Annotated in this window: 50 protein-coding genes and 1 pseudogene (1 of these 51 cut by a window edge); 22 read left to right on the top strand and 29 right to left on the bottom strand. The window is 71.7% G+C overall.

Features of this window, described 5'->3' with window-relative positions:
• The 4 genes from AB4880_RS02205 to AB4880_RS02190 form a co-directional block, all read right to left on the bottom strand.
• Positions 1-21: the start of an ABC transporter ATP-binding protein gene (locus AB4880_RS02205; RefSeq protein WP_367917562.1), read on the bottom strand. Its footprint begins 753 nt before the window's first position; only the first 21 of its 774 coding nucleotides appear in the window; the start codon lies at positions 19-21; the stop codon falls past the left edge of the window.
• A 1-nt stretch (position 22) separates the two neighbouring features.
• A complete protein-coding gene (locus AB4880_RS02200; RefSeq protein WP_367917561.1) occupies positions 23-1990 on the bottom strand; it encodes an ABC transporter permease in 1968 nt (655 codons plus the stop codon).
• 2 nt (positions 1991-1992) lie between these two features.
• The gene (locus AB4880_RS02195; protein WP_367917560.1) at positions 1993-3477 is read right to left on the bottom strand and encodes an ABC transporter substrate-binding protein; all 1485 of its coding nucleotides are present in this window, start codon (positions 3475-3477) and stop codon (positions 1993-1995) included.
• A 63-nt stretch (positions 3478-3540) separates the two neighbouring features.
• On the bottom strand, positions 3541-5031 hold the full coding sequence (locus AB4880_RS02190; protein WP_367917559.1) for an ABC transporter substrate-binding protein: 1491 nt from the start codon (positions 5029-5031) through the stop codon (positions 3541-3543).
• Between the two features lie 173 nt (positions 5032-5204).
• Between AB4880_RS02190 and AB4880_RS02185 the strand changes: the two genes are divergently transcribed.
• Positions 5205-5699 (top strand): DUF6174 domain-containing protein, encoded by a 495-nt coding sequence (locus tag AB4880_RS02185; protein ID WP_367917558.1) that lies wholly within the window; start codon positions 5205-5207, stop codon positions 5697-5699.
• Positions 5700-5703: 4 nt separating this feature from the next.
• On the opposite strand, the gene AB4880_RS02180 is transcribed toward AB4880_RS02185, so the two are convergent.
• Positions 5704-6753, bottom strand: a complete 1050-nt coding sequence (locus tag AB4880_RS02180) for a MaoC family dehydratase (RefSeq protein WP_367917557.1) — start codon at positions 6751-6753, stop codon at positions 5704-5706.
• Between the two features lie 6 nt (positions 6754-6759).
• Entirely contained in the window at positions 6760-7959 is a 1200-nt protein-coding gene (locus AB4880_RS02175; protein WP_367917556.1) for a glycosyltransferase family 4 protein, read from the bottom strand.
• 129 nt (positions 7960-8088) lie between these two features.
• Between AB4880_RS02175 and AB4880_RS02170 the strand changes: the two genes are divergently transcribed.
• Together AB4880_RS02170 and AB4880_RS02165 are read left to right on the top strand one after the other, a co-directional pair.
• The gene (locus AB4880_RS02170) at positions 8089-9087 is read left to right on the top strand and encodes a glycosyltransferase family 2 protein (protein WP_367917555.1); all 999 of its coding nucleotides are present in this window, start codon (positions 8089-8091) and stop codon (positions 9085-9087) included.
• Positions 9084-11297 (top strand): hypothetical protein, encoded by a 2214-nt coding sequence (locus AB4880_RS02165; RefSeq protein ID WP_367917554.1) that lies wholly within the window; start codon positions 9084-9086, stop codon positions 11295-11297. The genes AB4880_RS02170 and AB4880_RS02165 overlap by 4 nt, the downstream gene beginning before the upstream one ends.
• A 553-nt stretch (positions 11298-11850) precedes the next feature.
• On the opposite strand, the gene AB4880_RS02160 is transcribed toward AB4880_RS02165, so the two are convergent.
• Positions 11851-13068, bottom strand: coding sequence for an acyl-CoA dehydrogenase family protein (locus tag AB4880_RS02160; protein ID WP_367917553.1), 1218 nt, complete (start codon positions 13066-13068; stop codon positions 11851-11853).
• 146 nt (positions 13069-13214) lie between these two features.
• On the opposite strand from AB4880_RS02160, the gene AB4880_RS02155 reads away from it, so the two are divergent.
• The gene (locus AB4880_RS02155; protein ID WP_367917552.1) at positions 13215-13511 is read left to right on the top strand and encodes a hypothetical protein; all 297 of its coding nucleotides are present in this window, start codon (positions 13215-13217) and stop codon (positions 13509-13511) included.
• Between the two features lie 79 nt (positions 13512-13590).
• On the opposite strand, the gene AB4880_RS02150 is transcribed toward AB4880_RS02155, so the two are convergent.
• The 7 genes from AB4880_RS02150 to AB4880_RS02120 form a co-directional block, all read right to left on the bottom strand.
• Positions 13591-14946, bottom strand: coding sequence for an exonuclease/endonuclease/phosphatase family protein (locus AB4880_RS02150; protein ID WP_367917551.1), 1356 nt, complete (start codon positions 14944-14946; stop codon positions 13591-13593).
• A 143-nt stretch (positions 14947-15089) separates the two neighbouring features.
• Positions 15090-15299 carry a hypothetical protein gene (locus AB4880_RS02145; protein WP_367917550.1) on the bottom strand — a complete coding sequence of 70 codons (210 nt, stop codon included), beginning with the start codon at positions 15297-15299 and terminating at the stop codon, positions 15090-15092.
• Positions 15296-16591 (bottom strand): DUF6752 domain-containing protein, encoded by a 1296-nt coding sequence (locus AB4880_RS02140; protein ID WP_367917549.1) that lies wholly within the window; start codon positions 16589-16591, stop codon positions 15296-15298. The genes AB4880_RS02145 and AB4880_RS02140 overlap by 4 nt, the downstream gene beginning before the upstream one ends.
• Positions 16588-18132, bottom strand: a complete 1545-nt coding sequence (locus AB4880_RS02135) for a class I SAM-dependent methyltransferase (RefSeq protein ID WP_367917548.1) — start codon at positions 18130-18132, stop codon at positions 16588-16590. Before AB4880_RS02135 ends, AB4880_RS02140 begins: the two co-directional genes overlap by 4 nt.
• 55 nt (positions 18133-18187) lie before the next feature.
• Positions 18188-19522 carry a phospholipase D-like domain-containing protein gene (locus tag AB4880_RS02130; protein ID WP_367917547.1) on the bottom strand — a complete coding sequence of 445 codons (1335 nt, stop codon included), beginning with the start codon at positions 19520-19522 and terminating at the stop codon, positions 18188-18190.
• 186 nt (positions 19523-19708) lie between these two features.
• Positions 19709-20125 (bottom strand): hypothetical protein, encoded by a 417-nt coding sequence (locus tag AB4880_RS02125; RefSeq protein ID WP_367917546.1) that lies wholly within the window; start codon positions 20123-20125, stop codon positions 19709-19711.
• Between the two features lie 18 nt (positions 20126-20143).
• A complete protein-coding gene (locus AB4880_RS02120; RefSeq protein ID WP_367917545.1) occupies positions 20144-21238 on the bottom strand; it encodes an endonuclease/exonuclease/phosphatase family protein in 1095 nt (364 codons plus the stop codon).
• 230 nt (positions 21239-21468) lie between these two features.
• Here AB4880_RS02120 and AB4880_RS02115 point away from each other — a divergent pair, with 230 nt between their 5' ends.
• Genes AB4880_RS02115 through AB4880_RS02100 form a run of 4 tightly spaced genes read left to right on the top strand, consistent with a single transcriptional unit; the run spans position 21469 to position 24882 of the window.
• On the top strand, positions 21469-22728 hold the full coding sequence (locus AB4880_RS02115; RefSeq protein ID WP_367917544.1) for a magnesium transporter MgtE N-terminal domain-containing protein: 1260 nt from the start codon (positions 21469-21471) through the stop codon (positions 22726-22728).
• Complete coding sequence (locus AB4880_RS02110) at positions 22725-23282, top strand: DUF1003 domain-containing protein (RefSeq protein ID WP_367917543.1); 558 nt, start codon at positions 22725-22727, stop codon at positions 23280-23282. Before AB4880_RS02115 ends, AB4880_RS02110 begins: the two co-directional genes overlap by 4 nt.
• Before the next feature lie 50 nt (positions 23283-23332).
• Positions 23333-24478 carry an Mrp/NBP35 family ATP-binding protein gene (locus tag AB4880_RS02105; RefSeq protein ID WP_367917834.1) on the top strand — a complete coding sequence of 382 codons (1146 nt, stop codon included), beginning with the start codon at positions 23333-23335 and terminating at the stop codon, positions 24476-24478.
• A 50-nt stretch (positions 24479-24528) separates the two neighbouring features.
• Entirely contained in the window at positions 24529-24882 is a 354-nt protein-coding gene (locus AB4880_RS02100) for a sec-independent translocase (RefSeq protein ID WP_367917542.1), read from the top strand.
• Positions 24883-25094: 212 nt separating this feature from the next.
• On the opposite strand, the pseudogene AB4880_RS02095 reads toward AB4880_RS02100, so the two are convergent.
• A pseudogene (locus AB4880_RS02095) lies at positions 25095-26275 on the bottom strand (aldehyde dehydrogenase family protein); the annotation flags it as partial.
• Between the two features lie 403 nt (positions 26276-26678).
• Here AB4880_RS02095 and AB4880_RS02090 point away from each other — a divergent pair.
• Positions 26679-26879, top strand: a complete 201-nt coding sequence (locus AB4880_RS02090; protein WP_367917541.1) for a hypothetical protein — start codon at positions 26679-26681, stop codon at positions 26877-26879.
• A gap of 57 nt (positions 26880-26936) precedes the next feature.
• On the opposite strand, the gene AB4880_RS02085 is transcribed toward AB4880_RS02090, so the two are convergent.
• On the bottom strand, positions 26937-27473 hold the full coding sequence (locus AB4880_RS02085; protein WP_367917540.1) for a hypothetical protein: 537 nt from the start codon (positions 27471-27473) through the stop codon (positions 26937-26939).
• A 217-nt stretch (positions 27474-27690) separates the two neighbouring features.
• Between AB4880_RS02085 and AB4880_RS02080 the strand changes: the two genes are divergently transcribed.
• Genes AB4880_RS02080 through AB4880_RS02070 form a run of 3 tightly spaced genes read left to right on the top strand, consistent with a single transcriptional unit; the run spans position 27691 to position 30118 of the window.
• Positions 27691-28317, top strand: a complete 627-nt coding sequence (locus AB4880_RS02080) for a LysM peptidoglycan-binding domain-containing protein (protein ID WP_367917539.1) — start codon at positions 27691-27693, stop codon at positions 28315-28317.
• Positions 28318-28335: 18 nt separating this feature from the next.
• Positions 28336-28869: an Rv3235 family protein gene (locus AB4880_RS02075; protein ID WP_367917538.1), complete on the top strand. Its 534-nt coding sequence runs from the start codon at positions 28336-28338 to the stop codon at positions 28867-28869.
• Between the two features lie 46 nt (positions 28870-28915).
• Complete coding sequence (locus AB4880_RS02070) at positions 28916-30118, top strand: SGNH/GDSL hydrolase family protein (RefSeq protein ID WP_367917537.1); 1203 nt, start codon at positions 28916-28918, stop codon at positions 30116-30118.
• Positions 30119-30273: 155 nt separating this feature from the next.
• On the opposite strand, the gene secA is transcribed toward AB4880_RS02070, so the two are convergent.
• The 3 genes from secA to folC are packed head-to-tail and all read right to left on the bottom strand — an operon-like array spanning position 30274 to position 34944.
• Positions 30274-33156, bottom strand: coding sequence for a preprotein translocase subunit SecA (gene secA / locus AB4880_RS02065; protein WP_367917536.1), 2883 nt, complete (start codon positions 33154-33156; stop codon positions 30274-30276).
• A gap of 37 nt (positions 33157-33193) precedes the next feature.
• The gene (locus tag AB4880_RS02060) at positions 33194-33595 is read right to left on the bottom strand and encodes a DUF4233 domain-containing protein (protein ID WP_367917535.1); all 402 of its coding nucleotides are present in this window, start codon (positions 33593-33595) and stop codon (positions 33194-33196) included.
• Complete coding sequence (gene folC / locus AB4880_RS02055; protein ID WP_367917534.1) at positions 33592-34944, bottom strand: bifunctional tetrahydrofolate synthase/dihydrofolate synthase; 1353 nt, start codon at positions 34942-34944, stop codon at positions 33592-33594. Before folC ends, AB4880_RS02060 begins: the two co-directional genes overlap by 4 nt.
• 100 nt (positions 34945-35044) lie before the next feature.
• Between folC and AB4880_RS02050 the strand changes: the two genes are divergently transcribed.
• Together AB4880_RS02050 and AB4880_RS02045 are read left to right on the top strand one after the other, a co-directional pair.
• Positions 35045-36421 carry a peptidoglycan-binding domain-containing protein gene (locus AB4880_RS02050; RefSeq protein ID WP_367917533.1) on the top strand — a complete coding sequence of 459 codons (1377 nt, stop codon included), beginning with the start codon at positions 35045-35047 and terminating at the stop codon, positions 36419-36421.
• Positions 36391-37917, top strand: coding sequence for a hypothetical protein (locus AB4880_RS02045; protein WP_367917532.1), 1527 nt, complete (start codon positions 36391-36393; stop codon positions 37915-37917). Before AB4880_RS02050 ends, AB4880_RS02045 begins: the two co-directional genes overlap by 31 nt.
• On the opposite strand, the gene AB4880_RS02040 is transcribed toward AB4880_RS02045, so the two are convergent.
• From AB4880_RS02040 to AB4880_RS02010, 7 genes are all read right to left on the bottom strand, one after another.
• A complete protein-coding gene (locus tag AB4880_RS02040) occupies positions 37896-38801 on the bottom strand; it encodes an alpha/beta hydrolase (protein ID WP_367917531.1) in 906 nt (301 codons plus the stop codon). The two genes, AB4880_RS02045 and AB4880_RS02040, sit on opposite strands and share 22 nt — an antisense overlap.
• Positions 38802-38811: 10 nt before the next feature.
• The gene (locus AB4880_RS02035) at positions 38812-39708 is read right to left on the bottom strand and encodes a GNAT family N-acetyltransferase (protein WP_367917530.1); all 897 of its coding nucleotides are present in this window, start codon (positions 39706-39708) and stop codon (positions 38812-38814) included.
• 31 nt (positions 39709-39739) lie between these two features.
• Positions 39740-40582, bottom strand: coding sequence for a hypothetical protein (locus AB4880_RS02030; RefSeq protein WP_367917529.1), 843 nt, complete (start codon positions 40580-40582; stop codon positions 39740-39742).
• A gap of 14 nt (positions 40583-40596) precedes the next feature.
• Positions 40597-42387: a methionine--tRNA ligase gene (metG, locus tag AB4880_RS02025; protein WP_367917528.1), complete on the bottom strand. Its 1791-nt coding sequence runs from the start codon at positions 42385-42387 to the stop codon at positions 40597-40599.
• Positions 42388-42410: 23 nt separating this feature from the next.
• A complete protein-coding gene (locus tag AB4880_RS02020) occupies positions 42411-43703 on the bottom strand; it encodes an N-acetylmuramoyl-L-alanine amidase (RefSeq protein WP_367917527.1) in 1293 nt (430 codons plus the stop codon).
• 189 nt (positions 43704-43892) lie between these two features.
• The gene (locus AB4880_RS02015; RefSeq protein ID WP_367917526.1) at positions 43893-44525 is read right to left on the bottom strand and encodes a mycothiol-dependent nitroreductase Rv2466c family protein; all 633 of its coding nucleotides are present in this window, start codon (positions 44523-44525) and stop codon (positions 43893-43895) included.
• A gap of 46 nt (positions 44526-44571) precedes the next feature.
• Positions 44572-46221, bottom strand: coding sequence for a CHAP domain-containing protein (locus tag AB4880_RS02010; protein WP_367917525.1), 1650 nt, complete (start codon positions 46219-46221; stop codon positions 44572-44574).
• A 174-nt stretch (positions 46222-46395) separates the two neighbouring features.
• Here AB4880_RS02010 and pepN point away from each other — a divergent pair, with 174 nt between their 5' ends.
• Positions 46396-48966, top strand: coding sequence for an aminopeptidase N (gene pepN / locus AB4880_RS02005; RefSeq protein WP_367917524.1), 2571 nt, complete (start codon positions 46396-46398; stop codon positions 48964-48966).
• A gap of 183 nt (positions 48967-49149) precedes the next feature.
• On the opposite strand, the gene AB4880_RS02000 is transcribed toward pepN, so the two are convergent.
• Positions 49150-49509, bottom strand: coding sequence for a DUF5130 family protein (locus AB4880_RS02000; protein WP_367917523.1), 360 nt, complete (start codon positions 49507-49509; stop codon positions 49150-49152).
• 9 nt (positions 49510-49518) lie between these two features.
• Complete coding sequence (locus AB4880_RS01995) at positions 49519-49887, bottom strand: hypothetical protein (protein ID WP_367917522.1); 369 nt, start codon at positions 49885-49887, stop codon at positions 49519-49521.
• 82 nt (positions 49888-49969) lie between these two features.
• On the opposite strand from AB4880_RS01995, the gene AB4880_RS01990 reads away from it, so the two are divergent.
• The 6 genes from AB4880_RS01990 (at position 49970) to AB4880_RS01965 (ending at position 55157) form a co-directional block, all read left to right on the top strand.
• Positions 49970-51019, top strand: a complete 1050-nt coding sequence (locus tag AB4880_RS01990) for a mechanosensitive ion channel family protein (protein ID WP_367917521.1) — start codon at positions 49970-49972, stop codon at positions 51017-51019.
• 7 nt (positions 51020-51026) lie between these two features.
• Positions 51027-51410, top strand: a complete 384-nt coding sequence (locus AB4880_RS01985) for a globin (protein ID WP_367917520.1) — start codon at positions 51027-51029, stop codon at positions 51408-51410.
• A gap of 952 nt (positions 51411-52362) precedes the next feature.
• Positions 52363-52917 carry an RNA polymerase sigma factor gene (locus AB4880_RS01980; protein ID WP_367917519.1) on the top strand — a complete coding sequence of 185 codons (555 nt, stop codon included), beginning with the start codon at positions 52363-52365 and terminating at the stop codon, positions 52915-52917.
• 87 nt (positions 52918-53004) lie between these two features.
• The gene (locus tag AB4880_RS01975; protein ID WP_367917518.1) at positions 53005-53694 is read left to right on the top strand and encodes a hypothetical protein; all 690 of its coding nucleotides are present in this window, start codon (positions 53005-53007) and stop codon (positions 53692-53694) included.
• 101 nt (positions 53695-53795) lie between these two features.
• On the top strand, positions 53796-54347 hold the full coding sequence (locus AB4880_RS01970) for an RNA polymerase sigma factor (protein WP_367917517.1): 552 nt from the start codon (positions 53796-53798) through the stop codon (positions 54345-54347).
• A gap of 24 nt (positions 54348-54371) precedes the next feature.
• Positions 54372-55157, top strand: coding sequence for an enoyl-CoA hydratase/isomerase family protein (locus AB4880_RS01965; RefSeq protein ID WP_367917516.1), 786 nt, complete (start codon positions 54372-54374; stop codon positions 55155-55157).
• Positions 55158-55181: 24 nt separating this feature from the next.
• On the opposite strand, the gene AB4880_RS01960 is transcribed toward AB4880_RS01965, so the two are convergent.
• Positions 55182-56081 carry an acyl-CoA thioesterase gene (locus AB4880_RS01960; protein ID WP_367917515.1) on the bottom strand — a complete coding sequence of 300 codons (900 nt, stop codon included), beginning with the start codon at positions 56079-56081 and terminating at the stop codon, positions 55182-55184.
• A 161-nt stretch (positions 56082-56242) separates the two neighbouring features.
• Here AB4880_RS01960 and AB4880_RS01955 point away from each other — a divergent pair, with 161 nt between their 5' ends.
• A complete protein-coding gene (locus AB4880_RS01955; protein WP_367917514.1) occupies positions 56243-57457 on the top strand; it encodes an acetyl-CoA C-acetyltransferase in 1215 nt (404 codons plus the stop codon).

Raw genomic sequence — 57457 nt, 5'->3', positions numbered from 1 at the left:
GTCGACCTCGAGCAGCGCCATGTCAGCCCACCTTCTCGATGACCATGGTGGACTCCACGTCCGCCTCCAGTACGACGTCGCCCGTGGCGGCCGGCTCGGCGCCGCCGCCACGCGGCAGCAGCCCCTGCAATCGGCCCTCGAGTCCCGGCGCCACCTTGCCGCCGGTCCAGCGGCCCAGCTTGAACAGGTAGTTCGCCAGGCCGTTGGGGTCGCGGCCGAGCAGCACCGCGCCGACGCCGATCACGACGAACAGCAGGCCGGCCATCTCGGGCGCCGACGCCTGGAACTCGGGCAGCAGCATGAGCGCCGTACCGCCGAGCAGGGCGCCGGTCACCGAGGTCGCACCGAAGACCACGGCGAGCAGCAGCACGAGGAGCGACTGGAAGTAGAGGAAGTCCGCCGCGCCGACCGTGCCGCGCAGGCCCGCGAAGAGGCCGCCGGCGAGACCGGCGATGCCCGCCGAGAGGGCGAACAGGCCGACCCGGAACCACCGCATGTCGAGGCCGAGGGTGCCGCAGGCCGACGGGCTGTCGCGCATCGCGATGAGCAGCCGGCCCAGGGCGCCCCGGCGCAGCAGCAGGAGCCCCAGGGCGAGAACGACGAAGGCGAGCACCATGAACCAGACGTAGGAGGTGTCGCTGCCGATCCGCATGCCGAGGATCGAGAGGCGCTGGGCGGCCAGCGTCCCGTTGAACTTGAACGCGAAGTCGGCGTTGAAGATGACCTTGTCCATGAGCACCGCGAAGGCCATCGTCGAGAGCGCCAGGTAGAGGCCGGTCAGCCGCAGCACGGGCAGCGCCACCAGCGCCCCGGCGCCCGCGGCCACCAGCGCCGCCACCGCCAGGCCGAAGAGGTTGGGCTCGTCGAGCTTGGCGTAGGTGAGCGCGCCGATGCCGGCGAAGGTGAACTGCGCGAGCGAGACGTGGCCGCCGTACCCGGTGAGCAGGACGAGCGACAGCATCACGATCGCGTACGTCGCCGCGACGCCGATGAGCAGCACCTGGTTGGGCGCCACCGCGTTGATGAGCACGAAGGCCACCACCAGCAGGCCGGCGCCCGAGCCGAGCGAGCGGCGCATCGTGGGCAGCGGCGCGGTGACGATGCCCTTGACCTGGCCGATCCGCAGCTGCGCCTGGGGCATCGCCACGACGATCACGAACAGGAAGAGCGCCGGGATCACCGCGCGGACCGAGTTGAGGATGCCGTCCTTCGGCAGGTACGCGACCGCGTAGGACTCGAGGATGCCGAGGATCATCGCGCCCGCGAAGGTCATCGGCAGGCTCTTGAGCTTGCCGATCATCGCCGCGGCGTAGGCGTTGATGACGAGCAGGGTCAGCGCGTAGTAGTCGAGCAGGACGACGGGCGCGAGCAGGATGCCGCCGAGCGCGGCGAGCGAGATGCCGATCATCCACGACAGCGCGGCCACCCGGTCGGGCTTGCCGCCGAACAGCTTGAGCAGCTCGGGGTTGTCGACCGACGCCCGCATCGCGGTGCCGATCCGGGTCCGGCTCAGCAGCAGGTAGAGGCCGAAGGCGACGGCGATCGCGCAGAGCAGGGTGATCAGCTGATGGGCGGTGACATAGGTGCCGCCGACGTTCCAGCTGGTGCCCGCGTAGAACGGCAGCAGCGCGCGCGGCTCCGGCGGCCACAGCTGCTGGGCGAGGCCGATCAGCGCGACGAGCATGCCGAGGGTGACCACCAGCGCCACCGACACCGGCCCCTCCCCCAGGCCGCGGGTGACGAAGCGCTGGATGAACCAGCCGATCGCCGGCGCCACCACGCCGAGCACCAGGATCAGGGCGAGCCAGGTCGGCACGCCCTGACGCTGGGTGAAGTCCCAGAACACGAACGAGAGCAGCATGCCGAAGGCGCCGTGGGCGATGTTGAAGACCCGCGTCGTCGTGTAGGTGAGGACCAGGCCGCTGGCCATGATCGCGTACGCCGCGCCCGTGAACAGGCCCAGCAGGGTGTAGGCGAAGAGGGAGCTCACGATCAGCCTCCGATTCCGGTGTTCACGACCTTGCCGCACAGGTAGTTGCCCGACGAGACCTGCTGCCAGCGGCCGCCCTTGTACTGGACGACCTTCTGGCACGGCGGCGTGTTCGCCGTACCGAGGTTCATCGCGGTGTGCGCGCCGTTGCCCGTCCAGGACGTCGTGTGCCGGACCGCGTCGACGAGCGATGCGCGGGTGAGCCGGCCGCCCAGCGCGATCGCCTTCTCGACGAAGAGCCGGGTCGCCGACCAGGCGTAGAGGCCGTAGTAGTTGGGGATCGCGCCGGGCTTCACCTGCTGCAGCCACGACAGGTAGAGCTGGATCTCGGCGTTGTTCTTGTTCTCGAACAGGTCGTTCGACGAGTAGATGTAGTCGCCCTCGGCGAGCGCGCCGGCCTGCTGGACGTAGCGCTGGTCGTAGATCGTCGGGTCCTGCAGGAAGAAGTCCGGCTTGAAGCCCTGCTGCTGCATGGCCTGCTGCAGCTTGACCGTGTTCTGGTACGGCCCCTGGTAGGTGACCGCCTTGACGCCCTTGTCCTTCATCTGCTGGACGTAGGGCGCGAAGTTGAACTCGGCGACGTCGATGCCCTGCTGGTAGGTGACCTTCCAGCCGGCGCCCTTCTCGAAGCCGGCCGCGAGGCTCTTGGCGTTGACCGGCGCGGCGCCGGCGTTGATGTAGAGCACGGCGGCGTTCTTGACCGCGTCGGGGTACTTCTGCGCCAGCCACTTCGCGGTGGGGTCGGCGATCAGGTTGGTCCGGATCGAGTACGCCGCGAAGCAGCTCTTGCACGCCTGGCGCTCCGGGTTGACCGTGACCGCGCGCAGGTCGGGGATCCCGCAGTTGGCCGCCGTGGCCGCGCCGCCGGAGTCGAAGGCCGACATCGAGCCGACGGTCGCGAAGGCGGAGCCGCACGCCTTGACGTAGCCCTGCTGGTCGGCGCCCGCGTCGGCGCGGCTGTCGAGGTTGATCAGGTCGAGCTTGCGGCCGCAGATCGTGTTCTGGGAGTTGAAGTACTCGACGTAGGCACGGGTCGCCTGCTGCGCGGACTCGAAGATGCCGGGCACCGGGCCGGAGATGTCGGCGACATTGGCGATGGTGATCGTCTTGTCGGTGATGCCGGTCTGGTTCTTGAAGCCGGCGCAGGAGCCGGCCTTGACGCCGCCGGTCGCCGACCCGTCGCCGGACGACGAGCCGCCGCCACCGCCGCCACCGCCGCCGTTGGCACCGGAGCCCCCACTCGCTGCTCCGGTGCCGCCGCCCGTGCTGCCGCCGGCGCCGCCACTGCCGGTTCCCGCGCCACCTGCGGCCGGGGCGCCGCCGGTGCCGGAGTCGCCCCCGGTGCCGGAGCCGCCGTCGACCGCGGAGCCGCCGCCGTCACCCGAGCCGGCCGCCGCGCCCGATCCGTTGCCGCCGGTCGCCCGGGCGACCTCGTTCGGGTCGAGCTGCGACCCGCACGCCGTCACCGCGAGCAGGACGGCGGCCACGCCGGCCACCCGCATCGCGCGACGCGCCCTGGCCGACCTGGTTCCCCCCGGAGCCCTCATGTCTCAGCCACCCACTCCGGAGTTGATGACGTTGCCGCACAGGTAGTTGCCCGGCGAGACCTGCTGCCAGCGGCCGCCCTTGTACTGGATGATCTTCTGGCAGGGCGGGGTCTCGGCGGTGCCCACCCGCATCGCGGTGTGCGCGCCGTTGTCGGTCCAGTTGTTGACCTTCTTGACGGCCGCCACGAGCGAGGCCCGGTCGAGCTTGCCGCCGAGCGCGAGCGCCTGCTGGACGAAGAGCCGGGCCGCCGACCACGCGAAGAGTCCGTAGAAGTTCGGGATCGCGCCGGGCTTCACCTGCTGCAGCCACGAGAGGTACAGCTGGATCTCGGCGTTGTTCTTGTTCTCGAACAGGTCGGTCGTCGAGTAGACGTAGGTGCCCTCGGCGAGCGAGCCGGCCTGCTGGATGTAGCGCTGGTCGTAGATGGTCGGGTCCTGCATGAAGACGTCGGGCTTGTAGCCCTGCTGCTGCATGGCCTGCTGCAGCTTCACCGTGTTCTGGTAGGGGCCGGTGTAGACCACCATCTTGATGCCCTTGTCCTTCATCTGCTGAACGTAGGGGGCGAAGTTGAACTCGGCGACGTCGATGCCCTGGGTGTACTTGATCGACCAGCCCATCTTGCCCCAGGCCGCGGCCTGGCTCTTGGCGTTGATCGGGGCCGCGCCGCCGTTGATGTAGAGCACGCCGACGTTCTTGACGGCGTCCGGGTGCTGCTTGGCCAGCCACTTCGGGCCCGAGTCGGCGATCAGGTTGGGGCGGATCGAGTAGACGCCGAAGCAGGTCGAGCAGCCGGCCCGCTCGGGCGTCGTCATCGCGGCCCGGATGTCGGGGATGCCGCACGACTCGGCCACCCCGGCGCCGCCGGAGTCGAAGGCGCCCATCGAGCCGACCGCGGCGAACGCCTGGTCGCAGGCCTTGGTGTACGCCTGCTGGTCGGCACCGGCGTCGGCCCGGCTGTCGAGGTTGAGCAGCTCGAGCTTGCGGCCGCAGATCGTGTTCTGGGAGTTGAAGTACTCCACGTACGCGCGGGTGGCCTGCTGGGCCGCCTCGAAGATGCCCGGCACCGGGCCGGACAGGTCGGCGACGTTGGCGAGGGTGATCGTCTTGTCGGTGATCCCCTTCTGGTTCTTGAAGCCGGCACACGACGCCGCCTTCACGCCGCCGGACGACGAGCCCTGGCCGGACGTCGGGGCGTTGCCGGTACCGCCGCCGGTGGCGCCGCCGCCCGTCGTACCGGACCCGCCGGTGCCGCCCGTGCCACCCGAGGTGCCACCGGTCCCGCCGGCACCGCCGGACGTGCCGCCGGTGCTGTCGGGGGCGCCGCCGCCGGGGGCGATCGGGGCGCCGGCGGCGTCCGTGCCTCCGCCGGAGCCGCCCCCGCCGCCGTTCATGCTGGCGACGGTGTTCGGATCGAGCTGGGAGCCGCAGGCGGTGAGCGTCAGCACCAAGGCGGAGACGCCGACCATGCGACGCGCGCGGTCTCGGAGAAGCATGCAGAACCTCTCGACTCTGTGAGCACAGCAAGGTCCCGGTCCCGGCGACCTCGAGACTCCAACGAGCGTCCTGTGACCCGAGTCACGGCCTAAAGTGCAACGTGTTTCAGTTTTTTCTCGGGGCGAGGGGGAACGCGACGGGTCCGCACGTCGTCCCAGGCATCATGAGAGCCATGTCCTCCCGCGCGCGCCTGCTGCCCGTCGTCCCGCTGCTGCTGCTGCCGCTGAGCGCGTGCGGACACGAGAACGACGACCGCGCGACCGACTCCATCGCTCCCGCGCCCGCCCCGAGCGCGACGGAGTCGCCCTCGGGCACGCCCGAGTCGACCGGCCGCTATCCCGCCTTCGCCGCGACCGACTACGTCTACCGGCTCGAGGTGATGTGCTTCTGCCCGCAGGTCGGCCCGGTCAAGGTGCGGGTCGAGGGCGGCAAGGTCGCCGGCGCGACCGCGCTCTCCGGCGACGGCAGGGGCAAGCCGGCGCCCGACTACACCCGGCTGTCCATCAACGACATCATCGCGATGGCCAACGACCCCGCCGCGGCGAAGGTCGAGGTCACCTGGCCCGACGGCCAGGACCACCCGACCTCGGTCGCCGTCGACCGGATCGCGAACGCCACCGACGACGAGGTGACCTACACGATCAAGAACGTGCGGGTGCTGCCCTGAGCGGTCAGCGCGGGACGAGCACCCAGTAGTCGAGGTCGAGCAGGACGCCGGCGGCGTACTTGCCGTCGTCGCCGCGCAGCGTCATCGACTCGTCGCGGCCCTTGGTCGCGACCAGGCGCAGCCGGAGCGCGCCGACGCCCGGGGCGGACGTCTCGGCCTTGTCGAGGACCTCGGACCAGGCGTAGATCGTGTCGCCCGCGAACGCCGGGGCGGTGTGGGCGCCGGCGTTGATGGCGGCGATGAGCTGGGCGTTGGCGAGGCCGTTGAAGGACAGCGCGCGGGCCAGCGAGATCACGTGGCCGCCGTAGACGAGGCGGTTGCCGTCGGGGCGGGCCTCGACGTTGAAGTGCACCTTGGCCGTGTTCTGCCACAGACGGGTGGCCTGCTGGTGCTCGGACTCGGTGAGCGTGACGCCGTCGACGTGGTCGATCCGCTCGCCCACCGCGTAGTCGTCGTAGCGGTGCGACTCCCCCGCCGCCCCGAAGTCGTACGACGTGAAGTCGAGGCCCGCGGGGATCACCAGGTCGGCGGCGGCCACAGCCGGCGCCAGCTCGGGCACGACGGCCTCCGGGGCCGGGGCGTCGACGTCCCGCTTGTGGACCATCACCCAGCGCGCCCACTCCAGCGCGACCTCGCCGCGCTGGTTGGTGGCGGTGGAGCGGACGTAGACGACGCCGCTCTTGCCGTTGGAGTTCTGCTTGAGGCCGATCACCTCGGAGGTGGTGCTGAGCGTGTCGCCCGGCACGACCGGCTGGTGGAAGCGGCACTCGGCGTAGCCGAGGTTGGCGACGGCGTTGAGCGAGACGTCGGGGACGGTCTTGCCGAACGCGATGTGGAAGGCGATGAGCTCCTCGACCGGGTGGGGGTCGAGGCCGACGGACGCGGCGAAGGCGGCCGAGGACGGCACCGCGAAGCGGGTCGGGTAGAGCGATCCGTAGACGGCCCGGTCACCCTCGGTGACGGTGCGGGGCGTCGCGTGCCGGATGACCTGGCCGACCTTGAAGTCCTCGAAGAAGTTCCCGGCCCACGTCTTCGAACCCAGTGTCTTGCTCATGGGCGGTCATTCTGTCAGGTCGGCGATGAGCTTGCGCCAGACGTCGGCGACGTGATCGATGTCGTATTGACGCGAGTCGCGCAGCGCCTGCTCGCCCAGCCGGTCGCGCAGCTCCTTGCTCGCCATCAGCTCGCGCAGGGCCGCCGCGAGCGCCGGGACGTCGCCGTCCGGGACCAGCCGGCCGTTGCCCTCGTCGACCAGCTCGCCGGGTCCGCGCGGGCAGTCGAAGGTGACCACCGGGGTGCCCTGGCTGAGCGACTCGATGATCGTCATCGGCAGGCCCTCGTGGTGGGAGGACATCGCGAACAGCTCGGCGCCGCGCAGCTCGGCGGGCATGTCGTCGGAGTTGCCGGCGAGCGTGATCGTGCGGGAGCCGGAGGCGTCGATGTGCGCCTGGAGCTCCTCCTCGAGCTGCCCCACCCCGTGGATCTTGCAGCGCCAGTCGGGGAAGTCGTCGGCGATGCTCGCCCAGGCGTCGATCAGCCGGTCGTAGCCCTTGACCGGCGCCAGCCGCCCGGCCGCGACGACCGTCTTGCTGTCGCGGGCCGGCCGCTCGGCGGGCCCGCGCCACGGGATCGCGTTGCGGATCACCTCGATCCGCGCCTTCGGGAAGTCGCGCTGGTAGTCGCGCTTGTCGGCGTCGGTCAGGACGACGAAGGCCGCGAGATGCTTCATCGCCCGCGCGATCGGCCGGCTGCCGCCGCCGGGCTCCTGCCGGGCGGGGTAGTTGAAGTGGTCCCACCCGATCCGGATCACCCCCGGATCGGTCATCTTCGCCGCCGCCTTGTGCAGCACCGGCCGGGTCGAGATCAGGACGTCGCCCGGCTCCAGCCGCCCCAGCGACGCGGTGAGCCCGATGTCGGTGAGCGCGGAGAGGTACTTGTCGCGCGCCAGGGCGCTCGGCTGGCGCGCCAGCGCGAGCTTGGCCTTGGGCAGCGTCTCGCGGCGCCGGAAGGCGACCGGGACCAGATACTCCACCGGGATCCGCCGGTCGACCGCGAACGCGTGCGACCCGCCGCCGTAGACACTGATGATCTGGACGCGGTGGGTGGACGCGAGCGCCCCCGCGATGTTGAGGACCGCCCGCGAGACCCCACTGCGACCATGGATGCCCATCACCAGGAAGACCACGCGCGGCCGCTGGTCGTGGTCGCGGCCGGTGCGGTGGAGTGCGGTCCGAAGGCGCGTCAGCGCGCGACGACTCATGACGCCAATGAAACCCGATCCGTCCCCATCCGCTGATTTGCCGCGCCGCGAGGCTCACCAGATGGGTACGACGGCGGGGCGCGGGCTAAGGTGCAGGCCGTGGCGGATTCGACCCGAGGTTCTTCTGTGATGCTCTCCGTGGTCGTCCCCTGCTACAACGAGGAGGCCGTGGTCGACTCGATGGTCGCCGTCCTCAAGGACGTGCTGCCGCAGGTGGCCGACTCCTTCGAGGTGCTCCTCGTCGACGACGGCAGCCGCGACCGGACCCTCGAGCGGCTGCGCGCGATCCACGCCGACGACCCGCGCTTCCGCTATCTCGCGCTGAGCCGCAACTTCGGCAAGGAGTCGGCGATGCTCGCCGGGCTGAGCCAGGCCCGCGGCGACGCGGTCGCGATCCTGGACGCCGACCTGCAGCACCCGCCGACGCTGCTCGCGGAGATGCTGCCGCTGCTCGCCGACGGCAAGGACCAGGTCATCGCGCGTCGTACCCGCACCGGTGACAAGCCGGTGCGCACCATGTTCTCGAAGGCCTACTACAAGATCTTCAACCGGCTCATCGACGTCACCCTCGAAGACGGCGCCGGCGACTTCCGCGTGCTCAGCCGACGCGCGGTGCGCGCGCTGCTCGCGGTCGGCGAGTACAACCGGTTCTCGAAGGGCCTGTTCTCCTGGATCGGCTTCGACACCGCCGTCGTCGACTACGAGAACGTCGCCCGGGCCGGTGGCGAGACCAAGTGGAGCATGCGCAGCCTGGTCAACTACGGCATCGACGGCGTCGTCTCGTTCAACTCGCGGCCGCTGCGGCTGGCGATCTACTTCGGCGCCTTCATCTCGCTGGTCGCCTTCGTCTACGCCTTCTGGGTGCTCGGCGACGCGATCATCAACGGCAACAAGGCGGCCGGCTACGTCACCACGATCTGCACGGTCGTCGGCTTCGGCGGCGTCCAGATGATCCTGCTGGGCGTGATCGGCGAGTATCTCGGCCGGATCTACCTGGAGACCAAGGGCCGCCCGCACTTCCTGCTCAAGGAGAGCAGCGAGGGACCGGAGCACACGCCGGTCGCCGTCCTGCTCGGCCAGGAGCACGAGCAGTTCATCAACATCACAGTGAACGAGGATCGCGCGTGACCAAGCGCCTGTCGTGGCCCTCGGCCGTCGTCGTCATCACGGCTGTCTACGGCCTGATCCCGCTGCTCGGGAGCCGCGAGGTCTACCTGCGCGGCGACTCGGCGGCCCAGTTCGCCCCGACCTGGTGGTATCTCGGTCACCTGGTCCGCGACGGCGGCCTCCCGATCGGCCTCGACCCGGGCTCGTTCGCCGGCGGCAACTTCGCCGCCGAGGCGCTGTTCGGCATCTGGAACCCGCTCAACATGCTGATCTGGCTGTTCGTCTCCGGCTCCGGTGACCTGCTGGTCGCCGTCGCCGCGGTGAAGATCGCCATCCTGGTGCTCATCGCGCTCGGCACCTACCTCGTCGCCCGCGAGTACGACGCCGCCCCGTGGGCCGCGGCCGCGGTCGCGATCGCGCTCCCCTTCTCCGGCTTCACGCTCTGGTGGGACGCCGGCTCGTGGCCGGCCGGCCTGTCCGCCTTCGCCTACGCGCCGTGGGTGTGGTGGGCGTTCCGGCGGACCCTGCGCGGCGCGATGAACCCGTTCTGGGCGTTCCTCGTCGGCGCGCTCGGCGTCACCCAGGGCAACCCCTACGGCACGCTCGCGGTGGTCGTGGTCGGCCTCGGGCTGGTCATCGAGGGCTTCGTGACCCGCAACCGGGCGGGCGCCGTACGGCTGCTGCTGACCGGTGGCTGCGTCGCCGCGCTGCTGCCCCTCATCTACCTGCCGCTGCTGCGCGCCTCCGAGCTGGCCGCCCGCGCGGACGGTCCGGTGTTCGGCAACAACGGCAAGCTGCGGCCCGAGCTGGGCGACCTGCTCGGCATGAGCAGCCCCACCTTCGTGCCCGGGATCATCTCGATCACCGGCCCGACCCAGGTGCCGGTCGCCTACTTCTGCTGGTTCCTGCTGCCGCTCCTCCCCTGGCTCCGCTATGGCGTGCTGCGCGACCGCGCCCGCGAGCTGACCGGCCTCGGCGTGATCGGCCTGCTCTACCTCGCCGCGACGCTCGGCCCGTCGAACCTGTGGCTGTTCCGCTGGCCGCTGCGGCTGATCGAGTACTTCTACCTGGCCCTCGGCGTCGCGCTCGCGATCGTCCTCACCAAGGGCCTGGCCCGCGACCGCTGGCGCGCCCGCACCGCCGGCACCGCCGCGATCGTCGCCGCCCTCGCCTTCCAGACCTGGGCCCAGCACCCCACCCGGCTGGCCTCGACGCTGGCCGGCGTGCTCGTGCTCGCCGTCCTCTCCCTCGCGCTGCTGGCCGCCCACCGCTTCTTCACCACGTCGACCGTGCTGCTCGCCGCCGTCCTGGTGGGCGGCACGGCCGTCGTCCTGGGCCTGCAGGCGAAGGTCTACCACGAGAACGCCGGCGCCCGGATCTACCACATCCCCACCGACGTGGCCGCGTTGCAGCAGCGGTTCGGCGACCTCGACGGCCGGGTGATGCAGTTCGCCGACTTCCGCAAGGCGCAGAAGAAGGCGCAGAAGACCGGCGACGACCGGGCCCTGCGCGCGGCGTGGAAGAACTTCCTGCCCGGCAGCATGTACCACGTGGCCGGCGTCGACGCCGTCAACAACTACACCGGCATGGGCTTCCGCCCGTTCGAGAAGCGCCTGTGCCTGCACTACGAGGGCTTCACCACCCCGTGCGGCTACCGCCACGTCTGGAAGCCCGTCGCGAAGGGCCAGCCGCCCCTCGCCGACCTGCTCAAGCTGCAGACCGTCGTCGCCCAGCCCAAGCAGACCGTCGGCGTGACCCCGCCGTCGAACTGGACGTACGTCGAGCACGGCGACCGCATCGTCCTCACCCGCACCGACACCCTCCCCTGGCCCGACAGCGAGCTCAGCTGGGCGTCGTCCGGCGTCACCGTGTCGTCGGCCCGCCGCTCCGGCCTGTCCGAGTCGGTCGCCCTGTCGGCGCCGGCCGGTGGCCAGCTGACCTTCGCCCTCCTCGACTGGCCCGGCTACTCGGCCACCCTGAACGGCAAGGACGTCACCGTCGGCCACAACCCGGCCGGCCTGCTCACCGTCGACCTGCCCCAGGGCGCCCGCGGCACCCTCGAGCTGAGCTACGACCGCCCGGGCAAGGCCGTGTCCGAGCTCGGCGTGGGCATCGGCGTACTCGGCGCGCTCGCCCTCGGCGTCTACGACGTCGTCGGTCGCCGCCGGCGTCGCGGCGAGGCGGACGCGAGTGCGGCTGTCGGCGACACGGGCAGCGACACCACCCCGTAGGGGCCTCTGCGCCAAGATCGGCGCGGATCAGATGAAGCAGGTTCATCGGATCCGCGCCGATGACCATTTCAGGCACCTGGCCAGCGAAGCGAAGCCGGACGACGGCTGACCCGCGCAACAACCAGCTCCCCCCGGGAGTCGTGTGCCTGAGAACCCGCCCACAGGCGTTCTCAGGCACACGACTCACCCACGAAGCAGGGCGGGGCACGAACCATCCACGGTTCGCCCGAAAACCAGCCGATCCGGCGCGAAATCGGCCGAACCGTGGATGGTTGAGACGCCAGCCCCACCCGCACACCGCCGACAGCAGCGGGCGGCCGCGTCAGCGGCGGCGCGAGCGCAGCGAGTGCCGCGGACGCGCCGGACAGCGGGCCGTCAGGGCCCCGCAGTCAAGGACGGCGAAGCCGCCGCGCAGCGGGCCGAGCGAAGCGAGGATCCTTGACGGCGGGAGACGGCCCGCTACGCGCGGCCGCCCCGACCCACCCGAAGCGGACCCCCCGAAAAACGACCAACCGGCGGCCCCCAGAGGAACCGCCGGCTGGATCGAAGAGCATCAGCCCTTGAGCTTGTAGTCCTTCAGCAGGCTCCGCCCGATGATCATCTTCTGGATGTCGGAGGTCCCCTCGCCGATCAGCATGAACTTGACCTCGCGCATCAGCCGCTCGATCTCGTACTCCTTGGAGTAGCCGTAGCCGCCGTGGATCCGGAAGGAGTCCTCGACGACCTCGTTGGCGTACTCCGAGGCGACCATCTTGGCCATGCCGGCCTCGACGTCCATCCGCTTGCCGGTGTCCTTCAGCCGCGCCGCGCGGACCATCATGTTGTGGGCGACCTCGACCTTGGTCGCCATCTCCGCGATCCGGAAGAGCACGGCCTGGTGCTCGGCGATGACCTTGCCGAACGTCTTGCGCTGCTGGGCGTAGGCGATGCCGAGCTCGAAGCCGCGCCAGGCCAGGCCGCAGGCGCGGGCGGCGACGTTGACGCGGCCGACCTCGACGCCGTCCATCATCTGGAAGAAGCCCTTGCCCGGCTCCCCACCGAGGATCTGCGAAGCGGCGATCTGGTGGTTCTCGAGGATGAGCTCGGTCGTCTCGACGCCCTTGTAGCCCATCTTGTCGATCTTGCCGGGGACGGTGACGCCCTGGGCGGTCTCACCGAAGCCGGCCTCCTTCTCGACGAGGAAGGTGGTCATGTTCTTGTAGACCGAGTCGGCGCCCTCGTCGGTCTTGCACAGCAGCGCGACGAGCGTCGACGTGGCGCCGTTGGTCAGCCACATCTTCTGGCCGGTGATGGAGTATTCAAGCGCAGTGCCGTCGTCCTCCTGCCTCGTCACCGTCGCCTTGGTCGACACGGCGGAGACGTCGGAGCCGAGGCCGGGCTCGGACATCGAGAACGCGCCGCGGACCTCGCCGGTCGCCATGCGCGGGAGGTACTTCTGCTTCTGCTCCTCCGTGCCGTGCTGCATGAGCAGGTAGGCCACGATGAAGTGGGTGTTGATGACACCGGAGACGCTCATCCAGCCGCGCGCGATCTCCTCGACCACGAGCGCGTAGGTCAGCAGCGACTCGCCGAGGCCACCGAACTCCTCGGGGATGGTGAGGCCGAAGACGCCGAGCTCCTTGAGCCCGTCGACGATCTCCTGCGGGTAGGTGTCGGAGTGCTCGAGCTCCTGCGCCACCGGGATGATCTGCTCGTCCACGAAGGTCCGTACGGCCTTCAGGATCTCGGTCTGGTCCTCGGTGAGTCCTTCGGTCTGACAGAGCTTCGGCATCGGTTCCCTTTCGCTGGTGTTACCGCGACGCACTGTACCCGCGAGTAAGGGGCCCCGGACCGCCTGAACTCGTGACATATCGCACCCCCGCGACAGCCCGCCGCGCCCTTGCGAGAGGCGCCTCGGCGGCCACTAGCCTGGCCCGCATGACCAGCGAGTACGACGCCACCGCCGCCCGACTGAACGCCACCCTCGACGACCTCACCGCCGTCCTCGCCGAGCTCACCGTCGCCGTCCACGACTTCAAGGCGTCGGTCGCCGGCTTCGACGGCGTCGTCGACAAGGCCGACGGCCTGCTCGCCCGCGCCGACAAGCTCCTCGCCCCGCTCGCCGCCACCCAGCAGGTCGGCGACCAGCTCAAGGTCGCCGGCCAGCTCGCCGGCCAGGTCGCCTCCGCGGCGGTCAAGAAGGGCGTCGCCGCTGCCAAGGGCGCACGCCCTTGATCGCCGACAACTGAGCGCCGACAACCCGCCGGCCTGGCGCTGAGCACAGGACGGCAGGTCAGCTCGGAGGCGAGGAGCCTCAGACCTTGCGGCCGACGGCCTTGAAGAACGCCACGAACAGCCGGTCGTAGCTGGTCTTGTCGATCGTGATCACCGCACGCGTCGGCACCTTGTGCGTCTCCTGCGTGATCGGGCGGCTGCTGTCGATGCGCAGCGCGCGCGTGCCACCCGAGGCGCTGACGAGCGAGCTCGCGGCGGGCAGGCCGTACTTGGTCCAGTTGCGCTGGTGCGCGACCCACGACTTCTTGCGGGTGTTGGTGCCGAGCAGCTTGATCAACGCGCGCTCGCCGCCGGAGATTTTCTTGCCCGAGGTCAGCACCTGCACCTGGACGCCGCGCTTGCGGGCGGCCTTGATCGCGTCGACGACGCCCTTGACCGCGAGCTGGCGGCTGACCAGGTGGACGACGGCGCCCTTCGGGGCGAGGTTGATGGAGCGGATCATCAGGCTGGTCACCGCCCGCGGCGACGTGCGCGGGTCGGTGAGGACCGTGCCGGGGGTGAACGCCGAGGCGCTGGTGCCCGTGAGGGCCAGGTCGGCCGTCAGTTGGCGGTGGTCGGAGTAGCCGGTGCGGACCGACTGTCCGCGCACGGTGAACTGCCCCGCCGAGGCGAGCAGGATGTAGTCGATGGTGGCACCCCGGTACATGCCCGTCGGCAGCGCGACGCCGGTGACGTCGTAGACGGGCGTCAGGCCGAGCGCGGTCACGGTGCTGCGCGGGTACTCGGCGGGCGCCTTGTAGTTGACGTTGAGGTCGCCGCCGACGACGACCGGGCCGAAGGCACGGAGCTGGTCGACGAGCACCGCGAGCCGCTTGAACGACGGGATGGTGAGGTCCTTGAACTCCCCGACGCGCGGCGAGAAGTGGGTGGCGATGACGGAGATCCGCTCGCCGATGTTGCTCTGCAGCGAGACCCAGTTGGCGTAGCGCAGCCCGAGCTCGTACTTGCGGCTCGGGGGCTTGCGCAGCTTGTTGCTGATCAGGAAGGTGCCCTGGTCGACGACATTCCAGCGCGAGGTCTTCCATGCGACGGCGGTCTCGCCCGTGTAGGCGCCGGGCGTGCGCCACAGCTGATAGCCGGCGGGCGCGAGCATCGCGTCCTTGCGGCCGGTCGCCTCGTTGAAGGTGACGAAGTCCGGGTTCTGCGCGTAGACGCCGGCGATGTCGGCCTTCGTCTTCGCGTCGCTCATCCGGGACTTGATGTTGGCCTGGACGATCCGCATCGGCGCCGACACCGGGGTGTCGCTTCCGTCCTCGGCTGCGAGGCGCACGCCTCCGTGTCCGCCCGGCAGCATGAGCAGGCCGAGGGCGAGGGCGGTCACCACTGCGACGACGGCCGTTCGGGGCGTCCGCGCAACGGTTCGGATGAAGGACATGAGAGCACTCCGTCGGGTCTCGAAACAGTGGTGCACAGGGATCACATCAGTCACATCGGCACCAGAGCAAGACCGCGCCAGGAACTACAAATGTGTAGTTCTGATGGGGGTTCTACGCCCCCGCTGAATCACAACGATGTGATTCAGGAAGCGTCGGTACGACGCTCCAGGAGCGGCACCAGCGCCTGCTCCAGCTCCCCGACGACGCGGGTCAGCTCGACGTCCAGCAGCGCGTTCTCGCGCGCCGCCACCTCGACCTCGGCGACCCGCGCCCGCTGGCGTCGTATGCGCATCAGGCCGACGGTCTCGGCGGCTGCGATGGTGCGGCTGCGCAGCCGGTCGCGTGCGCTCACAGCGACTCCGCGCGGTACTGGCGCAGCGCGGCGTTGGTGACCTTGCCGTCCTGCAGGTCGGCGGGCAGCAGCAGCTCGGTGACGACGTCCTGCAGCATCGCGACCCGCTGGTGCAGGGCACGGCTCGCGGACACCTGGGCCTCGAGTTCCTCGATCCGGCGGCGCAGCTGCTCGTCGGCGCGGTGGACGACCGGCGAGGTGACCCGCTGGGCGATCCGGCGCAGCCGGCGCCCGGGCGTCGCGCCCTGCGCACCCGGAGCCTCGTCCGGCTCGGCCGCGGTCTCGTCGGCCCGCCACACCAGCAGCAGGTCGAGGACGGCGTCGAGCGCCGCCTCGAGCACCTCGGCATCGGTGACCTCGCCCGGCAGCCGGCCGGAGGGCCGGGTGGCACGCAGGTCCTCGAGGTCGCCGTGGACGACATGACCGGACGCCGCGAGCGTCGCGATCGCCTGCTCGGCACGCGCCTTCGCCTCGTCGTACTGGGCGTCGGTCATCGCCAGCGGCTCGTCACGGCGTACGGCGATCACCCGGTGCGCCAGCGTGTCGCGCAGCCAGCGCGCCTTCTCGCGGCCGTTGTCGAGCGGCGCCGCGAGCCGGGTGTTGACCCGGCGCAGCAGCTCGGCGCCGACGGCGCCCAGGGACTCGTTGACGCGCGGCAGGTCGAGGTCGACGCTCACGCCGGCGATGCCGCACGCGTCGGCGAAGCGGCGCCACAGCTCGGTCGGGTCGGCCGGGCTGCGCGGGACGGTGACGACGTGGACGTGGTCGGCCGGCAGGTCGGCGCCCCAGCGCTCGGCGACGCTGGTCGGGTCGGTGGTGCGCCATCCCCACTCGCTGCGCGGCGCCTCGGCCTTCGGCGGGGTCCACTCCTCCAGCGGCGTGGTGAGGCCGAACTTCAGCCGCTCCTGCCAGGCCGAGGGCACCGACCGGGCGAGGTCGCGCGCGGTGATGACGATCTGGACGTCGAGGCCGGCGAGGTCGCCGATCGCCCGGGCGGCCTGCTCGGCCGACGCGGCGGAGAACAGCTCGTAGCTGAGGATCGCGGTGTCGCCGGACCAGCCGCGGATCTCCTTGACGAGGCGCCCCCACTGGTCCTGCCGGTTGGCGGGCAGCTTCTTCCAGCGCGGGTCCTCGCGCACCTGCAGCGCGGCCTGGACGCGGGTGCCCTGGTCGGGCCCGACGACGAGGACGCCGGCCGCGGCCAGCCGCTCCCGGTTGCCGTCGAGCACGCGCTGGAGGTACGTCGTCCCCGACTTCGGCGAGCCGACGTGCAGGTAGACGGTGCGGGTCATGCGGGGCTCCCCTGTCGGGCCGGGACATCGATCGTCATCCGCCAGGTCGCCGGCGGCACGGAGGTGGTCGCCGCGAGCGTGGCCTCGGCCTCGCGGACGCCGTCCTCGGAGGTCACCTTGCCACCCATCGCCTCGGCGGCACGCTTCGCCTCGGCCGGACCGGTGGGCCAGAAGCGCCCGCCCGAGGGGTCGATCCGGGCGGCGAGCGCCGGCCGCGACCAGGCCTGGGACTCGAGGTGGACCTGGCCGCCGCGGCGCAGCACCAGCTCGACCAGCTCCCAGAGCTGGGCGCGGCCGTCGGGCGCGAGCGACTCGAGCATCTCGCGGGCGTAGACCACCGTCGGACCGTGGTGGCCCCGGGCGAGCAGCACCGCGCGGGTGAGGACGTCGCGGACGTCGTAGAAGTTGACCTCGGCACGGGTCAGTCCCTCGACCTGCGGCCAGTGGTGCGGCAGCCCGTAGTCGAGGGCGACCGTCGGCACGCCCTGCTCGGCGAAGTAGGCGGCGTCGCTGCCGACGCCGGCGCCGATGTCGAGGACGCGCGCGCCCTCGGGCAGCTGCGGGAGCACCGACCGGGCGAAGTCGGAGGGGCCGGGACGCTCACGCGCGACGGTGCGGTTGTGCAGCCGCCACTCACGGCGCTGGCGCCAGAGCTTGCCGAACCAGTCGTCGAAGCGGCGCTCGATCTCCGGTCCGGGCTGGTGCTGGAAGGACGGGTCGGGCACCCGCCAGTTGGGGCCGTAGGAGATCTCCAGGATCTTCGCCGGGTCGGCGGGCGCCGGCAGCATCCGGCCCTCGAACTCGATCGGCTGCAGCGGCAGCAGGGCCTCGCGCGGGACCGGCGTGCGGACGGTCGCCGTCTCGTAGAGATTGCCGTCGAAGAAGAAGGTCGTGTAGACGTCGATGCCCGCGCCGGCGCCGTCGGGCGTCGGCACCTGGACGGTGAGGAAGCTGCCGGTGCGCACGTGCAGCCGCATCCCGGCCCGGCGCAGCGCCCGGGCGATCTGCCAGAGCTCGCGCTGCATCTCGGCCGGCGAGCTCTTCTCGGAGAGGTAGCAGAGGTCGACGTCGGAGTCGTGGCCGATGGCCTTGCCGCTGCGGGCCGCGCCGAGCAGCGTGCCGAAGGAGATCCAGGAGCGGACGTCGCACTCGTTCTCGAGGACGTCGATGATCCGCAGCGACTCGTCGGCGAGCAGCCCGAGCAGGCTCTGGTCGCGCGCGTCGAACGGACGCTGCAGCAGGCCCCACTTGTCGACGATCAGGGGCAGCCCGTGCTTGTCGCGCATGACGACTTCGTGGTCGTCGTCGGTGAAGACGACCCGGCCCTGGTAGAGGGTGCTCGACTCGGTCACGACGCGGACGTCGGACCAGCCCACGAGGAAGCGCCGCAGCCGCTTGGGCCAGCGCACATGGGTGTCCCCCGGCTCGTCGGCCGAGAAGGACCAGCCGCGGTGGTCGCCGAAGTAGACGTCCGCGGACCCCACGAAGGCCGTGGGGAACGTGATCCCGTCGTTGTCGACGACGATGCCCTGCCCGCTCATGCCCGCGCTCCCAGGCCGTGGACGGCCCCCGTCGCGGGGGCCGTCCACGAACCCGTCAGAGGCCGTTCTCCTTCATCAGGGCGTAGGGGTCGACCGGGACGACACGTCCCTCGACCGACGTCGCCTTGATCGGCGCCAGGTTGACCGGGCCCCAGCCACCGGGACGGTGGTTGTAGAGGAAGTCGGTCCAGTTGATGTAGGCGTTGGTCATGCCGACCTCGCGGAACTCGCCGACGACCTCGTCGCTGGCCAGCGGGACGGCGCTCCAGTTGGCGCTGCCGTTGAAGACCACGTGGTAGTTGGGCTGACCGGCGTAGAAGCCGCGGATCGCCATCGACTTCATGTGCAGGTAGATGTCGTAGACGCCGTTGCGGTCGCGGTCGTAGGCCAGCTGCAGCTTCTGGATCCTGGCCGCGCCGAGCATCCGGTAGACCTCGCCGCCCATGAGGGCGTAGACGATGCGGATGTCGCAGCCCTGCTTCTTGAGCTGGACCAGCTTCTTGGCGAGGTTGATGCCGCGCTGACCGTGGATCGCGGTCTGCATGATGCGGATCTTGGTGGCGCCGGCCTGGCCCGGGCCGGTGCACTTGATCTGGTTGAGCCGCGCCATGTCGGGGTCGCCGATCTTGCTCGGGATCGCGCCCTTGTAGGGGTAGAACGAGATGTTCTCGGTCTTGTTGACGTCGAACGCGCGGTAGCCCTTGCTGCCGACGCTCTTGTCGAGCTTCATCTCGTTGAAGATCGCCACGAACTGGTCGTAGACGGCCTTGTTGTTGACGAAGGTGTAGAGGTCGTTCCACTGGTCGTTGGCGGCGACGTCGGTGGCGTTGTTGGAGCCGAACATGGTCACGAAGTGACGGTCCTGGACCCGGCTGAAGAGGAAGAACTTCGAGTGCGGGATGCCCTTGGTGCCGCGGCACGAGCTCTTGCAGGTGCGCAGCCAGCTCTGGACCGGGCCGGCCTCCTTGCCCTTGAGCGCCTTGAAGACGGCGGCGGCCTCGGGATTGGGGTGCTCACGGGTCCAGTTGTTGCGGTCCATGATGATCTGGACGGCGACGCCGCGCTTGTAGGCGCGGATGATCGAGTTCTGCCACGAGCGACCCCGGACGTTCCATGCCGCCATCTGGATCACGTCGCCACGGCGGGTGCTGTCGATGCTGCGCAGCACGTGGCGGCGGATGGTGCTCGACTTCTTGCCGCCCCGGTTGTAGGGCTCGTTGAAGCGCAGGCCGGCCGGCGGGTTGTAGTGGTCGCGCTTGAGCTTGCGGGCGGCGACCGGGGTCTCGGCGGCGGTGGCGACCTGGACGTGGGCGGCCGTCGGCGTGGACGCGGTGGCGCCCGGAAGCGCTCCCAGGCCGAGGACGGCGCCGAGGGCCGTCACTCCGATCACCAAGCCGGTTCCGACTCGCCGCATCACAAGCTCACTCTCGATCGTGTCCACGCCGCTCGGACACTCCGAGTCAGCCTCGGGGCGATGCCCCGGCGCAAAGCGAGCGAAATCCTAACTCACCGTGTCGCAGAAACTGGCAGTACCACGAGATCCGCGGATTCCGCGGTCCGTCGGGGCTTTGCGGGCTCAGCCGGTGCAGCTGGCGAGGAGGTCCATGTAGGCCTTGTTGTGCTCGCGGTCGGGCAGCGCCTTGATCACCTCGTGGCCGACGATCGCGTAGTACTGGTCGCCGTACTGGGCCAGGCGGCGGTTGAAGCAGCCCTTGAGGCTCTTGGAGACCTGGCCGTACTTGTCGACGCAGCCCTTGTAGGCCGACGGCAGCGCCTTGCCCTCGACCCACAGGCCCTCGCACTTCGGCAGCTGCGGCTTCGGCTTCGCGGTGGGCGACGGCGACGTCGTGGGGGGCGCGGACGACGCGGCGCTCGGCGTACCGCTGGTCTTGTCGCCGGCGGACGGATTGTCGTCGCCGCAGCCGGCGAGGGCGAGGGTGCAGGCCGTCGCCGCGACCAGGGCGCCGAGTCGGACGGTGAGGAGCGAAGCCATGGGCGCCACCTTAGGTGGTCAGGACTCCTTGTCGACGACCTTCGCGTCGGCGTAGACCATGTGGTGGTCGCTCATCCCGCCGGAGACGGTGGCACTGTCCTGGACGTAGCCGGAGAAGTCGACGCTGTCGGCGGTGCCGAAGATCCAGTCGATGCGCTGCGGCCCGCCGGGGACCTGGCAGCTGCCGCCGGCGCCGGAGCCGCCGTTGGCCGCGGTCATGCCGGCGCGGGTGGCGAACTTGCAGAAGACGGTGGTCTTCTCGTTGAGGTCGCCCATGAGTAGCACGGGGTGGCCGCTCGCGCGCAGCCGGTTGACCAGGTCGATCTGGATCTCGGCGGAGGCGTTGCGCTCTCCCTGCCGGCCCTGCGGCGAGTTGTGGGTGACGATCACCCAGAACTGGGCGCCGGTCTGCTTGTCGCGGAGCAGGACGTAGGGGATCGGGACGCTCGGGATGCCGTTGAAGGTGTGCGACGAGCCGCCGTTGTCGACCATCTCGAAGCGGTCGGTGCGCCACATGATCTGGACCCGGTAGCCGTCGCGGCCGAGCGCGTCCTGCGGCCACATCTGCATCGCGCCGAGGCTGTTGAGGAAGACCCCGCGCTGGTCGCGCTGGACCTCCTGCAGGCCGAGCAGCTGGACGCCGCGGTCGCGGATCAGCGCGGCCTCGCGACCGGCACGGCTGAGCCCGCCGCCGGCGTGGTTGCTGCCGAGGATGTTGAGCGTCGCGACCCGGAAGGTCGTCGAGGACGGCGTCGCGCGCCGGGTCAGCGCCTCGACCTTCTCGACGAGCGGGTTGACCGCGCGCTTGGGCTGCCGGCGGGTGGGCCGCTCCTGACGGCTGCCCTCCCCCACCTGACCGGCGCTCGGATCGGCGGACGCCGCGTCGGAGGGACCGTCGGTGGCGACGGCCGGGAGGTGCGAGCCGGCGGCTGCGGGCGTCGTCGCGGCGGACGACGCGGCGGCCACGTCGGCGCCGGTCGGCGTCACGGACGTGTCGACGAGGGTGCCGACCACGATCGCGGACAGCCCGGCGACGATGGCGAGGACGACGACCACGAGCTCGGTGCGCGAGATGGCGTGCTTGACCCGCGTGCGCCCGCGATGCTCAGTCATCCGGTGTTTTCCCTCCCGACGTCCCATCGGCAGGGGGACGGCTGATCGGAGCCATGGACTCTACCTTGCGCTCTGGGTCACACCAATCCGGCACCAGCGCGGCAGCGCGGCGGGAGGCGCCTCAGGCAGCTTGCTGCCCCCGACGTGCCGGAGACGCGCTCGCGCCCATGACCAACGCGGCGCCTCCACGATCCCCGGGACGGAGGGTCCGGACCGGTAGCGTTGGGGCCGTGAGCACCACCCCGACCCGCGTGTTCGCGGCCCGGCTCGTCGGTCTCCCGATCTTCGACCCCCAGGGCGATCAGGTCGGGAAGGTCCGCGACCTCGTGGTGACCATGCGCACGGAGGGCACCCAGCCGCGCGTGCTCGGGATGGTGGCGGAGGTGTTCGGCCGGCGCCGGATCTTCGTGCCGATGACGCGCGTGACCAATATCGACAGCGGCCACGTCTACACCACCGGTCTGCTCAACATGCGCCGCTTCGAGCAGCGCTCGACCGAGACGCTCGTCATCGGGCAGATGCTCGACCGGACCGTGACGATCAAGGACAGCGGCATCACCGGCACCGTCTACGACGTCGCGATGGAGCCCGCCCGCACCCGCGACTGGGTGCTGAGCCGGGTGGCCGTGCGCGAGCCCGCCAAGGGCTTCCGGCGCCGCGGCCAGTCCCACGTGGTCGAGTGGCGCGACGTGACCGGCCTGACCCGCACCGACGACCGGCAGGGCGCGACCCACCTGGTGGCGGCGCTCAACGAGATGCGACCCGCCGACGCGGCGAGCATCCTGCACGACCTGCCGCCCGATCGCCGTACGGCGGTCGCGCTGGCGCTCGACGACGAGCGGCTCGCCGACGTCCTCGAGGAACTGCCCGAGGACGACCAGGTCGAGATCCTCAAGGGCCTCGACTCCGAGCGCGCGGCCGACGTCCTCGAGGAGATGTCGCCCGACGACGCGGCCGACCTGGTCCGCGACCTGCCGCCGGAGACCGCCGAGATCCTGCTCGAGCTGATGGAGCCCGAGGAGGCCGAGGACGTGCGCCGCCTGATGTCGTACGTCGAGAACACCGCGGGCGCGATGATGACGTCCGAGCCGGTGATCCTCGGCCCCGACGCGACCATCGCCGACGCGCTGGCCCACGTCCGCAACCCCGACCTGACGCCCGCGCTGGCCGCGCTCGTCTATGTCTGCCGCCCACCGCTCGAGACGCCGACCGGCAAGCTGCTCGGCGTCGCCCACATCCAGCGGCTGCTGCGCGAGCCGCCGTCGACGCTGGTGGCGGGCGCGCTCGACGACTCGATGGAGTGGCTGCGGCCGGAGGCGACGATCGACGAGGTGGCCGCCCACCTGGCGACCTACAACCTGGTCGCCGCGCCCGTCGTCGACGAGGACCGCCGGCTCATCGGCGCGGTCACCGTCGACGACCTGCTCGACCACATGCTGCCGGCCAACTGGCGTGAGCGCGCCCGCGAGCGCGGGGCCGAGCAGCGATGAGCGACACCCGCCGCACCGCGGAGCGGCTCGACACGCCGCGCGAGGAGCGCCGCCAGCTGGTCCGGCGGCCGTCCTACAACGCCGACTCGTTCGGCGTCTTCGCCGAGCAGTTCGCGCGGTTCATGGGGACGGCGACCTTCCTCATCTACATGACGCTCTTCGTCGTCGGCTGGATCGCCTGGAACCTGGCGGCGCCGCAGAACCTGCGCTTCGACGACTACCCGTTCATCTTCCTGACCCTGATGCTGAGCCTGCAGGCGTCGTACGCCGCTCCCCTGATCCTGCTCGCGCAGAACCGTCAGGAGGCCCGCGACCGGGTCATCGCCGAGCAGGACCGACAGGCCGACGCGCGGGCACATGCCGACATGGAGTTCCTCGCCCGCGAGGTCGCGTCGCTGCGGATGGCGGTCGGCGAGGTCGCCACCCGCGACTTCCTGCGCTCCGAGCTGCGGTCGCTGCTGTCGGACCTCGACGAACGTGCCGAGGAGCGCGCCGACGGGCGTGGCCCGTCTCACGAGGACGGCGGCGACGAGGGCTCCCCAGGCACTGCCTAGACTTCTGGACTGTGAGCAGCACGCAGCAGTCCCCGTCCGTCGAGCAGGTCATGACCGCGCTCAGCAAGGTCAACGACCCCGAGATCAAGCGGCCCATCACCGAGCTCGGGATGGTCGACGGCGTGGACATCGCGGCGGGCGACGGCGGCTCGGTCGTCACCGTCAAGGCGCTGCTGACCGTGGCGGGCTGCCCGCTCAAGGACACGATCAACCGCGACGTCACCGCCGCCGTGGCCGCGCTGCCCGGCGTGACCGCGGTCAACGTCGAGCTCGGCGTGATGACGGCCGAGCAGCGCTCCGGCCTGCACGAGACGCTGCGGGGCGGCCAGGCGCAGCGCGAGATCCCGTTCGCGCAGCCGGGCTCGCTGACCAAGGTCTTCGCCATCGCCTCTGGCAAGGGCGGCGTCGGCAAGTCGTCGCTGACCGCCAACCTGGCGATCGCGCTGGCCCAGGCCGGCCGCAAGGTGGGCCTCGTCGACGCCGACATCTACGGCCACTCGATCCCCGCCATGCTCGGCGTCGCCGACGCGCGGCCCACCCAGGTCGACGACCTGATCATGCCCGTGCCCACGCCGTCCGGCGTCTCGGTGATCTCGATCGGCATGCTCAAGCCGCGCCGCGACCAGGTCGTCGCCTGGCGCGGGCCGATGCTCGACCGGGCGCTCGTCCAGATGCTCGCCGACGTCTACTGGGGCGACCTCGACGTCCTGCTCCTCGACCTGCCGCCGGGCACCGGCGACATCGCCATCTCGCTGGGCCAGCACCTGCCCGGCGCCGAGGTGGTCGTGGTGACCACCCCGCAGGAGGCCGCCGCCGAGGTCGCCGAGCGCGCCGGCACGATGGCCTCGATGATGCACCAGCGCGTGGTGGGCGTCGTCGAGAACATGAGCTACCTCCCCTGCCCCCACTGCGCGGCCGAGGGCAAGGAGCACCGGCTCGAGATCTTCGGCGCCGGCGGCGGCGAGCGCGTCGCGGCCACGCTGTCGCAGCGCTTCGGCTACGACGTCCCGCTGCTCGGCGACGTCCCGCTCGACGTGGCGCTCCGCGAGGGCGGCGACGCGGGCAAGCCGATCGTCGAGTCCGACCCGACCTCCCCGGCCGCCGTCGCGCTGCGCGAGGTCGCCGAGCGGCTCGGCGGACGCGGCCGCGGACTGGCCGGTATGCAGCTCGGCCTCACCCCGACCAGTAAGTTCTGACCCGCACCGCGCGCACGGGCACGGTCACGGGGTAGAGAGGGCGCTGACGGGTGTTCGGAATCGGCTTTCCTGAGCTGATCGTCATCGCGTTCCTCGCGGTGCTCGTCTTCGGCCCCGACAAGCTGCCCGACCTGGCCCGCCAGGCGGGCCGGTTCGTGCGCCAGCTGCGCTCGTTCGCCAACAACGCCCGCGACGAGCTGCGCTCCGAGCTCGGCCCCGAGTACGCCGACCTCGAGCTCACCGACCTCGACCCGCGGGCCCTGGTCCGCAAGCACATCGCCGAGGCGATGGCCGAGCTCGACGAGCTCGACGACGCGGTCCGCAACGCGGGCGAGGCCGACCGCCCGTCGTCGCTGCCGCTGGCGCCGGGCGAGCGCCCGCCGTACGACTTCGACGCGACCTGAGCCAGGGTCGCACCGCTCGGCCGGCGGGCGGCGCACCTAGAAGTAGATGTGGGCCGAGCGCTCCCGGGTGACGTCGTCCATGGCGCCCGGGCCGAGCTCGCGACCGAGTCCGCTGACGTCGTTGCCGCCCCACGGGATCGACGGATCGGGGGCACCCAGCCCATCCCGGCCTTCAGCGTCGGCACCAGGCGGTGGACCCGCGCGACGTCGGACGTCCACAGCGTCGCCGACAGCCCGTAGCGGGTGTCGTTGGCGAGGGCCACGGCCTCCTCCTCCGAGCGGAACGGGATGACGGTCGCGACCGGGCCGAAGATCTCCTCGCGGGCGATCGTCATGTCGTTGCGGCCCACGAAGACGGTCGGCTCGACGAAGAAGCCGTCGCGGTCGACGCGCCGTCCGCCGGTGACCAGCTCGGCGCCGTCCGCGCCTCCGGTCTCGATGTAGCCAGGATCCGGTGCAGCTGGGACTCGTTGACGATCGAGCCCTGCGTCGTCGCCTCGTCGAACGGATCGCCGATCACGCTCTGCCGGGCGATCTCGGCGATCCCGTCCACGACGCGGTCGAGCACCGACTCCTCCACGAGCACCCGGGTGCCTGCGGCGCAGACCTGGCCCTGGTGGAAGAAGTTGCCGGCCGCGATCAGGGGCAGCCTGTCGTCGAGGTCGGCGTCGGCGAAGACCAGCTGCGGGTTCTTGCCGCCAAGCTCGAGCACCAGCCGGCGGAACCTGTCGCCGGCGATGGTCGGCAGGCTGCGGCCGACCTCGGGACTGCCGGTGAAGCTCAGCACATCGAGTCCGGGATGCTCCGCCAGCGCGCGACCGGTGCGCTCGCCGGTGCCCGGCACCACGTTGATCACGCCGTCGGGGACGCCGGCCTCCCGCGCCAGGTCGGCGAGCATGAGCACGAAGAGCGCGGCGTCCTCGGCAGGCTTGACGACGACCGAGCAGCCGACCGCGAGCGCGGGAGCCAGCTTCCACGCCGCGATCAGGAGCGGGTTGTTCCAGGGCAGGATCGCCCCGACGACGCCGACCGGCTCGCGCACCGTGTAGCCGAACCGCTGATAGGTGCCGAAGTCGGGAAGCTGCGCGGTGTGGCCGTAGACCTTGTCGCTGAGACCCGCGTAGTAGCGCCAGGACTCCACGGACGCGGGCACGTCGCCGCCGAGGCCGAGCGCAGAGAGCTTGCCCATCTCGGTCGTCTCCAGGGTCGCCGGCGTCGTGGCATGGGCCTCGACGAGATCGGCCAGCCGGTGCAGGACCAGGCCGCGTCGGGCACCCGTCATTCCTCGCCATCGGCAATCGTCGAAGGCCCGACGCGCGGCGGCGACGGCGCGATCGACGTCGGGCGGCCGACCCGTCGGCGATCTCGCACACGACGTCTCCGGTCGCGGGATTCAGCCAGAGACAGGCCTGGTCGGCGATCGGCTCGGTCACGCCATCGATGCGCGCTCCGGCGCGGGGATCGTCAGTTCACGGTGCTGCGATGTCATCTCATCTCCTTGTCACGGCAGGTCGCCGGCGACGGCCTGCGGTCAGAACAGTCACGGCTGATCCGAGCGCGAGCCCGAGCAGCACCGGACGTGCGCCGGCCCACTCCCCCACGCCCCACGGCAGGTCCAGCGGTACGGCGAACCGGCCGGGGCCGGCCACCGTCGTCTGGTGAGCAGCAGGACGCCGCCCACCAGCTCCGAGACGGCCGCCACGGCCGCCATGAGGAGGACCGGGCGCAAGCCCACCGTCGCGAAGGAGGAGCCCGCTGCGCGAGGCGGAGCACGACGCCCCCAGGGGCGGAGCCGAGTGGCTGAGGTGCTGACCGACGACGTGTCGTCCGTCGTCGAGCGGGCGTCCGACCTCGCCTACGTCAAGGAGCGGCTCGCCGTGCACGCCGAGCTGCTCGACGCGGTGGCATCCCGCGAGGAGGCGCGGGCCCGCGAGGCGGCCGAGGCGCACCGGTTCATGCGGCACACCAACGAGGACGCCGCGCACGCCGGGACCTGACAGCGAGCGACGCCGTTCACCTCGCCCGGGCTGGCGACCTCGGAGTCGCCGGGGGCATCACGCCCGCGACTGGGCGGCCGCGAGCGCGGTGAAGGCGACCAGGACGGTGCGCCGCTCCTCACCGGTGCTGAGCTCGCAGAAGTCGGAACCGACCCGGCGCAGGTCACCCTCGTGGCGGCTGCCGTCGCGCAGGTGCAGCACGCAGCGCTCCCCCGCCTCGGAGATCCGCCGCAACGCCGAGCCGAGCCCGAGCCGGGTCAGCGGCGACCACGCCACCTCCGGCACCGACCGGACCGACGCGCCCTCGACCGTCGTCACCGCGTCGGCGTTGATCACCCAGTCGTGCTTGCGCGCCGCGACCAGCAGCCACCCGGCGGCGACCCGCTCGACCGTGCCCGTGACCGGCCCGATGCCGACGACGCCGACCGTGGCCGTCGTACCGACGGTGGCCATCAGGCGCCCCGCCAGCGAGACCTGCCGATACTCGGCCCGGCTGCGGTCGGCCACCTCGGCGTCGCGCTCCGTCGCATGGAGGGCGCTCGCCTGGTCCTCGAGGTCGTCGAAGAGCGCGAACAGCTCGTCCTCCCAACCCATGGAGCCAGCCTTGCACGGACGGTCGTCTCGACCGCAGTCGGCGCGTACTCGGCGGGCCGGCGTCACCCGGCGAGCCCCAGCAGCCCCATCTGTCACGACTTTGGCCGGATCCGGCAACGAATGCGCCCGCCGGCCCGGCGCCGCGGCCCGAGTGGGTTGAGGAGCACGCCAAACCGCCGCAGCCTGTGGCAAACGCAAGCAAACGCAAGGTCAGGCGATGAACATCCTCCGATTCCGTGCCGCCGGGGTCTGGTCCGCGGTCACCGCCGGCACCCTCGCCGTCGCGATGGCCGGGGTGCCGGAGGTGATGCTGCTGGCGCAGGCGCCGGGGCCGGGGTTCGCCGAGCTCCTCACCCAGTGCTGTACGGCGGCCGCGCTGGTCGCCTCGGTCGCGCTCTGGCTGACGGCGACCGAGGTGGCCTGGCGCGTGCTCCGGTCGGGGCGCGAGGCAGGCAGGGAGGCTGGCAGGGAGCCGGGACGGGGGCGGGCGCGGACGATCGGTCCGGTCCGGCGCCTGCTCCTGGCCGCGTGCGGGGTGGGGGTCCTCGCCGCGGCCACCCCGGCGCACGCCGGCCCGCCGCACCCACCGGCGCCGCCCCCGACCAGCCTCGCCGGCCTCCCCCTACCCGACCGTCCCGTCGACGGCCCGAGCCCCGCCACCACGATCCGCGTCCGACCGGGCGACACGCTCTGGGCGATCGCCACCCGCGCACTCGGGCCGGGTGCGTCGGGCGCCGACGTGACGACGTACTGGCGGCGGATCCATGCGCGCAACGCCGCCGTCATCGGCGCCGACCCCGACCTGATCCACCCCGGGCAGACCCTGCGCCTCCCCGAGCCGTGATCCCCCTGAGAGGAACCCATGCCCGCTCCCGCCCCAGCCCCGTCAGCCGCGCCCCGCGCCGGTCGCCAGCGCATCCCGGTCGCGTCGACCCAGGGCACGCTCGCCCTGGCGCTGCTCCCCCGGCAGTCCCCACCCGACACCGAGACGCCACGGCCGCCGGCACGGAGCAGGCCGGGTGCGGTCGTCGTACCGATCGACCGGCGGCTGCGCCGCACCATCGAGCTGTGGACGGCGCGGTTCGTCCAGGCGGCGGTCGAGATCGTCGGCGGCGACCGCCCGGTGTCGCAGCTGGTGCGCTGGACCGCCCGCGACGTCTACGCCGACCTCCACCGCCGCGCCCTCCTCGTCGCGCGCGCCGGCGGTCACCATGCCGGGCTCGCACGGGTGCAGCCGGTCCGGCCGCTGGTGCGGAGCGTGCATGCGTGCTTCATCAGCGACACGGTCGTCGAGTGCGGCGTCCACGTCCGCCACGGCGCCCGCTCGCGCGCGGTCGCGGCGCGCTTCGAGCGGATCGGGCAGCGCTGGATCTGCACCGCCCTCGACTTCTCCTGAAACCTGAGGCCTGTTCAGATGTGACCTGAGTCACTAGCGTGCCGCCATGCTCCGAACCCTCGCGGCCACCCTGGCCACCCTCACCGCAGCCGCCGTCGCGCCGCTGACCGCCGCCGCCCCCGCCCGCGCCGACGGCCCCGGCGTCGGCGGCCCCTGGGTCGTCTCGGTCGGCGACTCCTACATCTCCGGGGAGGCGGGCCGCTGGGCCGGATCCTCCAACGACAGCGCGGCGCGCGCCGACGCGCTCGGCGGCACGGCGTACTTCGACAACGCCGCCAACACCGCCGAGACCATCGACCGCTGCCACCGCTCCAAGAGCGCTGAGATCCACATCGGCGGTGGCGTGAGCAGCCTCAACCTGGCGTGCTCGGGCGCCAAGACCACGACCGCCACCGGCAGCCCGTTCAAGCCGGGCCTCGACTTCTACAGCGGCAGCGAGGGCGTCGGCCAGGCGCGGGCGCTGCAGACCTTCGCCGGCACCCACAACGTGCGGATGGTCGTGGTCTCCATCGGCGGCAACGACTTCAACTTCGCCGGCATCGTGCAGCAGTGCGTCCAGGACTTCCTGGCCTCGCCGTCGTGGTGGAAGGACTACTGCGCCGACGACAGCAGCGTCACGTCCAACTTCACCACCGCCAACGTCAACGCCGTACGCACCCGGATCGCGACCGCGCTGACCAATCTCCGCACCGCGATGCGCAACGCCGGCTACGCCGACGGCCAGTGGACGATGCTCGTCCAGACCTACCCGTCGCCGCTGCCGGGCGGCGCGGGCTTCCGCTACAGCCAGAGCGGCTACACCCGGCAGAGCACCGGCGGCTGCGGCTTCTGGAGCTCCGACGCCGACTGGGCCAACAACACCGCGCTGCCGACCATCAACAACACGGTCACCGGCGCCATCGGCCAGGCCGGGATCACCAACGCCCAGGTCCTCGACCTCGCCAGCACGTTCAACGGCCGCCGCCTGTGCGAGTCCGGTGTCGGACTCTACGAGGAGGTCGGCCTGGCCAACTGGACCAGCGCCGGCGCCGTCGACCGCACCGAGTGGGTCAACCAGATCCGCACCGTCACCACCGCCGGCAGCAGCCCCTACTACATCCAGGAGTCGCTGCACCCCAACTACTGGGGCCAGCTCGCCGTCCGCTCCTGCGTGCGCCAGGCCTACAACGGCGGTACGCCGCGCGGCGGTGCCTGCGTCCGCACCGGCACCGGCCTGCTCGGCGGCGAGCCCCGCATGACCCTCCAATAGCCGACCCGGCAGAAAACAGCTCCAAGAACGCGTTGACCCGGCAGAAACTTTCTGCCGGGTCAGCGCGATTTCCACGCACTTTCGCGCCGGGTCGGCGGAAATTGCGGGCTAGTTTGTGCCGGGTCGGCGGAGGTTGCGAGCTCTTTTGTGCCGGGTCAGCCGTTGACGCGGGCGGAGTGGCCGCTGGGGCCACCCGGCGCGCCGTGGCAGCGCTTGTACTTCTTGCCCGAGCCACAGGGGCACAGGGCGTTGCGGCCGATCTCGGAGAACTCGTCGTCGGCGTTGGACGCCGAACCGCTGCCGCGGACCTCCTGGTGCCCGGTCTCGTCGGGTGCCGAGTAGGTGAGCTGCTGCGGCGCCCGGGGCGCGTCGAGGCCCTTGGCGGTGACCTTCGGCGAGACCGCCTTGAGCTCGGCCGAGATGGCGGCGAGGTCGAGCTCGCCGCCGGCGGCCAGGTCGACCGGCGGCTCGGCGAAGGCGCCCTCGTGCATCGGACCGGCGTGCATCGAGCCGTCGGCGTGGTAGTGGACCTCTTCCTCCTCCTCGACCTGGACCTCCAGGTTGAAGAGGAAGCCGACCGTCTCCTCCTTGATGCCGTCCATCATCGCGGCGAACATGTCGAAGCCCTCACGCTGGTACTCGACCAGCGGGTCGCGCTGCGAGTAGGCACGCAGGTAGATGCCCTCGCGCAGGTAGTCCATCTCGTAGAGGTGCTCGCGCCACTTGCGGTCGAGCACCGACAGGAGCACGCGGCGCTCGAGCTCGCGGGCGACCTCCTCGCCGACCTCCTCCTCGCGGCGGTCGTAGGCGGCGTGCGCGTCGGCCTTGAGTACGTCGACCAGGTGGGCCTTCTCGAGGGCGGCCTGTGAGCCGGCCTCCTCGACCAGGTCCTTCCAGGACACCGAGACCGGCCAGAACTGCTTGAGGTCGGTCCAGAGCTGCTCGAGGTCCCACTCCTCGGCGAACTCGTCGAGCGCGCCGTTGACGTAGCCGGTGACGACGTCGTCGATGAAGGTTCGGATCTGCTCCTCGAGATCGACGCCCTCGAGCACCTCGCGGCGCTCGCCGTAGATCACCTTGCGCTGGCGGTCCATGACGTCGTCGTACTTGAGGACGTTCTTGCGGGACTCGAAGTTCTGCGACTCGACCTGGCCCTGGGCGTTGGCGATCGCGTTGGTGACCCGCTTGTTCTCGATCGGGACGTCGTCGGGGATCTTCAGCAGCAGCAGGACACGGTCGACCCAGTCGGACTTGAACAGCCGCATCAGCTCGTCCTGGAGGGACAGGTAGAAACGGCTCTCGCCCGGGTCGCCCTGACGGCCGGAGCGACCGCGGAGCTGGTTGTCGATGCGGCGCGACTCGTGGCGCTCGGTGCCGATGACGTAGAGGCCGCCGAGCTCCTTGACCTCGTTGTGCTCGTCCTCGACCTGCTTCTTGATCCGCTCGACCATCGCGGGCCAGGCGGCGTCGTAGTCCTCGGCCGTCTCGCCGCCGGGCTCGAGGCCCTGCTTGCGCAGCTCGGCGTCGGCGAGGAACTCGACCGAGCCGCCGAGCATGATGTCGGTGCCTCGACCGGCCATGTTGGTGGCGACCGTGACCGCGCCCTTGTGGCCGGCGAGGGCGACGATCTTCGCCTCCTCGGCGTGGACCTTCGCGTTGAGCACGCTGTGCGCGACGCCGCGCTTGGTCAGCTGCTGGTGGAGGTACTCGGACTTCTCGACCGAGACGGTGCCGACCAGGACCGGCTGGCCCTTCTCGTGGCGCTCGACGATGTCGTCGACGACGGCGTCGTACTTCGCCTCCTCGGTGCGGTAGACCAGGTCGGGCTGGTCCTTGCGCAGCAGCGGCTTGTTGGTCGGAATCGGGACGACGCCGAGCTTGTAGATCTTGTCGAACTCGGACGCCTCGGTGAGGGCCGTGCCAGTCATGCCGGAGAGCTTCTCGTAGAGGCGGAAGTAGTTCTGCAGGGTGACGGTGGCGAGGGTCTGGTACTCCTCGCGGACCTTCACGCCCTCCTTGGCCTCGATGGCCTGGTGGAGACCGTCGTTGTAGCGGCGTCCGGCCAGCATGCGGCCGGTGTGCTCGTCGACGATGAGCACCTCGCCCTCCATGACGACGTACTCCTTGTCGTTGCGGAACAGCTCCTTGGCCTTGATGGAGTTGTGCAGGAACGAGATGAGCGGAGTGTTGGCCGACTCGTAGAGGTTGTCGATGCCGAGGTGGTCCTCGACCTTGGTGATGCCGTCCTCGAGGACCGAGATGGTGCGCTTCTTCTCGTCGACCTCGTAGTCGACGTCCTTGGTCAGCTTCTGGGCGATCTTGGCGAACTCGCCGTACCACTTGACCTCGTCCTGGGTCGGACCACTGATGATGAGCGGGGTCCGCGCCTCGTCGATGAGGATCGAGTCGACCTCGTCGACGATGGCGAAGTTGTGGCCGCGCTGCACGCACTCCTCGAGCGAGGAGGCCATGTTGTCGCGCAGGTAGTCGAAGCCGAGCTCGTTGTTGGTGCCGTAGGTGATGTCGCAGGCGTAGGCCTCGCGCCGCTCGTCGGGGCGCATGCTCGGCAGGATCACGCCGACGGTGAGACCCAGGAAGTGGTGGATCCGGCCCATCATCTCGGACTGGAACTTCGCCAGGTAGTCGTTGACCGTGACGACGTGGACGCCCTTGCCCTCGAGGGCGTTGAGGTAGGCCGGCAGCGTCGAGACCAGGGTCTTGCCCTCACCGGTCTTCATCTCGGCGATATTGCCGAGGTGCAGCGCCGCGCCGCCCATGATCTGGACGTCGAAGTGGCGCTGGCCGATGACCCGGCGGGCGGCCTCGCGGACGGTCGCGAAGGCCTCGGGCATGAGGTCGTCGAGATCCTCGCCGTCGGCCAGGCGCTTGCGGAACTCGTCGGTCATGCCGCGCAGCTCGTCGTCCGACATCGCCTTGAAGTCGTCCTCGATGGCGTTGACGGCCTTGGCGATCCCCTCGAGCTGTCGGAGGATCTTGCCCTCTCCGATGCGGAGGAGCTTGTCGATGATCACTGGCACGCGGCCACTCTACCGAGCGGTCACGAACCGGCGGAGTTCACGCCGCCGGGTCGCTCCGGTCGTACGCCGCGAAGGCCTCGGCCCGCTCGCGCTCGATCTTGCGCCCGAGGCCGTAGGCGGTGCCCCAGAGGAGGGCGAAGATCCCGCCGACCACGAACATCAGCGGCGCGAGGAAGCCGAGCGCGACGGCGCCGACCTGCAGCGCATGACCGAGGTAGTAGCCGGACTCGCGGCGCAGCATCCCCGCGACGAGCACGCACAGCACGGCCAGGCCGAGGCCGAGCGGCAGCGCGACGGCGGGCCGGATGTCGGAGATCGCGATCAGCACCGGGGTCGACAGGCCGACCGCGATCGCCTCGAGCGTCAGGACGGCGGCGCACATGCCGCGGCGCGGCGACTTCTGCCGCTCGGCGCTGCTCGGGTCGCTGGCGTCGCTCACTTGCGGCCTCCCAGCAGGACCCGGGCCTCGCCCACGGTGACGACCGACCCGGTCACGAGTACGGCGCCCGAGCTGAGCGCGTCGCGGCCCTCCTGCTCGGCGAGCGCGGCCGCCGCGTCGATGGCGTCAGCGAGGAGCGGTACGACGGTGACCCGGTCGTCACCGAAGACCTCGCGCGCCACGACGGCGAGCTCGTCGGCGGGCAGCGCGCGGGAGGTGGAGTTCTGGGTGACGACGACGTGGGCGAGGTGCGGCTCGAAGGCGGCCAGCAGCCCCTCGGCGTCCTTGTCGCCCATCACGCCGATGACGCCGATGAGCGGGTCGAACTGGAAGGAGTCGTCGAGCGCGTCCGCGGTGGCCTCGGCGCCGTGCGGGTTGTGGGCGGCGTCGAGCACGATGGTGGGGCTGCGGCGGACCACCTCGAGCCGGCCCGGCGAGCTGACCTCGGCGAACGCGCCGCGGACGATGTCGTCGCCCAGGGGCTCGTCTCCCCCGACGAACGCCTCGACGGCGGCGAGCGCGGCGACGGCGTTCTGCGCCTGGTGGGCGCCGTAGAGCGGGAGGAAGAGCTCGTCGTAGCGACCGCGCAGGCCCTGCAGGGTGAGGACCTGGCCACCGACCGCGGCGGCCCGGCTCACGACGCCGAACTCGAGCCCCTCGCGGGCCACGGTCGCGCCCACCTCGGCCGCCCGCTCGAGCAGGACGGCGGCGACGTCGGCCGTCTGCTGGGCGAGGATCGCGGTGGCGCCGGGCTTGATGATGCCGGCCTTCTCGCGGGCGATCTCGACGGCCGTGCCGCCGAGATAGTTGGCGTGGTCGACGGCGATCGGGGTGATCACCGCGACGTCGGCGTCGATGACATTGGTGGCGTCCCACGAGCCGCCCATGCCGACCTCGACCACGGCGACGTCGACGGGCGCGTCGGCGAAGGCGGCGTAGGCCATGCCGACGACGGTCTCGAAGAAGCTGAGCGGGTGGGCCTCGGCCTGGTCGACCAGGTGCGTGTAGGGCGCGATGTCGTTGAACGCCCGGACGAACGCCTCGTCGTCGAGCGGCTCGCCGTCGATGCTGATCCGCTCGCTCATCTTCTCGACGTGCGGGCTGGTGAACCGGCCGGTGCGCAGCTCGAGCGCGCGCAGCAGGGCGTCGATCATCCGCGAGGTCGAGGTCTTGCCGTTGGTGCCGGTGAGGTGGATCGACCGGAAGGCGTGCTGCGGGTCGCCGAGGAGCTCGGTGAAGGCGCGGATCCGGTCGAGTGACGGCTCGAGCCGGGTCTCGGGCCACCGGGACAGGAGGGCGTCCTCCGCCTCGGCGAAGGTCTCTGCGGGGCGCGCGACAGGCTCGTTCATGGCGCCTCGGAGTCTACGGAGTCGCGCGCCGCGCGGAGAAACGGGCGTCGGCCCGCGGGAAGGGCTCCCACGGAACCCGCGGGACTGCCACACTTCCCCCGTGGCTGTTCACGACGAGCTCGCCGACCTCGCCCGCTCGGCCGGTGGCCAGGTCTTCGAGGACGCCGACTCCTTCCGCGCCGCCGTCGACGACTTCGTCCCCGAGGGCAGCATCACGACCGGAGAGCTGAACCTCCTCGTCGACGCGATCAGGCTGCGCGCTCTCGGCCGGCTGGTCGAGATGCTCGACCGCGACGCGGACGTCGGCGCGGCCATCGACGCCGCCGGCGACCAACTCGCGCGCGACCGCGGCACGTCCGAGACCGGCGGCGCGCGATGGGCGCTCGCAACGCTGGGCTATGCCCTGGGGCGGGTCGACGAGGCCCAGGTCCGGGCGCGGCACGCGGAGATGACCTCCGCCGGCACGGTCCCGACGCCGCCGAGCGTGCCGATCGCGGAGCCTGCTCCGGAGCCCGCTCCGACGCCCGCACCGGCGCCCGTGCCCGTGCCGATGCCGGCGACCCAGGCGCCGCCCGCACCCGCTCCGGCCACCACGCCGCTCGCACCGCCGCCTCCCCCGCCGCCGACGCCCGCACCGACCTCGGCACCGGGGCCGGCCGAGCGCTCCGGACGCGGCCGGCTGGTCGTCGTCGGCGCGGTCCTCGTCGCCCTGCTCGCGGCCGGGGTCGGCGTGGGCGTCCTGCTCGGCAACCGCGGCGGCGACGGCGGCGCCAAGGCGTCCGACCGCACCTCGACGCAGACCACCGACGACACCCCGAGCGCGCCGACCACCGACGCCACCACCCCGACCTCGCCCGCGACGGCCGACGACGGCACGGCCGCGCCCGACCCGCTCGGCGTCGGCTACCCGCAGCGCAACCTGGCGTGCGACAGCGGCTATATCGTCGTCCTCACCTCGGTGGAGGGCGCCAGCCCGGCGACGACCGTCCAGGACGCGCTCGACCGGTTCCCGCGGGCCACCGGCCGCGCCTACCTCGACCCCGCGCGCTCCTGCCGCAACCTCAGCCACCTGACCAACAAGGTCAACCTCGCCCGCGTCCCGTACGTCGGCCCCTACCCCGACGCCGTCTCCGCCTGCGAGGCGCGGATGGCCGTGGCCGACACGACGACGTACGTCATCGGGGTCGCGGCCGACGCCACCGCGGCGACCTACTGCGCCTGCTCGTACGACGACGCCGCGCTGCCCACGCTCAACAGCACCGACGACTCGGCGCCGCAGGGCGACGACCGGTTCTGGACGCTCGAGCTGCAGTACATGCTCTACGAGGCCGGCTACAACCCGCGCAAGCTCGTCCCCGGCAAGTACGGCGCGCAGACCACCGGCTTCGTGTCGGCACTGCAGGGCGACGCCGGGCTCGACCGCACCGGCGCGATGGACGCGGCGACGTGGCAGGCGCTGAAGTCCCGGGTCTGCTAGGCCGTCGCGCGCTGCTCGCCGCCGTCGCGGCCGGGATGACGGCGGCCGCGTGCGACGACCGGTCCGCCGCGCCCTCGCGGTCGACGCCCGACCCCACGCCGGCGCCCAGCCCGAGCGCGAGCCCGAGCGCGACCGCCGTGCAGCCCCGCCACTCGCTGTTGGAGACGTCCTTCCGCGAGATCGCCCGCTTCCACCCGATCCAGGTGGTCGCGCCGGGCTTCGTCCTCGCCTCGGCCAGCCGGGTCGGCACCCGCGAGGAGCACCACCCGGCACACCTCCCCGCCCCCTTCCTCGGCGTCGAGGTCGACGTCGCGCCCGGCACCGGGACGGTCACCGCCGGCCTCGCCGACGCGGCCGGTACGACGGCGCTGCGCGCCCGGCTCGACCTCGATGCGGGCACGGTCGCGCTCGAGCTCGTCGTCGAGGGCCGCTCGACGATCCTCGCCACGGGCCGGCCGCGGCTGCCCGGCGGCGCGCTCACGCTCGGCCTCGCGGTGTGCGAGAACCGGGCCACGGTCCTGGTCCGCCCGCGCGGCGGCGGCTGGCGGGCGCTGCTGAGCAGCCACGATCCGATTGCCGCTCGGCTCGACCTCCGCGTCCCCGCGACGCTCGCGCGCCTCGGGTTCGCGTGGGGCGGGCGCGCCGCCCGCGCCGCCCGCGGCGGGCTGTTCGGGATGACCGGGCTGCGCGACCCGCACCTGGTGCAGCACGCCGACGGCACGCCGTACGTCGAGGGTGGCCGGGTCTTCCTGACCTGGACCTGCGCCGGCGCCGGCGACTTCACCCAGGCCCACTGGGGCGTCTTCGCGCTCGACCCCGACCGGCCGACCGCGCTGGAGCAGGTCGCCCAGCTCTACGTACGACGAGACGGCCTGCTGCTCGGGGACCACGCCGGCCAGCTGGTCCGCGACGGCGACCGCTGGCTGGTCGCGAACACCTCGTGGGGCGACTTCGACGGCTCCGGCGTGCACGTCCGCCACACGACGAGCGACGCCGACCTGCTGCACGGCGTCCACGTGCTCGCCACTGAGCCGGCGGCGCTGGCCACCGACCTCTCGACCTGGGACCCGTCCTTCACCCGGATCGACGGCGCCTGGAGCGTCGCCTACGTCGAGAGCCCCTCGCAGTCGCCGTTCGACTTCCACCCGGCGCTGGCCCGCACCACCGGCCCCGACCCCTTCGAGGGCCTGGCGAAGGTGGGCGCCGACCTCACCCGGCACCAGACCGAGGGGCCGCTGCTGGTCCACGACCGCGACCGCTGGCTGGTGCTGGCGAGCGACGGCGACGCCCGGCAGTACGTCGCCTACGACCTGGCGATGCGGCGGGTCGGCCGGATCGACGCGCCCTACGGCAGCAACATCCCGCACCCGCAGGCGATCCTGCGTCCCGACGGCCGCTGGATCGTCGTCACCTTCGACGCGACCAACCCCTTCTCCGCCGTCCTGGGCTACGGCGGCCACGGCGACGTGGTCGTCTACGCCGAGGGGGTGCCCTGACGCCGAGCCTTCACCAGTCGCAGCCACCCGGCGACCTGCGCCATCAGCGGCGCGGCCGCGTCGAAGACCGACGCGTGCCGCCAGAAGCCGTGCACCTGGCCGAGATAGCGGGTCGCCACCACGTCGACGCCGGCCTCCGCGAGCAGCAGCGCGAGATGCTCGCCCTCGTCGCGGAGCGGGTCGTGCTCGGCGGTCGCGATCAGCGTCGGCGGCAGCGTGCCGAGGTCCGGCGAGAGCAGGGGCGCGAGGTCGGGGTCGGTGAGGTCGGCGGGCGTGGCGGCGTACTGCTGCCAGTACCAGGCGGCCTCGCTCGGCTCGAAGCCGTCGGCCGCGGTCCGGTAGGAGTCGAAGGACGCGGTCGGGTCGAGGAAGGGGTAGACCAATGCGACGCCGGCGAACCGGCCCGGGTGACGCAGCGCGGTGACCAGCGCGAGGTTGCCGCCGGCACTGTCGCCGTGGCTGAACGTCGGCAGCCCGGCCAGCTCGGGCTGCTCTGCCAGCCACGCGAGCGCGGCGCTCATGTCGTCCGGTGCGGCCGGGAAGCGGTGCTCGGGCGGGCGCCGGTAGTCGACGCTGAGCACCGCGGCGCGGGCGAGGTCGGCGAAGCGCCGGACGGCGGCGTCGTGCACCTCGACGTCGTTGAACACGAACCCGCCGCCGTGCGCGTGCAGCACCACGACGTCGTAGCCCTCGGGCAGGTAGAGCCGCGCGGGCACGCCGCCCGCGTCGACGTCCCGGACCTCGGCGAGGGGCACCCGCGGCTCGTCGCGGACGGCGGCGCGCGCGGCCTCGCGAGCCGCGGCGATGTCGTAGGCGGGATCGGTCACGGGCAGCTCGCCCGCGGAGTTCGCGATCGCCCTGCGGGCCTGGGGGTGGAGTGCCATGGCCCGCACCCTAGGGGGCGGGCGGGATGCGGAGCATGACGGCGTCGGTCACCGGCTCGTAGCCGAGCGCCTGGTAGAGCGCATTGGACGTCGGGTTGGCCTGGTCGGTGAACAGGATGACCCGATGCCCCGCGGCGCGCAGCCGGCGCGAGACCTCGGCGACGGCGGCGCCGGCCCAGCCGCGGCCGCGCTCTTCCTTGGGCGTGTAGACCGGGCCGATCCGCACCACGCCGTACGCCGGCGGGTTGGCGCCGGTCAGGTGCACCGGCCGGTCGGCGTCGTCGACCCAGAACCAGAGCACGCCCTCGCCGAGCTTGCGCTCGATCTGGTCCATCCCGAACGCCGCCGCCTCGCCCGCGTGGCCGGCCTCGCGCCCGGCCTGCTCGTCGGCGTCGTCGAAGAACCGGTGGACCCACTCCAGCGCCAGCTCCGTCTCGTCCGCCCGGACCGCCCGCAGCCGACCGGGCACCGGCCGCGGGTCGACCAGCGTGCCGAGCTCGAACAGCCGGTGGTGCATCTCCACCTCGACCGTCCCACCGCCGGCCGCGGCGACGGCGGCCGCGAAGACATCGCACGCGGGCCGCTGCCCGCTCGCGCCACCGACCTCCTCGCCCCGCCCCACGAGCACCGCGGCCAGCGCCTCGGCGGCGGCGTCTGGCATCGCCAGCAGGTAGACCGGGTACGGCGCGAAGGGCGCCGTCCGCATCGCCACGCCCGCGATCTCGCCGGCCTGGTCGCGCACGACGCCGAACCAGCAGTAGGGCAGGTCGCCGCGGCCGGTCTCGCGCACCCGGTGAGCGATCGTCGTCACGACCGTCGCCGTCACCGGACTCGCCGCGAGGTGCTCCCCCGCCACCGACAGGAACTCGTCGGGATCCTCAGTCAGCCAGACGTCGTACGCGCTCATGCCTGATCGTCGCCGCCGCCCCGGCCCCGGCTCAACCTGATTTCTCGAGCTTGTAGTGCAGCCGCAGCGCGGTCGCGCCCCACATCCGCAGGGCGTGGTCGGTGCGCAGGACGCCGTGGTCGTCGACGTACACATGGAAGGTCTCGTGCACCGGCGCGCGCGAGGCGAAGGTGCGGCCGCCGTCCTCGACGACGACATAGGCGCCGTCGGCGCCGAACGGGCCCGCGGGCGAGACCAGCCGGAAGGAGCCGTCGGGCAGCACCTCCGGACGCAGGAAGACCTGGACGTTGCCCGACTCGAGCGGGAATGCCACGTGCACCGACGGCCGTACGGCGCCCGGCAGTCGCCGCGCCGAGTAGCAGCCGCTGAAGACGTACTCCCCGGTCGCACGCAGGGTGCGCAGCCAGCCGGCGCCGACCTGCGCGCCGGCGCCGTCGCGGATGACCGACACCCGGCTGTCCATCCCCTGCGCCACGTCGAGCGGCCGCATCGGCAGCGCCAGCTGCTCGACCCGCTTGCCGAACAGGCGCGACACCAGCTCGCCGCCGGGCCACGCCCAGGGCGCCCAGCCGCTCCAGACCTCGATGTGCCAGTCGGCCGTGTGCTCGTAGAAGTCGCGGACCTGTGGCTGCAGGTCGGCCGCGGCGAAGCCGGGTCCGTCGAGCGCGGCCATCGAGGCGAGCAGGCCGGCGCCCGGCGTCGGAGCGTCGACCGAGCCGCCGTACCGCTCGGCCTCGGCGTCGAGCCAGCCGTCGCGGACGACCGACGAGCTGCTCGTCGGCGCGCGCAGCCAGGAGTGCTCGCCGGCGAGGTCGACCTCGCGGCCGACGGCGCGCCAGAACCGCCGGGTCCCGAGATCGACCAGCGGCGTCACCTCGTCAGCCCGCCTCAGGCGTCCAGCCGGTCGAGCTCCTCGTCGATGATCGCCGTGTCGAGCTTGACGAACACCGGGCTCGGCTTGGCGACCGCCCGACCGACCTCGATCGGGTGACGGCCCCAGGTCGGGAAGCCGGCGTAGTCGCCGGTGATGATCGGGTAGGCGCGGCTCGGGTCGTCGAGATCGGTGGCCTCCTCGATCCGCGGCATCGGCGCCACGTCGCCCACACCGCCCAGCGCCTTGTCGACCTCGTTGGCCGAGAACGGCAGGAAGGGGCTGAGTATCACGTTGAGGTCGGCGACGCACTGCGCCATCACGTGCAGGATCGTGGCCAGCCGCTCGGGGTCGTCCTTGATCTTCCACGGCTCAGAGTCGGAGACGTACTTGTTGACGTCGGCGACCGCGCGCATCGCCTCGCCGATGGCCTGCTTCTGGCGGTGCTTGCCGATCAGGTCGCCGACGACGCCGAACGCCTCCTCGACCGCGCTCAGCACGGCCTCGTCCTCGGCGGCGAGCGGGCCGGCCGCCGGGATCTCGCCGAAGTTCTTGGCGATCAGGTTGGCGGTGCGGTTGACCAGGTTGCCCCAGCCGGCCACCAGCTCGTCGTTGGTACGGCGGACGAACTCGGCCCACGTGAAGTCGGAGTCCTGGCTCTCCGGCCCGGCCGCCGCGACGAAGTAGCGGAAGGCGTCGGGCTGGTAGCGCGAGAGCAGGTCGTGGACGTAGATCACGATCTTCTTCGACGAGGAGAACTTCTTGCCCTCCATGGTGAGGAACTCGCTCGAGACGACCTCGGTGGGGAGGTTCAGCTCGCCGTACTCACGGGGCTTGCCGCCCTTGTCGCCCTTGCCCGCGTAGGCGAGCAGCTCGGCCGGCCAGATCTGCGAGTGGAAGGTGATGTTGTCCTTGCCCATGAAGTAGTAGGACAGGGCGGCCGGGTCGTTCCACCACGCGCGCCAGGCGTCGGGGTCGCCGCTGCGACGAGCCCACTCGATCGACGCCGAGAGGTAGCCGATGACCGCGTCGAACCAGACGTAGAGCTTCTTCGTCGGGTTCTCGCGCCAGCCGTCGAGCGGGACGGCGATGCCCCAGTCGATGTCGCGCGTCATCGCGCGCGGGCGGATCTCCTTGAGGATGTTCTTGGAGAACCGGATGACATTGGGCCGCCACAGCCCGGTCCCCTCGCGCTCGTCGAGCCACGCCTGGAGCGCTTCGGCGAGCGCCGGCAGGTCGAGGAAGAAGTGCTGGGTCTCGATGAACTCCGGCGTCTCGCCGTTGATCTTGGAGCGCGGGTTGATCAGGTCGTGCGGGTCGAGCTGGTTGCCGCAGTTGTCGCACTGGTCGCCGCGGGCGCCGTCGTAGCCGCAGATCGGGCAGGTGCCCTCGATGTAGCGGTCCGGCAGGGTGCGCCCGGTCGACGGCGAGATGGCGCCGTAGGTCGTCTGCTCGACGAAGTAGCCGTTCTCGTAGACGCCGAGGAACATCTCCTGCACCACCGCGTGGTGGTTGCGCGTGGTGGTGCGGGTGTAGAGGTCGTAGCTGATGCCCAGGCCGACCAGGTCCTCGACGATGAGCCGGTGGTTCTTGTCGGCCAGCTCCTGCGGCGTCATCCCGGCCTCGTCGGCGGCGATGAGGATGGGCGTGCCGTGCTCGTCGGACCCGGAGACCATGAGGACGTCGTTGCCCGCCATCCGCTGGTAGCGGCTGAACACGTCGGACGGCACGCCGAATCCGGCCACGTGGCCGATGTGGCGGGGACCGTTGGCGTAGGGCCAGGCGACGGCGGAGAGGACATGCGTCATGCGCCCGATCCTATTGTTTGCAGTCAGGTGTTGAAGCGGCGGATCCGGCGCGCGGTCCGGGTGCGGATCGCGGGCAGCGCGGCATAGAGGTTGTCACCGGGGCATGCGGTGTCGTTGGTGTCGCGGTGACCGTCGATGACGGGCAGCACGACGACCCGGCCGCGGCCGAACTTGTCGCTGCCGTGCGAGCGCACCTTGATCGTCCCGAGCGGGTTGCGGTGGAACTTCGCGAGCTTCCACGCCGCCACCCGCGCGATGGCCTTGACGACGGGGTCGGTGGACGTGGCGGTCTGGAAGTTGCCGAGCACCGCGATGCCGACCGAGACATGGTTGAAGCCGAGCGTGTGGGCGCCGATGGTCTCGCGCTTGGGCCGGCGGCGACCGGCCCAGATCCGGCCGAAGCGGTCGACGAAGAAGTTGTAGCCGACGTCGGACCAGCCGAGCGACTTGGTGTGATAGCGGTAGATGCCGCGCAGCATCGCCGGGACGTCGGCCGGCCGGTAGTCGTTGGCCGACACGGTGTGGTGCACGTGGACCTGCTTGATCGAGTGCGCCTGCTGCGGCTCGCCGGTCGCCCACTTCGCGTTGGCGCCCCACTGGTGGCGGGTGTAGAACGCCGGGATCCGCCGCGGCGGCTTCCGCTTCGGACGACGCACGGTGCGGCCACGGACGGTCGCCTCCTCCTCCTCCTCCTCCTCCTCCGGTACCGCGGCCGGCGCCACGACGCTGTCGGCGGCCGTCCGGCCCGGGTCGATCAAAGTGAGCACCGGTTCGGTGCTCGTGCCCGACAGCTCGACCTGGACTCCGTCGCTCGGCCCGACCCACACCGGCTCGGTCGCGTACGGCGTCGCGGCGCCTTCCGGCGTCCGCGGGTCCGGCCGGTCGCGCAGCGCGGGCAGCGTCTGCCAGCCACTCCAGCCGCCGCCGGCGCGTCGTACCCGCACCCGAACCGCGGCCTCCCCGTCCTGCCAGGTCACCCCGAGCATCGAGAACCGGTCGGTGTCGAGCGCGGCGGTTTGCACCGTCGCCGGCCGCCGCGCGGAGCCGCCGGGAGCGCCCATCGCGAGCGGCACGGCGGCCGACGAGACGAGCGCGTCGTCATCGTCGCCGGCGAGCCGGACGCGGGTCGCGGACCGGTTGGCGGATCGGTTGGCAGACCGGTTGGCGGACCGGTTGGCGGATCGGGCGTTGGACGGGGCGTTGGCCGAGGCGGCGGAGGCGGGTTCGGGGGCGAGGGCGACGACGGGGACCGCGGCGACGGCGGCCGCGAGGCTCGCCAGGTCACGGCGACGCAGGGAAGAGTCCGAGAAGCTCATGACCATCGAGCATGCGTCATCCGCCGCGCGGTTCGCGACCCTCTCCTCCGCGTGTCGCGGATTGCGGGAGAGAAGTCACATCAGCCCCATGCGTCACACGGAGCGCCCTTTCCTGGCGCTTCCTGACCGTTGCAACCGTCAGGAAGCGCAGGAATCCCCGCTGAAGCGGGGATTCCTGCAGCAGCAGCCTCAGCTGAAGTCGAGATCGCCCGTCCGGCTCCGCTTGAGCTCGAAGAAGTACGGGAACGACGCGACCGCGACGGTGCCGTCCCACAGCTTCCCCGCATCCTCGCCGCGCGGGATCTTGGTCAGCACCGGGCCGAAGAAGGCGGTGCCGTTGACGTGGATGGTCGGGGTGCCGACCTCGTCGCCGACGGCGTCCATGCCCTCGTGGTGCGAGCGCGCCACGGCCTCGTCGTACGACGCGTCGCCGGCGGCCTCGATGAGCGAGGCGTCGAGGCCGCACTCGTCGAGCACCTCGGCGATGAGCGCGAGCCCGGCGTCGGGCTGCTCGTGGAGCCGGCGGCCCTGGTGGTGGATCCGCTCACCGAAGGCGTTGTACATCGGGAGGATGACCTTGTCGCCGTACTGCTCCTGCGCGGCGATGAGCACGCGCACGGGGCCCCACGCCGGCGCGAGCAGCTCACGGTAGGCGGCCGGGATGTCCCGGTCCTTGTTGAGGTAGGCCAGGCTCATCACGTGCCAGGAGATGTCGATCTTCCGCACCTCGGCGGCCTCGAGCAGCCAGCGGGAGGTGATCCAGGCGAACGGGCAGAGCGGGTCGATCCAGATGTCGGCACGGTTCGGCGCAGTCTCGGTCATAGTTCCTCAAACGCTGCCACAGGGCGCCGACATTCCCCGGCCGGGCTCAGCGGACGCGGACGGTGCCGGTCACGCGCTGGGTCGGCACGATCGTCGAGCCGAGATAGCGCACCCGCACGGCCTTCACCCCGGGCGACATCCGGACGACGACCCGCGCCACGCCGTTCGCGTCGAGGCGGACCGTGTCGCTCCAGCGCCCGATCTTGATCAGCGCCTTGCCCGGCACCGCGGTCACACCGCGGGCGAGCACCCGGATCCGGACGATCGCCCGGCCCGGCTTCGTGCTCGTCTGCAGCCGGATGATGGCCGGCGAGGTCACCGGAGCGGTGACCGGCGTGGCCGCCGTGTAGGGCAGGTACTGCGCCCGGGTCGCGGTCAGGTCGACGCCGATGTGGTGACCGACGTCGAGCGTCGTCAGCACGTACGACGTCGCGGTCGCGCCGTCGATCGGCACCCCGTCGCGCAGCCACCGGTAGGTCACCGCGGAGTCCGCCGGGGTCAGCACCGGCGGGGTCACCGTCAGCGTGCCGCCCAGCGTCGGCGTACCGGTGACGGCTGCGGGCGTCGTCGGCTTGATGACGCCGGCGAGGACCTTCCCGACCGGGTAGGCCGCGGAGACATAGCTGGCGTAGCCCGCCTGCTTGGCGACGACCTTGACCGAGATGGTCTTGCCGACCAGCGCCGCGGAGAGCGGCAGCCGCGCGGTCGTGTTGTTGGGGACGCGCACGCCATCGGCGAACCAGCGCCACACGGTCGAGCTCGGGTTGGGCGTCCAGGCGCCGGCCGTCGCGGTGAGCACGTTGTCGAGCAGGACCGTGCCGGTCACCTGCGGCGCCGCACGCTGGGCGAAGATGCCCTCCGCGACCGCCGGGGTCGCGAGCGAGTCCTTGACCCCGCTGGTCGAGCCCTTCTTGCTGGCCGTGACGCGTACGGTGAGCTTCTTGCCGACGACCGCGGCCGTCGGGGCGTACGTCGCGGCGGTGGCCCCGGTGATCGCCGTACCGTCGGCGAGCCACTGGTAGGCGTAGGCCGTCGGCCCGCCGGCCCAGCTGCCGGGCGTCGCGGAGAGGCTGGCGCCGACCCGCGCGGTGCCGGTGACGACGGGCGCGACGGTCGGGGTGATCGTCTTGTCGACGAAGTGGATGAAGCCGGTGGGCCAGCGGCCGCTCGCCTTGGTGATCGTGCGCCAGTGGAAGGTGCCGCCCCAGCTGTCCTCGGAGATCACGATCTCGGTCGCGGAGACGACCCGCTCGACGTAGGCCACGTGGCCGGCCGAGCCGCTGCCGTTGGAGTAGCGCCCATACCAGGCGACCGCGCCGACGTTCGGCGTCTGGTCGGTGATGGCGGACATGAACTTGCCCCACTCGCTGGCGTTGCCGCCGCCGACCCACGGCCGGACGTTGGGCATGCCGGCCTTGATCATCCGGTAGGCGACGTAGTTGGTGCAGTTGTGACCGGAGTACATGTTCCAGTACATCTTCGAGTTCGCCGCGCCGTACCCGGCGTCGGAGTAGCCCTTCTGGACGCAGTCGGCATAGCCCGTGCACAGGTACGTCGTCGCAGCGCGCGGCTCGACGTGGGTCAACTGGGCGCCCGGCGCGCCGATGAGCACCAGAAGGGTCCCCACGAGAGCGCTGGCGAGCGCTCCGGCTCCCCAGCGCAGGACGACGACGCCGTTCGGCCCCCGGTTGCGCATGGCGAACACCATCGGGCACAACCGCCCCAGAACGCAACAAAAACACCACTTTTCTCGCGTGTCACCGGCGTGTCGCGTTGACCTGAGCGAATTACATACTTGTAATTCGCACCCTTTGCGGCGAGGTCGCCGCCGGTTGTCTGACAACTTCCCCCGAATGCAAGGATGAGTGCCATGCCCGGCACCAACCTCACCCGCGACGAGGCGGCTACCCGCGCCGCCCTCGTCGACGTGACGTCCTATGTCATCGACCTCGACCTGTCCCGCGCGACGCAGGAGGGCGTGGAGACCTTCGGGTCCACCACCACGCTGAGCTTCACCTGCCGCCAGCCGGGCTCGGCCACCTTCGCCGACCTGGTCGACGCGACGATCCACGAGATCACCCTCAACGGCACCCCGCTCGACCCCGCCACGGCGTACGTCGACAGCCGGATCGCGCTGCCCGACCTGCAGGCCGACAACGTGCTCGTCGTCAAGGCCGACTGCACCTACTCCCACACCGGCGAGGGGCTGCACCACTTCGTCGACCCGGCCGACGGCCGGGTCTACCTCTACTCGCAGTTCGAGGTCCCCGACGCGCGCCGGGTGTTCACCACCTTCGAGCAGCCCGACCTCAAGGCGCCGTTCACGTTCAACGTGACCGCCCCCGCGCACTGGAAGGTCGTCTCCAACGCCGCCACGCCCGAGCCGACCCCGGTGGGCGCGGACACCGCGCTGTGGGCGTTCCCGGCGACCAAGCCGATGTCGACGTACATCACCGCGATCGTCGCCGGCGACTACTACGAGGTGCAGGACGTCTACGAGGGTCCCCACGGCACGATCCCGCTCGGCCACTACAGCCGCCAGTCGCTCAAGGACTACCTCGAGCGCGACCGCGACGAGATCGTCACCCTCACCCGGCAGGGCTTCGCCTTCTTCGAGGAGGCCTTCGGCTACCCCTACCCGTTCGGCAAGTACGACCAGCTCTACGTGCCGGAGTACAACATGGGCGCGATGGAGAACGCCGGCGCGGTGACCCTGCGCGACGAGTACCTCCCCCGCTCCCGCCAGCCGCGCTCGTTCTACGAGTTCCGCGCCTCGGTGATCCTGCACGAGATGGCGCACATGTGGTTCGGCGACCTGGTGACCATGAAGTGGTGGGACGACCTCTGGCTCAACGAGTCCTTCGCCGAGTGGGCCTGCTACCACGCCGAGGCGCTCGCGACGTCCTACGACGACGCATGGACCGGTTTCACCAACGCCCGCAAGCAGACCGGCTACCGCGCCGACTCGCTGCCCTCGACGCACCCGATCGCGGCCGACAACGTCGACCTGCACGCGGTCGAGGTCAACTTCGACATGATCACCTACGCCAAGGGCGCGGCGGTGCTCAAGCAGCTCGTCGCCTGGGTCGGCCTCGACCCCTTCCTGGCCGGGCTGAAGCAGTACTTCCACGACCACGCGTTCGGCAACACCGAGTTCGCCGACCTGCTCACCGCGCTGGAGAAGGCGTCGGGTCGCGAGCTGACCGGCTGGGCCCAGGAGTGGCTGCAGACCGCCGGCACCAACACCCTCTCCCCCGCCTTCGAGCTCGACGCCGACGGCGCCTACGCGTCCTTCGCGATCAACCAGACCGCGCCGGCCGACCATCCGACCCTGCGCCGCCACCGGGTCGGCATCGGCTTCTACAACAGCGTCGAGGGCCGCCTGGTCCGCACCGACTACGTCGAGGTCGACGTCGAGGGCGCCCGCACCGAGCTCGCCGAGCTGGTCGGCAAGACCCAGCCCGAGCTGCTGCTGCTCAACGACCAGGACCTGGCCTTCGCCAAGATCCGCCTCGACGAGCGCTCGCAGGCCACGGCCATCGCCCGGCTCTCCGACCTCGACGACTCGCTGGCCCGCGCACTCGTCTGGAGTGCCGCCTGGGACATGACCCGCGACGCCGAGCTCGCCGCCACCGACTTCGTCGAGCTGGTGCTCGGCAATATCGGCCAGGAGACCGACGCCTGGGGCGTCAGCCGGATCCCGGTCTACGCCGCCCAGGCCGTCAACCTCTACAGCGACCCGGCCCACCGCCCCGCGCTGGCCGCCCGCTGGGAGCAGGGTCTGCGCGAGCTGCTCGCCGCCGCCGTGCCCGGCACCGACCACCAGCTCACCTTCGCCCGCACCTACGCGGCCGCGGCGTCGAGCGAGGCCGCCGTGGCCGAGCTCGAGGCGCTGCTCGACGGCTCGCTGACCTTCGAGGGACTCGCGGTCGACCAGGACCTGCGCTGGGCGCTGCTCACCCACCTGGCCCGCGTCGGCCGCGCCGACGACGCCCGCATCGACGGCGAGCTGGCCGGCGACAACACCATCTCCGGCCAGGAGAAGTCCGCCGCCGCGCGGGCCGCGCAGCCCACCGCCGAGGCCAAGGAGCGCGCCTGGACCCAGGCCCTGCTCGACCCGTCGGTGCCCAACGAGACGCAGCGCAGCGTGGTGCTCGCGTTCTGGCAGCCGGGCCAGGAGGAGCTGCTCGCGCCGTACGTCGCGACGTACCTCGCCGAGGTCGCCGGCACCTGGGAGCGGCTCGGCGCCCACAAGGCCGCCACCGCCCTCGAGCACATCTTCCCGCGGCTCATCGCCACCCCGGACACGCTCGCGGCCGTCGACGCCTGGCTGGCCGCCCACGCCGACACGGTCAACCCGGGCGCGGTCCGCTACGTCCGCGAGGGTCGCGCCGACGTGGCCCGCGCGATCGCCGCCCAGGCGACCGACGCCCGCCGCTGACCCGGCAGAAACGAGCTCGCAAAACGCGCCGACCCGGCAGAAACTGGCTTGCAAATCGCGCTGACCCGGCAGAAAGTTTCTGCCGGGTCAGCGCATTTGAGAGGCTAGTTTGCGCCGGGTCGGCGCGTTTTGGGAGCTAGTTTCTGCCGGGTCAGCGCATTTGAGAGGCTAGTTTGCGCCGGGTCAGTCTTTGGCGAGCTCGCCGAGCAGCTCGATGCCGCGGGTCAGACCCTCGGCCAGCTCGCCCGCGGCGAAGCGCTCGGTCATCGCGGCGACGGCCTGGGCCGACTCCTCGTCAGTGAGCCGCTCGCGGGTGTGGCCGCCGGTGACGATCTCGACGACTCGACGGTCGGGGTCGACCATGATCAGGATGCTGCGCGCGGGCAGCACGAGCGTGTTGTGCAGGCTCGTGGCGAAGTCGCGCGGGTTGCCGTTGGCGGAGCCGACGAAGACCGAGATCTCGGCCCGGCACAGCTGCTCGGCGTTGCGGATGGTGACGTCGAGGGCCGCCTGCTCGGCGGCGCTGAGGGAGACGGTGCTCATGGCGGGCGCCTACCAGCTGCCGCCGGCGCCGCCGGCCTTGGAGTCCTCGGAGTCGGGAGCGGCCAGCTCACCGGCCGCCTTGCGCGGGCCGCCGAGCCACTGGTTCTCGGGCTCGAGCGCGTTGGGGCTGAGGTCCTCGCCACGGGCCAGGGCCGGGGCGACGAAAAGCAGCGTGATGACCACGAGCACGAGCAGCGGGATGCCGCCCAGCACCAGGAAGGCGTGGAGGACGTCGATGTCCGGCTTGGGCTCCCAGCTGCCCGGGCGCGGCTCGGGCGTGTCGGCCGAGGCCGAGCCCGCGCTGGCGAGGACGAGCAGGGCGCTCGCCCCGGCGAGGGAGAGCACGGCGAGGAGACGACGTACGGCGTTGCTGGTCACAGGGAGGAGACTATCGGCTCCGACTCCCGGCTGCCGGGGAGGTCTGCCCAACGGCGTCAGGCCCCTTTGGGACACTGGGCGGATGCCTGCCCTCCCTCTGCTGACCACCCTGCCATCCGCAGCCCCGGAGAGCCCCTGCAAGACCGGCGAGAACGTCTGCGATCTGACCTGGGACCTGACCGGCAACCGCCGGCTGTCCGCCTGGTCCGACGTCCTGATCGGCAAGCCGCTGGCCATTCTCGGCGTCATCCTGCTCGCCGTCGTCGCCGCCTGGCTGCTGCACCGACTCGTCGACCGGATCGCCCGCCGTGCCGAGCGCGGCGTGCTTCCCGAGCGCGTCGAGAACGCCGTCCAGGCCCGTCGCAAGCAGCGCGCGGCGACCATGGCCGGCGTCCTGAAGAGCATCATCACGTTCATCGTCGTCGCGATCGGCGGCACCATGGTGCTGAGCGAGCTCGGCATCAACATCGCGCCGATCATCGCCAGCGCCGGCATCCTCGGCATCGCGCTCGGCTTCGGCGCCCAGTCACTGGTCAAGGACTTCCTGGCCGGCATCTTCATCTTCATCGAGGACCAGTACGGCGTGGGCGACGTCGTCGACGTGGGCGACGCCAACGGCACCGTCGAGGCGGTGACCCTGCGCATGACGCGGCTGCGCGACGTCAACGGCACCGTCTGGTACGTCCCCAACGGCGAGATCCTGCGGGTCGGCAACAAGAGCCAGAACTGGTCGCGCGCGGTCGTCGACGTGAGCGTCGGCTACCGCGAGGACCTGGCCCGCGTGCAGCGTGTGCTGCGCGAGGTCGCCCACGACCTGTGGGAGGACGACGACTTCAACCACGTGATCATCGAGGAGCCCGAGGTCACCGGCGTCGAGACGCTCACCCCCGACGCGATCACGATCCGGGTGATGGTCAAGACCGCGCCGCTCGAGCAGTGGGCGGTCGCCCGCGCGCTGCGCCAGCGGATCAAGGCGCGCTTCGACCACGAGGGGATCGAGATCCCGTTCGCCCAGCGCGTGGTCTGGCACCGCGAGGACCGGCGTCCCGAGGGCGATCCCGACGGCGCCCCGGTCGGCCCCACCTCCCCGGCGGGCCCCGCCGGTCCCGCCGCCTCCGGCGGCGAGGGATGATGGCGTCGTGAGCGACGAGACGAGCTTCTACGACGAGATCGGCGGGTTCGAGACCTTCCGCCGGATCGTGGCGAGGTTCTACGAGGGCGTGGCCGCCGACGAGGTGCTGCGGCCGATGTACCCCGAGGCCGACCTCGGTCCCGCCGAGGACCGGTTCCTGCACTTCCTGGTGCAGTACTGGGGCGGCCCCACGACCTACTCCGAGCACCGCGGGCACCCGCGGCTGCGGATGCGGCACGCGCCCTTCGAGGTCGACACCGCCGCCCGCGACCGGTGGCTCACCCACTTCCGCGCCGGCCTCGACAGCGTCGAGCTGACGCCGGAGCAGGACCAGCGGTTCTGGGAGTACGTCACGCACGCGGCGACGTTCATGGTGAACACCCCCGGCTGAGCGCCCCGCGGTGCCAGACTCCTCCCAGCACCGCCGAAAACTTTTCTCGGCACCCATGTAACGGCCGCACCCGTCCGTGACAGGTATTGCACGAGAGGTCTCCCCCGACCTCTCGCCCGGCGGCCCTGAGGCCTCCTGGTCACCGGGCTGGAAGCAGTTGAGAGAAGAAGATGACCCGACCGGATTGGATCGAGACGCTGAGGGCGGATCTGCGCCCCGCGGATCCCGATCCGGTACTGCTCGCGCAGCTGGTGGAGCTGAGCCGTGGCTCAGTGGCCCCTGCTACGCGACCGGGTCGGTCGGCTGGTGCGCGGCTGGCGATTGTGCTGGGGGGTGCGATCGCCGTCGGAGCGACGTCGTGGGCTGCGGGCGCCCTGCCCGGAACGGATTCTCCGTTTCGCCCCGAGGAGCATGTGACGCACCAGCCGGCCGACCCTTCACCTGGCGGCGTCGGGACCCCACACCCCGATGAGCCAGCGTCACCCGCCGAGGAACAGTCCCCATCGTCCTCGGCGGGTGACGACCCGCCGACGCCGTCCGACTCGCCGACGCGCGGAGCGACCGGATCCCCGTCCACGCCGAAGGCGCCGGGCTCGGGCTCGCCGCCTCCGATCGGCGGTCTGCCGACCGATCTCCCCTCGCTCCCGGACGTCCCCGGGAGCACTGTCCTTCCACAAGTCCCGACGGCACCTCCGCCGTCGGGACTCGATCACGTTCCGGGGGTCCCGCTCCTGCCCCCGGGCCTGCCGACCGTGCATCCCGACGCCGACACCCAGCGCAACGTCATCGCCGGCACGCCCGCCGTCCCCGGAGCTCCGGGCGATGACGACCAGGGTCAGGACTCTCAGGGCGACGCTCAGGACCGCGCTCAGGACCACGCTCAGGACCACGACAGCGACAGCGGCGACCGCCGCTCCCCCCGGCCGCAGGAAGCGCAGGTGGCCCGGGCCCAGTGACCACGGACGACGACGTCGTCGCCGCTGCGAAGCACGGCGACGCTGAGGCATGGCGTGAGCTCTACCGGGCGCACGCCACCCGTCTGCTGGTCTGGCTCCAGGCCCGCGGCACCGGCGACGAGGCCCCCGAGGACATCGCCGCGGCGGCCTGGCTGGTCGCCGCCGAGAAGATCGCCGGCTTCACCGGCGACCGCGACGAGTTCGCCGGTTGGCTGTTCGGCATCGCGCGCAACCACCTCGCCAACGCCCGCCGCCGCGCCGCCCGCCGCGAGCAGGTGGCGCTCGAGCCGGTCGGCGTCGGCGTCGACCTCGGGCCCGAGCCGGTCACCAGTGGCGGCGACTGGGCGCGCCGACTCCTCGCCACCCTCCCCGAGCGCGAGCGCGACGTCGTCACCTGCCGCGAGGTGCTCGACATGGACGTGCCGACGACCGCCGCGGCGCTCGGCATCGGCGCGGTCGCCGTACGGGTCGCGCACCACCGGGCGCTCAAGCGACTGCGCGGCACGATGGTCGCCGAGAGCCCTCGCGAGATCTTTTCTGGCGAGGCGTAACACTTCCTGCTGCTGCCGACATGTTGTCGATGTAGGCGGTGTCCTCTCGGACGCCGGCAGGCCGGACGAGCAGACGCAAGGTACGACATGACCCACGACCGCCGGATCGACCGGCTCCGCGTCGAAGCGCCGACGCTCGAGCCCGACCCCGCGTTCCTCGGCATGCTCACCCACCTGAGCGCCTCCTCGTACCCGGCCGTCCACCGATCGGCTCGGTCGGCTGGACTCCGTGCTGTGCTCGCGACGGCCGCTGTCGCGGCGATCGCGGCCGCGACCTGGGCGGCGGGCGTTCCCACCGGCGGAGAGACCCCATACTCCCCCGCCGATGCCCCCACCCAGCAGGAGCCCTCCGGTCCGCCGAGTCCCGGAGACGTCGGAACCCCACACTCCGACGTAGCCACCTCGCCCGGCAGCCCCCTGTCCCCGGGGCTGCCGGGCTCCCCCTCCTCCGCGTCCGAGCACGCGAGCGACCCGGCCGGCCGGTCCGACCAGCCCGGCCGCGGCAAGGGCCCGCAGGGCACCCCGCCGGGCAAGGCCAAGGGCCACGCGAAGGACCTCGGCAAGGGCTACGGCCAGGGCCACGGCCAAGGCCACGGCAAGGGCCACGGCAAGAGAGAGGCCAAGGGCCACCACGACGGCGGAGCACAGGACCGCCGCAACGGCGACGGCGACCGGACCGATCAGGGCGACCAGGGCGACCAGGTCGACCAGGGCGACCGGACCGACCCGGCCGGCAGCGGCGAGCAGCGCGGGAACCGCGGCCTGATCGGTCAGTGACGGTAGTCTCGACCTCTCGCTCCTCCGAGCCGGCATACGCGACGAGGCCCTCAGTCCGGGAGGAGCCTCGGACCGGGGCCAGTAGGGGTGGGACACGTCTGGTGCGAGCCGACGACGAGCTCGTCACCGCGGCCAAGCGCGGTGACTCGACCGCATGGCGCGAGCTGTACCGGGCGCACGCGGGTCGCCTGCTGCTGTGGCTGGAGGCACGCGCCGTCCCGGGCAGCGAGGCGCCCGAGGACCTGGCGGCCGCCGCCTGGCTGGTGGCCGCGGAGCGGGTGGCGGACTTCTCCGGCACCTCCTCCGACTTCGGCGGCTGGCTGTTCGGCATCGCCCGCAACCACGCGTCGAACGCCTACCGGCGCACCACCACCCGCACCAAGGGACTCGAGACGCTCGGCGCCGACGCGACGCTCGTCCTGCCCGGGCCCGAGCACCGGCTGATCGCCGAGGAGTGGGTCCACGAGGCGCTGGCCGCGCTCCCGCCGCGCGAGCGCGACGTCATCGCCTGCACCGAGGTCCTCGACCTCGACATCAGCGGCACCGCCGCCGCGCTCGGGATGACCGCCGTCGCGGTCCGGGTCGCCCGGCACCGCGGCCTCAAGCGGCTGCGCAACCTCCTCGACGCCGACCGTCCGCCGCGCGACGATTAGAACGCGTTCTACTACGCTGGGCGCATGACGCTGCAGGTCGCCGACGACAGCCGGGTCCGCACCCTGACCCTGGACCGCCCCGAGGCGCTCAACGCCTTCAACGAGGAGCTGTACGACGCCACGGCCGAGGCGCTCCTCGCCGCGGCCGTGGACCCCGCGGTCGCCGTCGTCCTGCTGACCGGCGCGGGACGCGCGTTCAGCGCCGGCACCGACCTGCTCGAGATGCACCGGATGGCGACCGACCCGGACTTCGTCCGCGGACAGCACGGGTTCACCGGTCTGATCGACGCGCTCGTCGACTTCCCCAAGCCGCTGGTCGTGGCGGTCAACGGGCTCGGCCTCGGGATCGGCGCGACGATCCTCGGCTTCGCCGACCTGGGGTTCATCTCGACCGAGGCGCGGCTCAAGTGCCCGTTCACCTCGCTCGGCGTGGCGCCGGAGGCAGCGTCGTCGTACCTCTTCCCGGCGCTGGTAGGGCGTCAGAACGCCGCCTGGGCGCTGCTCTCCGCCGAGTGGATCAGCGCCGAGGAGGCGCACCGGATGGGCCTGGTCCGCGCGGTGTGCACGCCGGACGAGCTGCTGCCGACCGCGCGCCGGCACGCCGAGATCCTGGCCGCGCGCCCGATCTCGTCGCTGGTCGCGGTGAAGCGGACCATGACCGAGCCGCACCGGGACGCGATCCGGGCCGCGCGCGACCGCGAGAACGCCGCCTTCGCCGAGCTGATGGGCGGGCCGGCCAACCTGGAGGCGCTCGCCGCCTTCGCCGAAGGCCGGGCGCCGGACTTCACGTCGCTGCCGCCGGGCTGGTGACCCGCCGCCCGGGCCTGGGCGGGGTCAGCGGGTGGCGGTGACCATCGGGCCGAGCGCGTCGGTCAGTGCCTCCAGGAAGCCGGGCGGCGGCACCGCCGAGCGCTGGGTGTCGACGTCGAAGAACACCAGGACCACCTTCGAGCGGGCCAGCACCGTGCCCTGCGAGGAGCGGTTGGTGCCGTCCGTGATCTCGGACTCGATGGTCATCGAGCGCTCGCCGATCTCGGACACGACGGACCAGCAGTCGTAGGTCTGCGGACGCAGGTGGATCGGGGCGACGTACTCGACGTCGGCCTGGGCGATCACGCTCGCCAGCCGCGGCTGGCCGACGAGTCCGTGCTGGAGGCGGCGGATGCCGGCGATGCGCGCCTCCTGGAAGTACTCGAAGTACTTGACGTTGTTGACGTGGCGGTAGATGTCGAGGTCGGAGAAGCGGACCTGGATCGGGTAGTGCGCGGCGCGGTCGCGGGGCACCGTGACGTGCACGGGGCGCGAGCGCTCGCCCAGCTCGGCGTACGGCGCGAGGGCCTGGCGCTCCAGCTCGACCATCCGCCGCGGGGTACCGGTGGCGAGGACGAAGGGCGCCAGCACGGTGCGGGCGCGAAGGTAGACGGTGCGGGCGCCGTCGGCGTCCTCGTGGAAGATCTCGTGGTCGAGGGTGAAGCTCGCCGGGCGGATCTCGCTCACCCACGACTCGATCGCGACCGACTGGAACCGGAACCGCAACGGCGCCTTGAAGGTGACCTCGTGCCGGACGACGACGTACGCGTCGCCGTGGTGGGCCTCGACGCCGGCGGCCTCGCGGCAGGCGTGGAGCAGCGCGCCGCGCGCCTCCTGGAGGTAGTCGACGTACTTCACGTTGTTGACGTGGTTGAGCTGGTCGATGTCACCCCAGCGCAGGGGGCAGTCGTAGCGATGCCGCACGCCTGCATGCTTCCACGGGAGCGGCGTCGCGCGGGCCGGGGATCCGCATGCAGGGACCGCACTGTGGCATCCGCCACCACTGCAACCTGTTCTAGTCCGGCCGCACTACGCTGTGCGGGTTCCGCCTGTCCCCCGCATCGACCGGATTCCGAGGAGTCTCCATGCCCGAGGCCGTCATCGTCTCTGCCGCCCGCACCCCGATCGGGCGCGCCAACAAGGGATCGCTCAAGGACTTCCGTCCCGACGACCTCACCGCGTTCATCGCCCAGGCGGCGCTGGACAAGATCCCCGCGCTCGACCCGAACGACGTCGACGACCTCCTCCTCGGCTGCGGCCTGCCCGGCGGCGAGGCCGGCAACAACATGGCGCGGATCGTCACCACGCTGATGGGCTACGAGATCCCCGGCGCGACGATCACCCGCTACTGCTCGTCGTCCGTGCAGACCTCGCGGATGGCCTTCCACGCGATCAAGGCCGGCGAGGGCGACGTCTTCATCTCGGCCGGCGTCGAGACCGTGTCGCGCTTCCAGTTCGGCACGTCCGACCACATCCCGAACACCAAGAACCCGCTGTTCGCCGACGCCCAGGCGCGGACCGAGGACTACGCCCAGGGCGGCAAGGACTGGCACGACCCGCGCGAGGACGGGCTGCTGCCCGACATCTACATCGCGATGGGCCAGACGGCCGAGAACATCGCCCGGCTGCGCGGCCTCAAGCGCGAGGACCTCGACCACTTCGGCGTCCGCTCGCAGAACCTCGCCGAGAAGGCGATCGCCGACGGCTTCTGGGCCCGCGAGATCACCCCGGTCACCCTCGCCGACGGCACCGTCGTCTCGGCCGACGACGGCCCGCGCGCGGGCGTCACCTACGACGCGATCTCCCAGCTGCAGCCGGTCTTCCGCCCCGACGGCGTCGTCACCGCCGGCAACTGCTGCCCGCTCAACGACGGCGCCGCCGCCGTCGTGATCATGTCCGACACCAAGGCCCGCGAGCTCGGCCTCACCCCGCTCGCCCGGATCGTGTCGACCGGCGTCTCCGGCCTCTCCCCCGAGATCATGGGCCTCGGCCCGGTCGAGGCGACCCGCAACGCCCTCAAGTACGCCGGCATGACCATCGACGACATCGACCTCGCCGAGATCAACGAGGCGTTCGCCGCGCAGGTCCTGCCCTCCGCCGAGGACCTCGGCATCCCGATTGAGAAGCTGAACGTCAACGGCGGCGCCATCGCCGTCGGCCACCCGTTCGGCATGACCGGCGCCCGCCTGCAGAACACGATGCTGAACTCGCTGGAGTGGCACGACAAGTCCACCGGCCTGATCACCATGTGCGTCGGCGGCGGCCAGGGCATGGCGATGATCCTCGAGCGCCTCGCCTGA

Source organism: Nocardioides ginsengisoli (genome assembly GCF_039537225.1).
GTDB lineage: Bacteria > Actinomycetota > Actinomycetes > Propionibacteriales > Nocardioidaceae > Nocardioides > Nocardioides ginsengisoli.
Note: the sequence above shows the minus strand (reverse complement) of the source record. Positions and strands in the feature narration are given on the sequence as shown.

Bases quoted from the DNA above. Each gene is read 5' to 3' on its own strand.
- AB4880_RS02020 (WP_367917527.1), bottom strand. From the start codon at position 43,703: ATGAGCTTCTCGGACTCTTCCCTGCGTCGCCGTGACCTGGCGAGCCTC.
- metG (WP_367917528.1), bottom strand. From the start codon at position 42,387: ATGACGCATGTCCTCTCCGCCGTCGCCTGGCCCTACGCCAACGGTCCC.
- AB4880_RS02140 (WP_367917549.1), bottom strand. From the start codon at position 16,591: ATGACCCGCACCGTCTACCTGCACGTCGGCTCGCCGAAGTCGGGGACG.
- AB4880_RS02150 (WP_367917551.1), bottom strand. From the start codon at position 14,946: ATGTCCTTCATCCGAACCGTTGCGCGGACGCCCCGAACGGCCGTCGTC.
- AB4880_RS02110 (WP_367917543.1), top strand. From the start codon at position 22,725: ATGAGCGACACCCGCCGCACCGCGGAGCGGCTCGACACGCCGCGCGAG.
- AB4880_RS02035 (WP_367917530.1), bottom strand. From the start codon at position 39,708: ATGAGCGCGTACGACGTCTGGCTGACTGAGGATCCCGACGAGTTCCTG.
- AB4880_RS02105 (WP_367917834.1), top strand. From the start codon at position 23,333: ATGACCGCGCTCAGCAAGGTCAACGACCCCGAGATCAAGCGGCCCATC.
- AB4880_RS02080 (WP_367917539.1), top strand. From the start codon at position 27,691: ATGAACATCCTCCGATTCCGTGCCGCCGGGGTCTGGTCCGCGGTCACC.
- AB4880_RS02155 (WP_367917552.1), top strand. From the start codon at position 13,215: ATGACCAGCGAGTACGACGCCACCGCCGCCCGACTGAACGCCACCCTC.
- AB4880_RS02000 (WP_367917523.1), bottom strand. From the start codon at position 49,509: ATGAGCACCGTCTCCCTCAGCGCCGCCGAGCAGGCGGCCCTCGACGTC.
- AB4880_RS02190 (WP_367917559.1), bottom strand. From the start codon at position 5,031: ATGCTTCTCCGAGACCGCGCGCGTCGCATGGTCGGCGTCTCCGCCTTG.
- AB4880_RS02015 (WP_367917526.1), bottom strand. From the start codon at position 44,525: ATGACCGAGACTGCGCCGAACCGTGCCGACATCTGGATCGACCCGCTC.
- AB4880_RS02040 (WP_367917531.1), bottom strand. From the start codon at position 38,801: ATGGCACTCCACCCCCAGGCCCGCAGGGCGATCGCGAACTCCGCGGGC.
- AB4880_RS02070 (WP_367917537.1), top strand. From the start codon at position 28,916: ATGCTCCGAACCCTCGCGGCCACCCTGGCCACCCTCACCGCAGCCGCC.
- AB4880_RS02075 (WP_367917538.1), top strand. From the start codon at position 28,336: ATGCCCGCTCCCGCCCCAGCCCCGTCAGCCGCGCCCCGCGCCGGTCGC.
- AB4880_RS02120 (WP_367917545.1), bottom strand. From the start codon at position 21,238: ATGACTGAGCATCGCGGGCGCACGCGGGTCAAGCACGCCATCTCGCGC.
- AB4880_RS02180 (WP_367917557.1), bottom strand. From the start codon at position 6,753: ATGAGCAAGACACTGGGTTCGAAGACGTGGGCCGGGAACTTCTTCGAG.
- AB4880_RS01975 (WP_367917518.1), top strand. From the start codon at position 53,005: ATGACCCACGACCGCCGGATCGACCGGCTCCGCGTCGAAGCGCCGACG.
- AB4880_RS02160 (WP_367917553.1), bottom strand. From the start codon at position 13,068: ATGCCGAAGCTCTGTCAGACCGAAGGACTCACCGAGGACCAGACCGAG.
- AB4880_RS02085 (WP_367917540.1), bottom strand. From the start codon at position 27,473: ATGGGTTGGGAGGACGAGCTGTTCGCGCTCTTCGACGACCTCGAGGAC.
- AB4880_RS01990 (WP_367917521.1), top strand. From the start codon at position 49,970: ATGCCTGCCCTCCCTCTGCTGACCACCCTGCCATCCGCAGCCCCGGAG.
- AB4880_RS01965 (WP_367917516.1), top strand. From the start codon at position 54,372: ATGACGCTGCAGGTCGCCGACGACAGCCGGGTCCGCACCCTGACCCTG.
- AB4880_RS02125 (WP_367917546.1), bottom strand. From the start codon at position 20,125: ATGGCTTCGCTCCTCACCGTCCGACTCGGCGCCCTGGTCGCGGCGACG.
- AB4880_RS02170 (WP_367917555.1), top strand. From the start codon at position 8,089: ATGCTCTCCGTGGTCGTCCCCTGCTACAACGAGGAGGCCGTGGTCGAC.
- pepN (WP_367917524.1), top strand. From the start codon at position 46,396: ATGCCCGGCACCAACCTCACCCGCGACGAGGCGGCTACCCGCGCCGCC.
- AB4880_RS02185 (WP_367917558.1), top strand. From the start codon at position 5,205: ATGTCCTCCCGCGCGCGCCTGCTGCCCGTCGTCCCGCTGCTGCTGCTG.
- AB4880_RS01955 (WP_367917514.1), top strand. From the start codon at position 56,243: ATGCCCGAGGCCGTCATCGTCTCTGCCGCCCGCACCCCGATCGGGCGC.
- AB4880_RS02135 (WP_367917548.1), bottom strand. From the start codon at position 18,132: ATGAGCGGGCAGGGCATCGTCGTCGACAACGACGGGATCACGTTCCCC.
- AB4880_RS02175 (WP_367917556.1), bottom strand. From the start codon at position 7,959: ATGAGTCGTCGCGCGCTGACGCGCCTTCGGACCGCACTCCACCGCACC.
- folC (WP_367917534.1), bottom strand. From the start codon at position 34,944: ATGAACGAGCCTGTCGCGCGCCCCGCAGAGACCTTCGCCGAGGCGGAG.
- AB4880_RS02010 (WP_367917525.1), bottom strand. From the start codon at position 46,221: ATGCGCAACCGGGGGCCGAACGGCGTCGTCGTCCTGCGCTGGGGAGCC.